The sequence below is a fragment of the Cellulomonas sp. NPDC055163 genome (assembly GCF_053607065.1).
On sequence record NZ_JBSGSU010000006.1, the window covers coordinates 136,119 to 177,145 of the forward strand.

Annotated in this window: 45 protein-coding genes; 19 read left to right on the top strand and 26 right to left on the bottom strand. The window is 75.8% G+C overall.

Annotated features, from left to right (window positions below; genetic code table 11):
- Positions 1-132: 132 nt before the first annotated feature.
- Positions 133-1,029 carry a hypothetical protein gene (locus ACWFNE_RS13155; protein WP_452122881.1) on the bottom strand — a complete coding sequence of 299 codons (897 nt, stop codon included), beginning with the start codon at positions 1,027-1,029 and terminating at the stop codon, positions 133-135.
- A gap of 353 nt (positions 1,030-1,382) precedes the next feature.
- Between ACWFNE_RS13155 and ACWFNE_RS13160 the strand changes: the two genes are divergently transcribed.
- Entirely contained in the window at positions 1,383-1,808 is a 426-nt protein-coding gene (locus ACWFNE_RS13160; protein ID WP_452122882.1) for a hypothetical protein, read from the top strand.
- Positions 1,809-1,914: 106 nt separating this feature from the next.
- On the opposite strand, the gene ACWFNE_RS13165 is transcribed toward ACWFNE_RS13160, so the two are convergent.
- Positions 1,915-2,685 carry a 2-phosphosulfolactate phosphatase gene (locus tag ACWFNE_RS13165; RefSeq protein WP_452122883.1) on the bottom strand — a complete coding sequence of 257 codons (771 nt, stop codon included), beginning with the start codon at positions 2,683-2,685 and terminating at the stop codon, positions 1,915-1,917.
- 83 nt (positions 2,686-2,768) lie between these two features.
- Here ACWFNE_RS13165 and ACWFNE_RS13170 point away from each other — a divergent pair, with 83 nt between their 5' ends.
- A complete protein-coding gene (locus ACWFNE_RS13170) occupies positions 2,769-3,347 on the top strand; it encodes a 1-acyl-sn-glycerol-3-phosphate acyltransferase (protein ID WP_452122884.1) in 579 nt (192 codons plus the stop codon).
- A 413-nt stretch (positions 3,348-3,760) separates the two neighbouring features.
- On the top strand, positions 3,761-5,008 hold the full coding sequence (locus ACWFNE_RS13175) for a cellulose binding domain-containing protein (RefSeq protein WP_452122885.1): 1,248 nt from the start codon (positions 3,761-3,763) through the stop codon (positions 5,006-5,008).
- A 211-nt stretch (positions 5,009-5,219) separates the two neighbouring features.
- On the opposite strand, the gene ACWFNE_RS13180 is transcribed toward ACWFNE_RS13175, so the two are convergent.
- Positions 5,220-5,828, bottom strand: coding sequence for a pentapeptide repeat-containing protein (locus ACWFNE_RS13180; RefSeq protein WP_452122886.1), 609 nt, complete (start codon positions 5,826-5,828; stop codon positions 5,220-5,222).
- A 139-nt stretch (positions 5,829-5,967) separates the two neighbouring features.
- Positions 5,968-6,717, bottom strand: coding sequence for an HNH endonuclease family protein (locus ACWFNE_RS13185; RefSeq protein ID WP_452122887.1), 750 nt, complete (start codon positions 6,715-6,717; stop codon positions 5,968-5,970).
- Positions 6,718-6,893: 176 nt separating this feature from the next.
- Between ACWFNE_RS13185 and ACWFNE_RS13190 the strand changes: the two genes are divergently transcribed.
- Positions 6,894-7,895 (top strand): aldo/keto reductase, encoded by a 1,002-nt coding sequence (locus tag ACWFNE_RS13190; protein WP_452123121.1) that lies wholly within the window; start codon positions 6,894-6,896, stop codon positions 7,893-7,895.
- Between the two features lie 199 nt (positions 7,896-8,094).
- Here the strand turns inward: ACWFNE_RS13190 and ACWFNE_RS13195 are convergent, their stop codons facing one another.
- From ACWFNE_RS13195 to ACWFNE_RS13265, 15 genes are all read right to left on the bottom strand, one after another.
- Positions 8,095-9,147, bottom strand: a complete 1,053-nt coding sequence (locus ACWFNE_RS13195; protein ID WP_452122888.1) for a DUF3466 family protein — start codon at positions 9,145-9,147, stop codon at positions 8,095-8,097.
- A gap of 191 nt (positions 9,148-9,338) precedes the next feature.
- The gene (locus tag ACWFNE_RS13200; RefSeq protein ID WP_452122889.1) at positions 9,339-9,749 is read right to left on the bottom strand and encodes a VOC family protein; all 411 of its coding nucleotides are present in this window, start codon (positions 9,747-9,749) and stop codon (positions 9,339-9,341) included.
- Positions 9,750-10,214: 465 nt separating this feature from the next.
- Positions 10,215-10,451: a LuxR C-terminal-related transcriptional regulator gene (locus tag ACWFNE_RS13205; RefSeq protein ID WP_452122890.1), complete on the bottom strand. Its 237-nt coding sequence runs from the start codon at positions 10,449-10,451 to the stop codon at positions 10,215-10,217.
- A gap of 281 nt (positions 10,452-10,732) precedes the next feature.
- Positions 10,733-11,440, bottom strand: a complete 708-nt coding sequence (locus ACWFNE_RS13210; protein ID WP_452122891.1) for a DUF998 domain-containing protein — start codon at positions 11,438-11,440, stop codon at positions 10,733-10,735.
- Positions 11,441-11,550: 110 nt separating this feature from the next.
- Positions 11,551-12,744 carry a hypothetical protein gene (locus ACWFNE_RS13215; protein ID WP_452122892.1) on the bottom strand — a complete coding sequence of 398 codons (1,194 nt, stop codon included), beginning with the start codon at positions 12,742-12,744 and terminating at the stop codon, positions 11,551-11,553.
- A gap of 113 nt (positions 12,745-12,857) precedes the next feature.
- Complete coding sequence (locus ACWFNE_RS13220; RefSeq protein WP_452122893.1) at positions 12,858-13,544, bottom strand: response regulator; 687 nt, start codon at positions 13,542-13,544, stop codon at positions 12,858-12,860.
- Positions 13,541-14,995 carry a sensor histidine kinase gene (locus ACWFNE_RS13225; RefSeq protein WP_452122894.1) on the bottom strand — a complete coding sequence of 485 codons (1,455 nt, stop codon included), beginning with the start codon at positions 14,993-14,995 and terminating at the stop codon, positions 13,541-13,543. The genes ACWFNE_RS13220 and ACWFNE_RS13225 overlap by 4 nt, the downstream gene beginning before the upstream one ends.
- 54 nt (positions 14,996-15,049) lie before the next feature.
- Complete coding sequence (locus ACWFNE_RS13230; protein WP_452122895.1) at positions 15,050-16,630, bottom strand: SpoIIE family protein phosphatase; 1,581 nt, start codon at positions 16,628-16,630, stop codon at positions 15,050-15,052.
- Positions 16,627-18,429, bottom strand: coding sequence for an ATP-binding response regulator (locus ACWFNE_RS13235; RefSeq protein ID WP_452122896.1), 1,803 nt, complete (start codon positions 18,427-18,429; stop codon positions 16,627-16,629). The genes ACWFNE_RS13230 and ACWFNE_RS13235 overlap by 4 nt, the downstream gene beginning before the upstream one ends.
- Positions 18,426-19,433 (bottom strand): ATP-binding SpoIIE family protein phosphatase, encoded by a 1,008-nt coding sequence (locus ACWFNE_RS13240; protein WP_452122897.1) that lies wholly within the window; start codon positions 19,431-19,433, stop codon positions 18,426-18,428. Before ACWFNE_RS13240 ends, ACWFNE_RS13235 begins: the two co-directional genes overlap by 4 nt.
- Complete coding sequence (locus tag ACWFNE_RS13245) at positions 19,430-19,843, bottom strand: anti-sigma regulatory factor (RefSeq protein ID WP_452122898.1); 414 nt, start codon at positions 19,841-19,843, stop codon at positions 19,430-19,432. Before ACWFNE_RS13245 ends, ACWFNE_RS13240 begins: the two co-directional genes overlap by 4 nt.
- Positions 19,840-20,262 (bottom strand): STAS domain-containing protein, encoded by a 423-nt coding sequence (locus ACWFNE_RS13250; protein WP_452122899.1) that lies wholly within the window; start codon positions 20,260-20,262, stop codon positions 19,840-19,842. The genes ACWFNE_RS13245 and ACWFNE_RS13250 overlap by 4 nt, the downstream gene beginning before the upstream one ends.
- Positions 20,262-21,104 carry an STAS domain-containing protein gene (locus ACWFNE_RS13255; RefSeq protein ID WP_452122900.1) on the bottom strand — a complete coding sequence of 281 codons (843 nt, stop codon included), beginning with the start codon at positions 21,102-21,104 and terminating at the stop codon, positions 20,262-20,264. Before ACWFNE_RS13255 ends, ACWFNE_RS13250 begins: the two co-directional genes overlap by 1 nt.
- Before the next feature lie 175 nt (positions 21,105-21,279).
- Positions 21,280-22,308, bottom strand: coding sequence for a hypothetical protein (locus tag ACWFNE_RS13260; protein ID WP_452122901.1), 1,029 nt, complete (start codon positions 22,306-22,308; stop codon positions 21,280-21,282).
- A 206-nt stretch (positions 22,309-22,514) separates the two neighbouring features.
- Entirely contained in the window at positions 22,515-23,114 is a 600-nt protein-coding gene (locus tag ACWFNE_RS13265; RefSeq protein WP_452122902.1) for a hypothetical protein, read from the bottom strand.
- Positions 23,115-23,235: 121 nt separating this feature from the next.
- Here ACWFNE_RS13265 and ACWFNE_RS13270 point away from each other — a divergent pair, with 121 nt between their 5' ends.
- Entirely contained in the window at positions 23,236-23,697 is a 462-nt protein-coding gene (locus tag ACWFNE_RS13270; RefSeq protein WP_452122903.1) for a ribosomal maturation YjgA family protein, read from the top strand.
- Here ACWFNE_RS13270 and ACWFNE_RS13275 read toward each other — a convergent pair.
- Complete coding sequence (locus ACWFNE_RS13275; RefSeq protein WP_452122904.1) at positions 23,631-25,745, bottom strand: elongation factor G; 2,115 nt, start codon at positions 25,743-25,745, stop codon at positions 23,631-23,633. The genes ACWFNE_RS13270 and ACWFNE_RS13275 overlap by 67 nt on opposite strands.
- Before the next feature lie 114 nt (positions 25,746-25,859).
- Positions 25,860-26,093 carry a hypothetical protein gene (locus ACWFNE_RS13280; protein WP_452122905.1) on the bottom strand — a complete coding sequence of 78 codons (234 nt, stop codon included), beginning with the start codon at positions 26,091-26,093 and terminating at the stop codon, positions 25,860-25,862.
- Between the two features lie 242 nt (positions 26,094-26,335).
- Here ACWFNE_RS13280 and ACWFNE_RS13285 point away from each other — a divergent pair, with 242 nt between their 5' ends.
- Positions 26,336-26,980 (top strand): hypothetical protein, encoded by a 645-nt coding sequence (locus ACWFNE_RS13285; protein WP_452122906.1) that lies wholly within the window; start codon positions 26,336-26,338, stop codon positions 26,978-26,980.
- Positions 26,981-26,998: 18 nt separating this feature from the next.
- Positions 26,999-27,646, top strand: a complete 648-nt coding sequence (locus tag ACWFNE_RS13290) for a hypothetical protein (RefSeq protein WP_452122907.1) — start codon at positions 26,999-27,001, stop codon at positions 27,644-27,646.
- Between the two features lie 16 nt (positions 27,647-27,662).
- Here the strand turns inward: ACWFNE_RS13290 and ACWFNE_RS13295 are convergent, their stop codons facing one another.
- Positions 27,663-28,055 (bottom strand): nucleotide pyrophosphohydrolase, encoded by a 393-nt coding sequence (locus ACWFNE_RS13295; RefSeq protein WP_452122908.1) that lies wholly within the window; start codon positions 28,053-28,055, stop codon positions 27,663-27,665.
- A gap of 148 nt (positions 28,056-28,203) precedes the next feature.
- Here ACWFNE_RS13295 and ACWFNE_RS13300 point away from each other — a divergent pair, with 148 nt between their 5' ends.
- The 10 genes from ACWFNE_RS13300 to ACWFNE_RS13345 all read left to right on the top strand — a co-directional run bounded on the left by ACWFNE_RS13300 (position 28,204) and on the right by ACWFNE_RS13345 (position 35,668).
- Complete coding sequence (locus tag ACWFNE_RS13300; RefSeq protein WP_452122909.1) at positions 28,204-29,319, top strand: hypothetical protein; 1,116 nt, start codon at positions 28,204-28,206, stop codon at positions 29,317-29,319.
- A 119-nt stretch (positions 29,320-29,438) separates the two neighbouring features.
- Positions 29,439-30,305 carry an SDR family oxidoreductase gene (locus tag ACWFNE_RS13305; RefSeq protein WP_452122910.1) on the top strand — a complete coding sequence of 289 codons (867 nt, stop codon included), beginning with the start codon at positions 29,439-29,441 and terminating at the stop codon, positions 30,303-30,305.
- 282 nt (positions 30,306-30,587) lie between these two features.
- Positions 30,588-31,004 carry a VOC family protein gene (locus ACWFNE_RS13310; RefSeq protein ID WP_452122911.1) on the top strand — a complete coding sequence of 139 codons (417 nt, stop codon included), beginning with the start codon at positions 30,588-30,590 and terminating at the stop codon, positions 31,002-31,004.
- A gap of 108 nt (positions 31,005-31,112) precedes the next feature.
- Positions 31,113-32,213: a Gfo/Idh/MocA family protein gene (locus ACWFNE_RS13315; RefSeq protein WP_452122912.1), complete on the top strand. Its 1,101-nt coding sequence runs from the start codon at positions 31,113-31,115 to the stop codon at positions 32,211-32,213.
- Positions 32,214-32,315: 102 nt separating this feature from the next.
- The gene (locus ACWFNE_RS13320; RefSeq protein WP_452122913.1) at positions 32,316-33,314 is read left to right on the top strand and encodes a TIGR03557 family F420-dependent LLM class oxidoreductase; all 999 of its coding nucleotides are present in this window, start codon (positions 32,316-32,318) and stop codon (positions 33,312-33,314) included.
- A 3-nt stretch (positions 33,315-33,317) separates the two neighbouring features.
- Positions 33,318-33,689 carry a hypothetical protein gene (locus ACWFNE_RS13325; RefSeq protein WP_412870515.1) on the top strand — a complete coding sequence of 124 codons (372 nt, stop codon included), beginning with the start codon at positions 33,318-33,320 and terminating at the stop codon, positions 33,687-33,689.
- A 57-nt stretch (positions 33,690-33,746) separates the two neighbouring features.
- The gene (locus ACWFNE_RS13330) at positions 33,747-34,112 is read left to right on the top strand and encodes a VOC family protein (protein WP_452122914.1); all 366 of its coding nucleotides are present in this window, start codon (positions 33,747-33,749) and stop codon (positions 34,110-34,112) included.
- 187 nt (positions 34,113-34,299) lie between these two features.
- Entirely contained in the window at positions 34,300-34,473 is a 174-nt protein-coding gene (locus tag ACWFNE_RS13335) for a DUF1272 domain-containing protein (RefSeq protein WP_452122915.1), read from the top strand.
- Positions 34,474-34,568: 95 nt separating this feature from the next.
- Positions 34,569-35,168: an endonuclease V gene (locus ACWFNE_RS13340; protein ID WP_452122916.1), complete on the top strand. Its 600-nt coding sequence runs from the start codon at positions 34,569-34,571 to the stop codon at positions 35,166-35,168.
- Entirely contained in the window at positions 35,165-35,668 is a 504-nt protein-coding gene (locus ACWFNE_RS13345) for a GNAT family N-acetyltransferase (protein WP_452122917.1), read from the top strand. Before ACWFNE_RS13340 ends, ACWFNE_RS13345 begins: the two co-directional genes overlap by 4 nt.
- A 20-nt stretch (positions 35,669-35,688) precedes the next feature.
- On the opposite strand, the gene ACWFNE_RS13350 is transcribed toward ACWFNE_RS13345, so the two are convergent.
- A complete protein-coding gene (locus ACWFNE_RS13350; protein WP_452122918.1) occupies positions 35,689-36,465 on the bottom strand; it encodes an isocitrate lyase/PEP mutase family protein in 777 nt (258 codons plus the stop codon).
- A gap of 80 nt (positions 36,466-36,545) precedes the next feature.
- Between ACWFNE_RS13350 and ACWFNE_RS13355 the strand changes: the two genes are divergently transcribed.
- A complete protein-coding gene (locus tag ACWFNE_RS13355) occupies positions 36,546-37,982 on the top strand; it encodes an amino acid permease (RefSeq protein WP_452122919.1) in 1,437 nt (478 codons plus the stop codon).
- On the opposite strand, the gene ACWFNE_RS13360 is transcribed toward ACWFNE_RS13355, so the two are convergent.
- The 3 genes from ACWFNE_RS13360 to ACWFNE_RS13370 all read right to left on the bottom strand — a co-directional run bounded on the left by ACWFNE_RS13360 (position 37,979) and on the right by ACWFNE_RS13370 (position 39,828).
- Positions 37,979-38,575, bottom strand: coding sequence for a hypothetical protein (locus ACWFNE_RS13360; protein WP_452122920.1), 597 nt, complete (start codon positions 38,573-38,575; stop codon positions 37,979-37,981). The two genes, ACWFNE_RS13355 and ACWFNE_RS13360, sit on opposite strands and share 4 nt — an antisense overlap.
- Positions 38,576-38,794: 219 nt before the next feature.
- Positions 38,795-39,256 (bottom strand): hypothetical protein, encoded by a 462-nt coding sequence (locus ACWFNE_RS13365; RefSeq protein ID WP_452122921.1) that lies wholly within the window; start codon positions 39,254-39,256, stop codon positions 38,795-38,797.
- A gap of 131 nt (positions 39,257-39,387) precedes the next feature.
- Entirely contained in the window at positions 39,388-39,828 is a 441-nt protein-coding gene (locus tag ACWFNE_RS13370; protein WP_452122922.1) for a nitroreductase family deazaflavin-dependent oxidoreductase, read from the bottom strand.
- Positions 39,829-40,017: 189 nt separating this feature from the next.
- On the opposite strand from ACWFNE_RS13370, the gene ACWFNE_RS13375 reads away from it, so the two are divergent.
- Entirely contained in the window at positions 40,018-40,905 is an 888-nt protein-coding gene (locus ACWFNE_RS13375; protein WP_452122923.1) for a hypothetical protein, read from the top strand.
- The last annotated feature ends 122 nt before the right edge of the window (positions 40,906-41,027 follow it).

A 41,027-nucleotide genomic window follows, 5' to 3' on the forward strand; every position in this document is an offset into this window, starting at 1 on the left:
TTGCACGGAGGGATACGTTTCTCCCGGAGGGCGGGTCCGCGCGCCGAGGGGGACTACCTCCCCGCGTCTCCGGTCGTGGGGTGTCCCCTAGACACCCCCCCCCCCCCCCCCGACGCCGCTCGGGTCAGGCCGTCAGGCCTTGCACTGACCCGTGCTGAGCCCCGCGACCGTGGCGCCGGCGAAGTCGACGGCACCCCAGTTGCTCGCGCAGGACAGGTTGCCCCCGACCGTGGCGCTCGCGAGCGTCACCGCACCGAGGTTGTGCTCCACGACGAGCCACCCGCCGACGTTCACCGCGTCGCGCTCGGCGTCCGCGAGCCCGGCACGCGCGTGACCGGCCGGCAGCGACGCCGTCGAGCACGCGTCGCCCGCGGCGGTCGTCGTCGCACCGACGCGACCGGCGCTCGTCAGCCCGCGCACCGCGACGTCCGCCGCGACGTCGGAGCCGCACAGCCACAGCTCGCCCGTGCCCTTCGACGTGAGGCCGCGCCCGAACGTCGACCAGGCGACCGACGCCTGCTGCGACGCGTTGAGGTTGGCCCAGCCGCCCACCGTCGACAGCTCGACGGTCAGGTCCTTCGCCCGGACGTTGACCGCGCCGTCGACCGTCGAGCCGGTGACCGTCGCCGTGTCCGCGTAGCCGCGGACGCTGTGCCACACGTGCGAGTCCTGCACGACGAGGCTCGCAGCGTTCGCGAGCACGCCGCCCTGCACGGTCGAGCCCGTGAGCGTCACCGCGCCCTTGGCGCCCAGGTCGCCGCCGACGGTGACGCCCGTGAGCGTGACCTGACGGTCGCCGTAGACCGTGAGGCTGCCGGTGACGACGACGTCCGTGAGGTCGCACACCGCACCGTCGACCCACGCGTCGCCCTCGACGGTGATGCCGGTGACAGCCGTCGCGCCCGCGGCGCACAGGCCGACGCCCGTGCCGCCCGCCGCCCCTGCCGGCGCGGCCGCCGCGCCGAGCAGCACCGTCGCCCCTGCGAGCACCGCGCCGACCGCGCGACGTGCCCCCCTGTGTCCAGTCATGTTCCCCTGCCTCCCTGCAGCACGAACCGGGAGTGCAAGTGCGCCGCCCCCGGCGTGGACAGGCTCACACGCCGGGGTCGGCGCCGACGGGTACCGGTGCGATGTCCCGAACCGGGCGGCCCGTCCGGGGACGGGCCCATCCGCCCGGCGCGCACGCGTCGGCGCAGGCCAGCGCGATCGCCCCCAGGGCCTTGCCGGATATGCCCGGGACCGGAAATCACCCGCCCGGCGGTCACGCCGTTGGGCCGACCGGGTGGTCGGCACCGGCCCGGGGCGCGCCGGGGTTGTCCGGTATGCGAAGTTGGTCGGGATCACCGGCGCGCCCGTCGCGCCGCCGACACGAGGGGGCACCCATGCACGGACGCACCATGCTGCTCAGCCTCGTCGTGCTCGTCGGCGGGGTCGGCGTTGCCCGGCCCGAGCTGGCCGAGCTGCCGCTGCGGGTCGCGGCCCCGGCGTACGACGCGGTCACGCAGTCGAGCCTGCGGAACCTCGCCGTCGCCCTGCAGTCGTACACGCTCGACGCGGGCGGTGCGGACGCCGTCACCGTCGAGGAGCTCGCTGGCTGGGGCTGGGTGCCGCAGGACACGACGGCCGTGACGATCTGGGTCGGCGGCGACGAGTTCCGCGCCGTCGCGCAGGACGTCCGGCCCGGTGCCTCGGCGTTCGAGTACACAAACGTCGGCACCGACGGCGGGCCCGGCGACGTCGACGTCGCCGCGGCGCAGGCCGACGATCCCGTCGCGGGCGTGACGATCCGGCCGCTCCCCGCGACCTGAGCCGCCCGCACGGGCGCGTGCTGCGCGGCCGCCCGCACGGGCGCGTCGGGCTGCGCGCGACCCGACCCGGTCAGGTGCCGGCCGCGCCGGCCTACGACCGACCGGGTCACGCCCGGGCGAGGTCCACGAACCGCCCGTCGACGAGCCCGGGAACGACCCTGCTCGTGCCGACCTCGGCCGCGATGCGGACGTCACCCGCGTACCCCTCCCCGACGAGCTCCCGCCCGCTCGCGCACCCGGTGAGGGCCCCGGCCACCTCGCCGTCCGGGGCGAGCGCCGCGACCGACCGCGCCTCAGGGGACAGGCGCTTCACGGGCAGCCGGCGCAGCACCGCCGCCGCGCCCCACGCGTCCTCGATCGCGGGCCGCAGCCCACCGCCGGGCCACCGCTCGCCCGCGGCCACCACGGCGACCGTCAGGTGATCCGCGCCGGGCCGGTCCGCGACCCACCGGGCGACCGCAGCGGCGTTCCGCAGCGACGCCGCGAGCACCGTCGGCACCCCGAGCTCCGCCGAGAGGTGCCAGCAGATCGTCGACCCGTTCGGCGAGGGCAGCACGAGACGGCGTACGCCGGACGCCGCGCGGATGCTGGCGGGTGACAGCGACAGGTCGCCGGGACCCGCGGCGGACCGGGCGCGGGCGAGTACCGCGTCGTGCCTCTCCGCGAACGCTGCCGCGGTGTCGTCGGCCCAGCGGTAGGGGAGCACCTCGGTGCCCGCGTCGAGCGCGACGCCCACCGCCGTCGTGAAGGACAGGACGTCGACGACGACCGCGACGTCCGCACCCGACGCCACGGCGAGCGCGCCGTCGAGCCCCCAGTCGAACCGGACGCGGTAGCCGGCCTGCGCGTGCGGGGTCGCCCCATCGAGCCTGCTCACGCGGCCAGTCTGCCGCGCCTGCGGCGGGGTGAACCCGGCGCCCGCGTTCGGCGGCGACGGCACGCGCCTCGTACCCTCGCCGGATGAAGATCCGTCGCGCCCTGGCCAGCACCTTCTGGGCGGTGAGCCGCTACCGGCTCCGCACCGAGCACGTCCCCGCGGACGGCGCCGGCATCCTCATCGGGGCACCGCACACCTCGAACTGGGACTTCCTGTTCATGCTCGCGATCTGCTGGTCGCAGGGCCTGCACATCCGCTATCTCGGCAAGCGGTCGCTGTTCACGCCGCCGTTCGGTCCGCTCATGCGTGCGCTCGGCGGCATCCCGGTCGACCGGAGCAACCCCGCCGGCCTCGTCGACGACCTCGTGGCCCGCGTGCGCGCCGGTGAGCGCTTCTACCTCGTCATCACTCCCGAGGGCACGCGCAGCAGGACCGAGTACTGGAAGTCGGGCTTCTACCGGATCGCGCGCGAGGCCGGCCTCCCCGTGACCCTCGGGTACGTCGACCGCCCGACCCGGACGTCGGGCCTGGGCCCCACGCTGACCCTGACCGGGGACGTCCACGCCGACATGGAGCAGGTCCGCGCGTTCTACGCCGACAAGTCCGGCGTCGTCCCGGCCCGCCGCACCGAGCCGCGCCTGCGCGAGGAGACCACCGCGTAGCACGCCGCAGCCGGGCCGCACGTCTGGCACGGTCGCGGCAGGCGCAGGCGCGGGCGCGGGCGCGGGGCGGGCGCGGGCACGGGGCGGGCGTGGGCGCGGGCCGGCAGCCGGACGGGCGCCGCGACGTCCCGTGGTCCGCGTCGACCGCGGAGGTCGGTACGCCGCGTACCCGCACGGCGTCGCCCGAGCCGGCACCCCTAAACGATTGGTGCGCTGGGAGGCCCCCCGGCCCGCCGCTAGCGTCCGACGCACACGCACCCCACGACGCCGTCGTGCGCGTGCCCGCCCGCCACCACGGGTGCCCGTCACCGCAGGTCGCGGACCTGCCCCCGACCACGGCCCGACGTGCGCCCCGGCGGCGTCACCGCGCTCGCAGGGGGCGCGTCGTCGGCCACCCGAGAGGACGTCACCGCATGAGGACCACGCTCCGACACCGCACGTCCCGACTCGTCGCCGGCCTGGCCGCGCTCGCGGTCGGCGCCGTCACGGCGGCCGGGCTCGCCGTCTCCGCGCAGGCGGCCGCCGCGTGCACGGTGACGTACCAGCCGAACGCGTGGCCGGGTGGCTTCACGACGAGCGTGCGCGTCACGCCCGGTGACGCCGTGAGCGGCTGGCGCGTCACGTGGACGTGGCCCGGCGACCAGAAGGTCTCGGGCGCGTGGAACGCGAGCGTGACGCAGAGCGGGTCGAGCGTCACGGCGACCAACGCGTCGTGGAACGGCAACCTCGGGGCCGGGTCGTCCGCGGAGTTCGGGCTGCAGGGCACGTTCGGGTCGAGCAACGCCTCGCCGACGGACTTCGCGGTCAACGGCGTCGCGTGCAACGGCCAGACGCCCAGCCCGACGCCCACGCCCACCGTCCCGACGACGCCGAGCCCGACGCCGACGGTCGTCCCGACCCCCACGGCCGAGCCCACCCCGACGGTCACCCCGACCCCGACGCCCACGCCGACCCCGACGACCGGCCCGAACCCGCAGTGCGGCTCCTCGTCGTTCTGCGACGGCTTCGAGACCCAGACCGGCACCGAGCCGTCGGGCGCCTGGACGGTCGGCTCCCCGAACTGCTCCGGCACCGGCACGGTGAGCGTCGACACCGGCGTCGCGCACTCCGGCTCCCGGTCGCTGCGCGTCAACGGCGTCGCCGGCTACTGCAACCACGTGTTCGCGCAGGCCGCCGGCGCGCTGACCGGCACCGGCTCGACCGCGTTCGTGCGGTTCTACGTGCGGCACACCACGCCGCTCCCCGCGGCGCACACGACGTTCCTCGCGATGCGGGACACCGCCGACGGCGGCAAGGACCTGCGCATGGGCGGTCAGAACGGTGCGCTGCAGTGGAACCGTGAGTCCGACGACGCGACGCTCCCCGAGCAGAGCCCGACGGGCGTCTCGCTGAGCAAGCCGCTGCCGGTCAACGCGTGGTCGTGCGTCGAGTACTCGGTCGCTCGCGACGGGCGGCTCTCGACGTGGCTCGACGGCACGCTCGTGACCGGGCTCGTCAACGACGGCACCCCGACGCGCGACGTCGACGGCCAGTGGGGCTCGCGCAGCGGCTGGGCGCCCGTGCTCACGGACCTGCGGCTCGGCTGGGAGAGCTACGGCGACGGCAGCGACACCCTCTGGTACGACGACGTCGCGGTCTCCTCGAGCCGCATCGGCTGCTGACCCACCCCCGCGCGAGCAGGACGGCCCCCGGCGGAGACGGCCCGCCGGGGGCCGTCCGCTGCCCGCGTGAGCGCGTCGCGTCGGGCCGCGCTGACCGTCGTGAGCGTCGAGCCCGTGTGGGATTGCCTCGGGCCTGGCGTTCACCGGGGCGCCGGGCCACCTGCTGCGCTGGGACCTCGGAGCGGGGCGTGCCGACGGTGGGCGCCGCGCGTCAGTCGACGGTGATCCTGAGGTGGCGGGCGAGCGCGCCCGCGAGCTCGAGGAGCTGCGCCGAGCTGATCGTCGACCCCGCGAGCCCGGCGACCCCGTCGAGCCCCGCGAGGTCCGCGCCGCGCAGGTCGACGTCCTTGAGCTGCGCCCGCGTGACGTCCAGCCGGCCGACGCGGCAGCGGTCCAGCACGAGGCCGTGCACGCGTGCGCCGGCGAGGTCGAGGTCGCCGACCACGCAGTCCTCGATCCGGACCTGCTCGAGGCGTGCGTCGCGCAGGTTGAGGTAGTCGACCTTGCCGCCGCGGATCGTCACGCGCGTGAGCTGCCCGCCGTAGGCCTGGACGGCGCCGAGGCGGCAGTCGGCGAGCTCGACGTCGCGCCACGTCGCGTCGGGGGCGTCGAGCGTCCCCGCCCGCACGGTCGTGAGGGTCGTGTCGAGGATCTCGGCGTCCTCGAGCCGCACGCCGTCGAGGTCGCACCCGGTGATCGTGCAGTCCATGAACCGTGCGCCCTCGGCGTCGTCGCCGCTGAGGTCGAGGCCGTCGAACGAGAGCGCCTCGTAGTCCCCGTCGCGCTCCAGGCGGCCGTCGAACGTCTCCAGGTGCGGCATGCGGCCAGGGTGCCACACGGCACCGACAGCGCCGTGACGGCCCTGGCACCGGTCGGTCCGGCCGTTCCGTCCGCCGCGCCCTCCGCCGTCGCGCGCTGCTCGTCGAGGCGACCCGACAACCGGCGGGGCGGCTGGGTGGTCAGCTCCCCGGCGTGAGCGTCGTCCCCGCCGCGGGGGCGACCCGGCAGCGGTCGAGCTGGCGGTCCATCGCGTCGTGCTCCGCGGCCGTGACCCACAGCCCGTAGGCGGCCTTGACCCGGATCTGGCGCAGCACGTACACGCACCGGTAGCCCGAGCGCGGAGGCAGCCAGGTCGCGGCGTCGCCGGCGCCCTTCTTCTGGTTCAGGGGCCCGTCGACGGCGAGCAGGTTCGCCGGGTCGTTCGCGAAGGCCTCGCGGACGTCGGGCGTCCACTGCTGGGCGCCCTTCTGCCACGCGTCGTTGAGCGCGACGACGTGGTCGATCTGCACCTCGGAGCTCCGCGGCCCGCGCTCGAAGTCGATGACCTCGCCGCCGTACGGGTCGGCGAGGGTCCCGGTCAGCACGACGCAGTCGCGGGTCCCGGGCTTGAACGTCAGGTCGGTCAGGTCCCGGCGGAGGATGTCGTTGCGGGTGTCGCAGCCGTTGTGGTCGACGTCGGCCCAGGCCTGCCCGAACTCGTCACGGTCGTAGCCCGTCTTCGGTGCACGGCCCTTGACCGCGAGCGCGTCGAGCGCCGCTCGCCCGGCGGCCAGGTCCTCGGCGGTGACCGGGTAGCGCGCGGCGTCGGCGGCCTCGGTCCACGCGGGCAGCCCGACGCCGAACGCGACCGCGCCGACGAGGACGAGCACCCAGACGGCGCGGGGGAGGCGGCGGCGCGGCTGCGGGGCGAGGGGACGGGTCGGGTGCACGCGCGCAAGATGCCACATAACGCCCATCCCGGGCGCGCGCGGCCCGCGGACACGCCGGAGGTGCGCGCGTCGCGACCCTGGGGGTGCTCGGCCGAGCGGCCCGGCCGGCGGACCGTGCGCGGGCCGGAGGTCGGTTGAGGCCAGCGGCGCGGGGGCGCATGCTCGGACGCATGACGATCAGCACGCGCACCCTCGGCTCGGCCGCGCACGGCACCGCACTCACCGTCGGCTCGCTCGGGCTCGGCTGCATGGGGATGTCCGAGTACTACAGCGCGACGAACCCCACGACCGACGACGAGTCGGTCGCGACGATCCGGCGCGCGCTCGACCTGGGCGTGACCCTGATCGACACCGCCGACATGTACGGGCCGTTCACGAACGAACGGCTCGTCGGGCGGGCGGTCGCGGGCCGCCGCGACGAGGTCGTCGTCGCCACGAAGTTCGGCAACGAGCGCGACGAGTCCGGCGCACGTCTCGGCATCAACGGCCGCCCGGAGTACGTCCGCCGCTGCGCCGACGCGAGCCTCCAGCGCCTCGGCGTCGACCACCTCGACCTCTGGTACCAGCACCGCGTCGACAGGACGGTCCCGATCGAGGACACCGTCGGCGCGATGGCCGAGCTCGTCGCCGCCGGCAAGGTACGCCACCTCGGGCTCTCCGAGGCCGCCGTCCCGACGATCCGCCGCGCGCACGCCGTGCACCCGATCACCGCGCTGCAGACCGAGTACTCGCTGTGGTCGCGCGACGTCGAGGCCGAGATCCTGCCGACGCTGCGGGAGCTCGGCATCGGGCTCGTCCCGTACTCGCCGCTGGGCCGCGGGTTCCTCACCGGCTCGATCCGCTCGACGGCCGACCTCGCCGAGGGCGACTACCGCCGCACGACGCCGCGCTTCGCCGACGGCGCGCTCGAGGCGAACCTCCGGCTCGTCGAGGTCGTGCGGGCCGTCGCCGGGCGGGTCGGCATCACGCCCGGGCAGCTCGCGCTCGCGTGGGTGCTCGCGCAGGGCGACGACGTCGTGCCCATCCCGGGCACCCGGCGCGTGCGCTACCTCGAGGAGAACGCCGGCGCCGACGCCGTCCGGCTGTCGCCCGAGGACCTCGCGGAGCTCGACGCCGCCCTCCCCCCCGGCGCGGCGGTGGGCGACCGGTACACGGACATGGGACCGCTCAACGCCTGAGCGGCATCGACGATCGCCCGCTCCGCGGGGACCGGCGACGGCCTCTTTGGTCGCGCGACGTGGTCGCCTGGCATCCACGAGCCGACGAGGGACTCGGCCCGGGCACGGTGACGCCTCACGACCGAAGGGATCGCGGGGCGTCGTCCGACAGCCGGGGGTGGGGACGAGCCAGGGTCGCGCCTCCGTGCCCGCGGGCGACCTACGAGCGCGGCTTGCCCGGTGTCCAGAGCACGGCCGCGGAGCCGGAGACCCCGACGACGCGCCCGGAGTCGGACAGGTCGTCCGCGAACGACGACTCCCCGTTGACCAGCGGCGGCAGGACGGCGACCGTCTCCGCCCCGGGGTGCCACACGAACGCCTGGTGCTCTCCGTCCCGGGCGACGTTGCCGGCGACCGTCCCGCGAGCGTTGATCGCGAGCGCCTCCGACGACCCGCCCGTGAGGCCCGGGACGGGCGCCAGCGTCCCGGTGCGCGCCGACCACACGAACGCCTGCGAGCTCCCGTCCTCGACATCGGCCGCCCAGCCGACGACGTCACCGCGGTTGTTGACGTCGCGCGCGAACGACACGACGGTCCCGGGCAGCACGCCGAGGTCGGTCGACGCCCCGGTGCGCGGGTCCCAGCGGAACCCGTGCGTGACCCCCTCGGTCGTGCGCGCGTCGCCGACCACGACACCGCGGTCGTTGATGCCGTACGCGGCCGAGTCGTCGAGCCCGAACGTCGGGACCGGGACCATCGCGTGCTCGCACGGGTCGAAGACGAACGCGACCTGCTCGACGCCCGGGCCCGACGTCGAGGCGCCGACCACGACGCCGCGGTTGTTGATCGCGGTGCCGCGGGAGTACGAGCCGCCCAGCGTCCCGAGGTCCTCGACCGTGCCGTTCCGTGTGTCCCACACGAACGCGCGGGTCCCGCCCTCGCCGGGCAGCGTCCCGGTGCCGACGACCTGGCCGCGGTCGTTGATCGCCGCCGCCTCGGTCTGCCAGAAGGCGCTCGCGGGGATCTGCGTGAGCGCGCCGGTCCGGGGGTCGCGGACGAACGCCTGGTTCAGCCCGTCGGCGGTCTGCGACGTGCCCGCGACGACGCCGCGCGAGCTGACGCCCTGCGCCGAGGTGGCCCCGCCCGCGAGGCTCCCGACGTCCTGCACCGAGTAGGTGGGCGGCGGCGGCGCGGCCGCGGTGGCGGTGGGTGCCGCGACGGCGAGGCCGAGGGCCAGCGCTGCGGCGAGGACGAGTGCGCGGGAGCGTGCCATCAGTTCCTCCACGGGGCGAGCTGTCGCGACGGCACCCTGCGGCCCGCGGCGTCGACGGGGTCGTCGCCACGCTACGACCGGGCCGCGCACGCGAGAAGGTCCGAAGAGGCAGCCTCCGGGCAGCGGTTCCGTGGAGCGACCTGGCGACCGACCCTCGCCGGTGCGGAAGCCGAACCGGTACGACCGAGCGTTCAGTCGCCCTCGTCGCCCTCGAACCCGATCAGCCAGTGGAGGCCGAAGCGGTCGACGACCTGCCCGTCGGTCGCACCCCACGCCCGCTCCTGCAGGTCGTCCACGATCTCGCCGCCCTCGGAGAGCGCGGCGAACCAGGCGCGAAGGACCGAGGGTGCGGCCGCCCCGAGCAGCGAGAACATCAGCCCCCGGCTCGTGAGAGTCGGCACGTCCCCGGTCACGTCGGCTGCGAAGAGCGCGACCGGCCCGTCCACGAGGTACCCGTGGGCGACGGCGTCCGCCGGGCCGTCGGTCCGGCCGAACTCCTCGTAGGTGTGCAGCTGTGCGGCGCCGCCGAACACGTCGGCGTAGAAGGTCAGAGCGGCGCGAGCCGTGCCCGGGAGGTGGATGTACGGCGTCGGTGCGGTCATGTGGGTCTCCGTGGGTGAGCCGGTCGGGCGCCTGCGGCCACTGGTGCCGCTCGCATCCCGGGTCGCCGGACCCTCCGGCGTACTGGGACGACGATCGGCGACCCCTCGCGAGGACACCCCGGTTCGGCAAGGTACCCGGCCGGGCGGCCTGGACCTGGGGTTCGTGGACGCGTCGAGGCTCACGACCGGATCGGACTCCGGTCAGCGCTTCGCGAGCGGCTCGCGGGCCGACCGCCGTCGTCAGCCGTGCACGTGCACGCGAGCACGGGCGAGGTACGTAACACTCACGGGACGCGCCGATGTGGAGCCTCGACTCTGTGGCGACCCGGCGCAGGCCGAGCGCGCCGCCTGCGGCGGACATCAGCACCCGCGTGAGGGTCACGCAGCGACGCCGGCCCCGGCCGGACGCGACCGGACGCGACCGTGGCGTCCGTCGCGGAGGAGTGCCGAGCGTCGGTGTGCGGGTCAGCGCAGCCCGGAGGACCGCACCCAGGCGACTGCTTCGGCGCGGCTGGACACCCCGATCTTGCGGTAGGCGGTCCGGACCTGGGTCTTGACGGTGTTGCGCGTGACCCACAGCCGGGCGGCGATCTCCTCCAGCGTGACGTTCTCGGCCAGCTCGAGCAGCACCACCCGCTCGCGGCCGGTCAGGTGCACGTCGGCGGCGGTGGTGGTGGGTCGGTCGGTGTCGAGCATCGTCATGGTGGTCCCCCCGGGCCAGAGGGCGCAGTGCGGGGTCGTTACCCCGAGGTCTGCCAGCGCCTTCGCTCTAGGGGACGGGGCACCGGCGACTTCATGACGCCAGTTCCCGGGCGAATGTGCGTGATGCGCCGCACACCCTGGCTCCGGCGAACCGGGGGTGCGCCGTCACGGCGAGCGACGCGGTCGACACCTGGTCGGACTGGCTGCAACGACGACTCGTCGACGACACCGGCACGGCACGGCGGCCCGAGTACGTGCGCCCGCCTCGCTCCCGCGGCTGCTCACCGTCGGGCGTCTGGCCGGTGGCGCTCGGTGTGCAGGGCCGCGAACCCGGTCGTCACCATCCAGACCAGCACGGGGAGCGCCGCGACGCGTTCCATGCCGCCGAGGCCGAGCCCGAGGTCGACGTGCGCGAGGAACAGCGCCGAGCCCGCCAGCCCGGTCGTGCCCGCCACCGCGGCCAGCACGCGTGTGCGTCCCGGACCCGCCGCCCGGCTGAGCCCGACGAGGAGCAGGCCGAGGTTCGTCAGCACGAGCACCGGGAACGCGCCGAAGACCACGTGCACGTTCTCGTCGACGTCGGCGGGTACCGCTCCCGCGACGACCCAGCCGAGCCCACCCGCCGCGACGAGCACCCGGCCGGCCCGGGCTCGCCCGGACGGCCACAGCCGCCACGTCAGCACCACACCCGCGACCAGCGCCACCCCGGTGCCGATCATCGCGGCGTTCATGAGGGTGTGCAGGGGCGAGCACACGAGCCGCTGGTCGTCCCCCCAGGGGCCGCACCCGACGTTGCCGAGGTCGCTGACCATGTTCCGTGCCCAGCTGTACGGCGGCGACCACGCGCGCTCCACGACGAGGTGGCAGACGAGGAACAGCACCGGTGCGGCGATCCACAGCACGGCCGTCGCGCGGCGTGCCCCCGGGGCCGGGCGCGCCGCGAGGGGACGGGTGGGGGGCGGAGGGGCGGTCGCGCTGGTCCGTGTCATGCGGTCGACGGTCCCAACCCGGCGCCCCGTGGCAGAACCCGGCGGCCCCCCGAGGCCGGGGTGGGGTCTGCCCGGGCAGCCCAGCCCGCGCGGCCGGGCGTCCCGCTCGGTCAGCCGAGCCCGCACGTCCGGCACGCGGGCCGACGACGCAGGTAGTACGCGTACGTCGCGGCCCCCAGCGCCGGGCCCCACAACGGCCACAGCAGCATCGGGGCCAGGGCGCCCCAGTTCTCGGTGGCCTCCGCGCGGAGCTGGTCCGGGCCGATGGCGAGCAGCGTGATGCTGGCCGGCACGACCGCCGCGGCGACGACCGTCGCGGGCACCACGGCCAGCATCACGGGAACCCGCCGGCCCGCGAGACCGACCATCCAGCGCGGGAACACCTCGCCCCAGCGCTGGAACAGGCCGAGGGTCAGCACCGTCCCGACGAGCGCGAACGTCGCGAGCCCGAACGCCGCGGCGAGCATGCCGTCGGCCACCATGGCGTCGTAGTCGTCGGCCTGCATCCCGAAGGGGTAGCCCGCGACCCACGCGAGCCGCGTCGCGGCGTAGAGCGCGGGGATGATGGCGGCGACGACCGCCCAGCGCCGGCCCCAGTCCGCGGCGCGCGCCGGGGTCCGCCACGCGGGCTCCGCGTGGTCGACGGCCCGCCCGCACACCGCGCACGCGCCGCTCGCCCGGCGGCGGAACAGCACCGTGGCCCAGACGAGCAGGCCTGCACCGGCGAGCGCGAGGTACTGCACGACGACCCCGGGGGCGACGTAGCCGGCGAACGCGTCACGGAACTTCTCGTCGAACGGAGCCCGGACCACGAGCAGGGGCAGGTAGCCGAGCCGCGCGAGGATCGAGGCGTCCGTCAGGGTGACCGCCCCTGCGACGGTCACGGCCGCGGCGACGGTCACCGCCGTGCGCGCCGGGGCGGTGACGGTGCGACGGCGGGCGCGCACCATCCCGACGGCGAGCGCCGCGCCGGCGAGAGCGACGAGCGCGACGAGCGGGCTCAGCGTCGAGCCGGGCACGTCGCGGAGCATCGTGCCGGACGCGTCGCGCGACGCCTCGCCGACCGGCAGCGTGTGGCCGAGCAGCGTGACCGCGAGCGCGACCAGCGCGGAGACCCCCCACCACGCGGCGGCCAGCGCGGGCACGACGCGCACGTGCCGTGGGGGTCGTCGCACGGGGGGCGGGGCGGCCGCGGTCGGGGCGACGGTGCTCCGGTCGGTGGTGAGAGCCGTGGCGGTGGTCGGGTCCGCCGTGGGGCGGTCGGTGGTGACGGGGTGGCTGCGGTGCGTCTCGTGGAGGTCCATGACTCCACCCTCGTGAGCGCCGACGGCGCGGTGATCCCCCGCGGAGGCGGTCCGGGTCCCCCGCGCGAGGGAGCGGTGCCGCGTGGCCGTCGACCCCCGAGCCCGTCGACCCCCTAGCCCGTCGGCCGCACGAAGCCCGACTCGTACGCCGCGATGACCGCTTGGGTCCGGTCGCGGGCGCCGGTCTTGGCCAGGACGCTCCCGACGTGCGTCTTGACCGTCTCGACGCCGAGGAACAGCCGAGCGGCGATCTCGGCGTTCGACAGCCCCGTCGCCATGAGCCGCAGGACCTCGGCCTCGCGCTCGGTCAGCCCGGCGCGGCGCAGCTCGTCGCCCGCCGGGGCGCGGACCGACGCGAGCCGGCGCACCGCCGCAGGGAACAGCACCCGGTCCCCGCGCACGACGACGCGGACCGCCTCGACGATCTCCTCGGGCGGCGTGCGCTTGAGGACGAACCCGCTCGCGCCGGCGCGCAGCGCGTCGAGCACGTGGTCGTCGTTCTCGAACGTCGTCACGACGATGACCCGCGGCGCGTCCGGGCGGTCGACGAGCGCGCGGGTCGCCGCGATGCCGTCGACCGCGGGCATGCGCACGTCCATGAGCACGACGTCGGGGCGCGTGCGGGCGACGAGACCGGGGACGTCCACGCCGTCGGCCGCCTCGCCGACGACCGTCATGTCCGGCTCGGCGTCGACGATGACGCGCAGCCCGGCGCGGACGAGCGGCTCGTCGTCCACCACGACGACGCGCAGCACCGCCCCGTGACCGGACCCGCCGAAGCCTGCACCGGCCCCGGTCACGCGCGCTCCCGCGGCAGCGTCGCGTGCACGGTCCACCTGCCGGCGCGCTCGCCCACGTCCAGCCAGCCGCGCAGGACCCGGACCCGCTCGGCCATCCCGACGAGCCCCTGCCCCGACCCGTTCGTCCCGCGCCCCGACCCGTTCGTCCCGTGCCCCGACCCGTCCGGCCCCTGCCCCGACCCGTCCGGCCCTTGCCCGGCCCCGCCGCCCGCGCCGCCCTCCTCCGCGCCTCGCGCTCCCGCACCGACCACCCCCGCACCAACCGCCCCCGCGCCGCCCGTCCCGGCGCCGGCGCCCCCGGACCCCGTGCGACCGACCGGCGCCCCGACGGCCACCGGGTTCGTGACCCGCACCTCGACGTCGGTCGGGCCGACGCGCACGTGCACCGCGACGGCCTGCCCGGCGGCGTGCCGCAGCGCGTTCGTCAGCGACTCCTGCACGATCCGGAACGCCTCGCGCGAGGTCGCCCCGCCGACGCCGGCCACGTCGCCGTCGAGGTGCAGCGCGACGTCGGCGCCGGCCGCGCGGGTCTCCGCGACGAGCCGGTCGAGGGCACCGAGGTCGGGCACGGGAGCCCGGGAGGTCCGGCCGTGGGCGGGCTCGCGCAGCAGTCCGAGCACGTGGTCGAGGTCGGCCATCGCGGCGCGCCCGGCCTGCTCGATCGCGGTCAGCGAGCGGCGCGCGGCCTCCGGGTCGCGGTCGAGGGTCCGTGCCGCGGCGGCGGCCTGCAGCGTCGTGACGGTGAGCGCGTGCCCGACGCTGTCGTGCAGCTCGCGGGCCAGGCGGTTGCGCTCGGCGAGCCGGGTGGCGGCGCGCTCGAGCTCGGCGACGCGCTCGTCGGCGGACGGACCGAGGAGCGCGGGGGCGAGCAGCCGCAGCCCCCACGCGCACACCGCGACGAGGTGCGCGAGCACCACGGGCAGGGCGATCGCGAGCGCGGTCCACAGCACGCGGTCGAGCGCGCCGCCCGGGTCGGGGAAGGGGTCGAGGCGCGGGAGCCCGGCGGCGCCGGTCAGGCCGTCGACCCCGAGCGCCGCGAGCACGAGCTGCGCGGCCACGGGCACCCCGGTGACGACGGCCAGCAGGACGACCCCGCCCGCCACGAGGTGCACGCCGTACCAGAGCGCGCCGCGCCAGCGTGCCGCCGCGTCGGGCTCGGCGGCGGGCACCGGGACGTCGACCCCGAGGAACGTGCGCGTCGCGTGCACCTCGAGCGTGCGGACGGGCGCGAGGAACGGCGGGGTCGAGGCGATCACGGCGGTGACCGCCGCGAGGACGACGCCGATCGCGGTCGGCGTCCCGGGCGTCCGCTGCATCTGCACGAAGCCGACGACGAGCGTGAGGTACGCGGTCGCGACGACGCCGCCGATGACGAGGAAGACCCCGGAGCGGACCGTCTCGCCGCTGGTCAGCGGGCGGACGACCCTGCCCGTGCCTGCGCGCAGCCCCATGCGCCGAGTGTGGCAGCGGCGGCCCGCGGGGCGCCTCCCCCGTGCGGGGTAGGGTCAGGCCGGGCCCCAGGACGCGGCGACGACGGCGACGTCGTCCTCGCGGGTCGGCCGCGCGAACGTCCGCACCAGCAGGTCGCACAGCTCGTCCGGTGTGCGGGGGCCCGCCTCGGCGACCGTCGTGGCCATCGCGTCGAGCGCGTCGCCGAGGTGGCGGCTGCTGCGTTCGAGCAGCCCGTCGGTCACCAGCACGAGGGTGCCGCGCGGCGGCAGGGGCTGCACGTGGCGGACGCGCGGTGCGGGCTGCGGCACCCCGAGCAGGGGGGAGGACTCCCGCACGAACGCGGCACCGTCGTCGGTCACGAGCAGCGGGGGCAGGTGCCCGGCGTTGGTGACCTCCAGGGTTCCCGCGGCGGGGTCGAGGACCGCGATGCAGACGGTGACGAGCTCCGGGTGCTGGGCGATCAGGACCGTGTTGAGCAGCCGCAGCGCCTCGGGGGGCTCGTGCCCCTCGGCGAGGTAGGCGCGCAGCGTGAACCGCAGCTCGGCCATGATCGTCGCGGCGCGCAGCGAGTGGCCCTGCACGTCGCCGATGACGAGCGCGGTCCGCCCGCCCGGCAGCGGCAGGGCGTCGTAGAAGTCCCCGCCGACGCTCAGCTGGGCGTCCGAGGCGAGGTACCGCGCCGCGACCCGCAGCTCGGGGGTGTCGGGGAGCGCGTGCGGCAGCATCGCGTTCTGCAGGGTGACGGCGATGGCGTGCTCCTCGAGGTAGGAGCGGGCGTTCGCGGCGGCGGTCGCCAACGCCTCCGCGAGCTGGTCCGCGAGCTCCGCGGCCTCGTCGGGGACGACGTTCTCGCCGGGCAGGGTCGCCACAGCCAGGCCGGCGCCGGGCCGTCCGGGTGCGGCCCACGACGGCGTCAGCCGCCAGGAACGTCCCGCGAGGCCCGCGCGCTCGACGAGCTCCGCCCACTGCGCCGGGACCTCCGCGGGGCCGACGACGACGGTCTCGCGTGCCGGGGAGTCCACCGGGCTCGTGAACCGCCCGCGCAGCACGGGCTCTCCCGGGCCGGCGCACAGGACCCGCACGTTCGAGTCGGCCGACGCGGGCGCGAGCGCCAGCACGGGCCGGCGCAGCACGTCCGCGGCGCCGGCCGCGGCGACCTCCACGAGCTCCTCGAGCCCCCGCGCCGTGTGCACCGCGAGCACCGCCGCCGCGAGCTGCTCGAGGCGCCGGGTGTGCTCGTCGGCCTGGAGGCGCTGCTCCTGGAGCCGGCACAGGCGCCGGACGGTCGCGACGAACTCGTCGCGGTCGAGCGGCTCGACGAGGTAGGCGTCCGCCCCGCCCTCGAGCCCGGCGGTCCGCGCCCGGGCGTCGATCGCCGTCGCGGACACGTGCATGACGGGCAGGGCCGCGGTGGCCGGCGCGGCACGCAGGCGCCGCAGGACCTCGGTGCCGCGCATGTCCGGGAGGTTGACGTCGAGGACCACGGCGTCGACGTCGGGGCCGGCGAGGCGCAGCGCGTCGGCCCCGGTCGCGGCCTCCACGACGGTGAACCCGGACCGGCGCAGCCAGGACGTCATGACGTAGCGGTGGGCGTCCGTGTCGTCGACGACGAGCACCGCGCGGGCCACGGTCACGACCCGGCCCCGCCGTGCGCGGACCTCAGGGCCGCACGGAGCAGCTCGCGGTCGAGCCCGGCTTTCGGCAGGAAGCCCTGGACGAGGCCCGCGACGTCGCCGCCGGGCAGCTCCTCGACGCTCGACATGAGGACGACGGGGACCGTCGCGAGCGCGGCGTCGGCCCGCACCTCGCGGACCAGCTGTGCACCGTCCATCGCGGGCATGCGCAGGTCGACGAGCGCGACGTCCGGGCGGTCGGCCCGCAGCCGCTCGAGCGCCTCGTGCCCGCCGCCGGCCTCGGTGACGTGCTCGGCGAGCCCGGTGAGCAGGGAGCGGACGACGCCGCGGAACGACGGGTCGTCGTCGACCACGAGGACGTGGCCCACGCGTCCGGGGCCGGCCGCCGGGTCGGAGCCGTGCGGTGCCGCGCCGGACCGGGCGAGCGCGGCCTCGGGCCCGACGGGGGCGGCCGCCGGCAGCACGAGCCGGAACGCGCTGCCCGTGCCCGGTGTGCTCGTCGCGCTGAGCGTCCCGCCCAGGCTCTCCGCGGTCCGCCGCGCGTACGGCAGGCCGAGGCCCGTGCCCTGCACGCCCGCCTGCAAGGGGTTCGGCACCTGGTAGAACTCCTCGAAGACGCGGGGCACGTCCTCCGGTTCGAGGCCGATCCCGGTGTCCTCGACGGTGACCGCGAGCTCGGTGCCGTCGTGGGTCACCTCGACGCGCACGTGCCCGTCGGCCGTGAACTTCAGGGCGTTCGTCACGAGGTTCCGCAGGATCCGCTCGAGCAGATCCGGGTCGGTCTCGACGGTCGCGACCGGCGACGGTGGCACGACGAGCTCGACACCGGGACGTGCCAGCGGCGCGAGCGAGCCCCGCAGGTCCGCGAGCAGCGCGGGCAGGTCCACCGTGCCGCGGACCACCTCCTGGTGCCCGGACTCGGCGCGGGACAGGTCGAGCAGCTCGTTCACGAGCGTGAGCAGCGACCGGGCGCTGCCGTCCAGGTAGCCGACCTGCACGCGCTGCTCGGCGTCGAGCGACGTCTCGCCGATGAGCGAGACGAGCCCGAGGATCGAGTTCACCGGGCCGCGCAGCTCGTGGCTCACGTTGCGCAGGAGCCGGGTCTTGGCCTCGTTCGCGGCGGCGAGCTGGCGACCGCGCTCGTCGAGCTCGGCGTACAGCGCGACGACCCCGCTGTTGGTCTCCTCGAGCTCGTTCGTGAGCTGCGTGTACATCGCGACGACGCCGCGATTGGTCTCCTCGAGCTCGTCGTTGGCGTCGGCGAGCGCCTCGTTCGCGGTCGCGAGCTCCGCACTGCGCGCGGTGAGGTCCTCGAGCGCGCGCACGAGGTCCGCGTTCTGGGCCCGCAGCTCGTCCGACGCGGACGTGCGACCCCGCTGCGCGAGCGTGCGGCGGACGTGCTGCAGGTCGCCGGCGGCAGCAGGCCCGAGCACCTTCGTGAGGCGCACGCCCGTCCCGGCGTCGACGTCGTAGACCTCGGCCGCGTCGAGCAGGCGCTGCGCGGCGGCGGTCCCGCTCACCTCCCCGCGGCCGGGGCCACCGCCGGGCGCGGCGAGGCGGCCGGTGCTCACGAGGGTCACGACGAGCCGCGGGGGTCCCGGCACGGCCTCGACGGTCAGCGTCACGGACACCCGGCCCACCGCGAGGAGCTCGCGGCCCACCTCGGACAGCGCGGTCGCGAGGCGCACCTGGTGCTGACGCTCGAGCCCCAGCAGCTCACCGGCCTCGCGGCCGACCTGGCGCAGGCTGAACACGTCGTCCTCGCGGACGAGCGACAGGCGGGCGAGCTCGACGCTCACGCGCTCGCCCTGAGCACCAGGACGCTCGCGTCGTCGCGGCGCACGCCGAAGTCGCGCAGCAGGACGGAGGCCACGGTCAGCGGCGCGCACAGCAGCAGGCCCGGGTACTGGTGCGCCGTGAGGCGCTCGGTGAGCCCGTCGCTGTGCATGACGACGACAGCGTGAGGGGACGCCGGGTAGGTCGCCTCGCGGATGGTGCGGGCCTGCGCGCCGACGATCCCCGGGTAGCTGACCATGCCGCGCTGGGTGTCGAGGTCGACCACGGTCCCGCGGATGTTGCCGACCCCGGCGTACCGGATCTCGCCGGGGTGCCGCTGGGCGATCGCGGCCGCCGCGCCGCGCGTCCCCGACAGCGCGTGGTGGACGGCCGTGAGCAGCGCTGCGGGCGTTCCCGGGCGCGACTCGCGGAACGTCCGGACCGCCTGCTGCGCGGCGGACGCCGCGAGCGGGCCGTGCCCCAGGCCGTCGACGAGCAGGGCGGTCTGGACGTCGCCGTCGGACCGGAACGCGTACGCGTCGCCGCACAGCGTCTCCCCGACGATGGTGCGGGTCAGGCCCGCGCTCCCGGTCAGCCGGCCCGCGCGCTCGCGGCCGGCGGCGAAGACCGCGGTCACCACGGTGCCGTGACCCGGCGCGGAGAACAGGTCCCACGCGGTCGCGAGCCGCCGCACCGCGCCGAGCCCGATCCCGAGGGTGCCGACGGTCGAGTGGCCGTCGACGAGCGCCGCCGGGACGTCGGCCATGCCCGGGCCGGGGTCGGACGCGACGACCTCGACCGCGGCCGCACCGCCCCGGCGGACCCGCAGCAGCACGGTGCCCGAGCCGGCGTGCTTGAGCTGGTTCCCCGCGAGCTCGCTGACCACGATCCCGAGCTCCTCGGTGCGGACCTCGCCGAGGCCGACGGACTCGCCGAGCGCGAGCGCCGCGCGCCGCACGCTGCTCTGCGCGCTCGCGTGCTCGATCGCGTACCAGCCGACGTCCTCGACCGCGTCGTCGTCGTTCATCGCGCCCACGTGGCGATCTCGACGCGCGTCCCCTCCCCGGGGGCCGAGCGGATGTCGAACGCGCCGACGAGGCGGCGGGAGCCGGAGAGCCCGAGACCGAGCCCGTGCCCGCTGGTCCACCCGTCGCGCATCGCCAGGTCGAGGTCCGGGATGCCGGGTCCCTCGTCGACGAAGACGCACCGCACGCCCGCGCGCGGACCCTCCTGGAGCAGGTCGAGCACCGCCTCGCCGCCCCCGCCGTAGATCAGGGTGTTGCGCGCGAGCTCGCTGGCGGCGGTGACGAGCTTCGTCTGGTCGACCAGCGAGAGCCGCGCGGTCTGCGCGAGCGCCCGGACGGCCTGGCGGACGCGCACCACGTCGGCGTCCGAGACGATGGGCAGGCTCTGGGTGGTGGCCTGGGCCGTGGTCACCGGTCCTCGAGACCGTCGTCCACCAGCAGGACGCTCTCGTCGTCGTCGGTCTCGCCCAGCTCGTCGGCCCGGGCCTCCCGGAGCAGCCGCAGGCCCTTCTCGACGTCGAGCGCCGTCCGCACGTCGCCCAGCGACAGGCCGAGCTCGACGAGCGTGATCGCCACCGCCGGTCGCATGCCCACGACGACCGTCGAGGCGTCGAGCACCCGCGACAGTGACGCGATCGTCGCGAGCATCCGACCGATGAAGCTGTCGACGATCTCCAGGCCCGAGATGTCGATGAGCACGCCCCGCGCGCCGGTCCGCGTGATCGTCTCCGCGAGGTCCTCCTGCAGCTGGAGCGCGGTGTGGTCCTGCAGGTCGACCTGGATCGACACGAGGAGCGTGCGGCCGATCTTGAGGATCGGGACGCTGTCCATCAGGCGTCTCGCGTGGACGCCGCGCGGGCCCGCGCCGCCGTGGTCCGCAGCACCGCGGCGAGGGCGTCCGCGAGGCTCGCCTTCGTGCGGATGTCGCCGAACTCGATGCCGAGCGCCACGATCGTCTGCGCGATCTGCGGGCGGATGCCGCTGATGGTGCACTCCGCGCCCATGAGGCGGGCGGCGACGACGGTCTTGAGCAGGTGCTGGGCGACCTGGGTGTCGACCGCCGGGACGCCCGTGATGTCGATGATCGCGTGCTCGCTGCCCGTCTCGACGAGCGACTGCAGGAGCTTCTCCATCACGACCTGCGCGCGCGCCGAGTCGAGGGTCCCGACGAGCGGGACGGCGACGACGCCCTCCCACAGCTTCACGACGGGCGTCGACAGCTCGAGGAGCTGGCCCGCCTGCTCGTTGATGATGAGCTCGCGCGCCGCGGCGTAGGTCTCGAACGTGAACAGGCCCAGCTCGTCGACGAGCCGGGACAGCCCGGTCAGGTGGGCGACCGCCTCGGGGGTGGTGTCCTCGTCGAGGCTCGCGTAGATGCCCTCCTTGAGCGCGAACACGCCGGTCGCAGTCTCGCGCGGGGTGAACCCCTGCCGGGCGCGCTGCGCGGACAGCTCGGCGAGCAGCCCGCGCAGCGGGGCGAACTGCTCGCTCTGCACGGTCGTGCCGCCGCGCGCCAGCCCGTCGACGAGCGTGTCGTAGATCTCGCCGAACTCGCGCTCGAGCTCGGCGCGGACCGCTCGGCGCTGCAGCTGCGACGCGGCGACGTCGAGCCACGTCGACCGGATGCGGTCGGCGTCGGCGCGCAGCCGCTCGGCCATGCGGGGGGCGTCCACCTGGACCATCGTGCGTCTCCAAACGGCAGGTCGAGAGAGAAGGGAGTGCGCTTGCGCGGCGCCATCCTCCCATCCCGGGGTCGCGCACGGGCCGCGGGTCCGCCTCCGGTGCCGTCGCGTGCACCGCCGGGCGGCGCCGGTGGTCGAGGTGCGGTGGGGGCGGGAGCCCGCAGGCTCAGCCGGTGGTCACCGGGCCGGCTCCGCCGGGGAGCGCGGCGGACCCCGGGAGCAGCGTCTCCGGGACGACCCACGACGCGACGAAGTCCCCGACGGCCGAGCCGGCGGTGGCGAGCGACGCGGGGTCGACGCCGAGCACCACGACGACGGCGACGAGCAGCGCGAGCGCGACGAGGTCGGCGCGGCGCACGGCCCGGCGCAGACCCTGGCGGGTCGGTGCGGTGACGGTCTCGGTGCGGGCGGCGACCCGGGCGCGGGACCCGCGGGTGCCCGGTCGCACGGGGCCGGCGGCGGGGTCGGGCTGGTCGAGCGCGGCGGTCGTCAGCAGGTCGGGTCCGACGCGTCCGCCGAGCTCGCGGGACAGGCGGCGGCCGAGGTCGGCGACGTCGTACGGGCTGAGGCGTGCGGGCAGCCCCGCGAGGTGGGCGCCGAGGCGCTCGCGGCCGACGACGAGCAGCCCGGCCGAGGTGCGCACGGGTCCGGCGGCGCCGGGCGGGCTCAGGACGGCGGTCACCGCGCTGCGGTGCGCGGGGCCGACGAGCGAGGTCACCGCCGCGACCGCGTCGACGAGCGCGTGCAGCTCGCGGTCGTGCACCTGCCCGCCCTGGTGCGGCAGCCCCGCGGTGACCGTGAGGTCGGCGGACCACCGGGAGCCGTCGAGCACGACGACCCCGCCCGGCCCGATGACGACCTCGTCGAGCAGCACGCCGGGGCGTCCCGGCCAGTGCAGGTCGTGCAGCGACGTCCAGCCGTGCGCGCGGAGCCCGTCGACGGTCCGGTCGGCCCGGGCGTCGAGCCGGGGGAGGCGCGCGCGGGTGCGTCCGGCGCCGGGGAGGCGGCCGCCGGCGCGGGTGCCCGCGGTGCCGTCGGCCCGGTCCGCCCGGGCGAGGGCGTCGGCGAGCGCGTCGTCGACCGCCCGGCTCGTGGCGTCGCCGCCGGCGCGCGTGACACCGTCGTCCCGCCGGCGGCGGTCGAACCGCCGTGCCAGCCGGCCCGTCCGCTCCTGCGCGTCGTGCCCTGCGTCCATGCCGCTCACCGGACCCTGCCTGCCCTCACGTGCCCCCGCGCGGCGTCACCGCTCGCCCGGGGGTCGCTGCTGTCGACGGCGGCCGTGCGGCGCGACGTCGGGCCCGTTCGGGGCCCACCGTGCTCATCGGCGCGGCGGCGGGGCACTTGACGCACGGTGCGGGCCGGCGGCGGCTGCGGCGGGGTGAATCGCGGGCGCGGCGGCGGTCAGCGCGACTGCAGCGCGTCGAGCGCGACGGCCATCGCGGCGGCGACCCGGCCGTCGAGCCGTGCACCGGGGACGGTGACGGTGTACCGGTCGCGCAGCGACGGGCGGCGCTCCGACGTCATCACGACGTGCCCGTCCGCGTCGGCGAAGTCGAAGTGGAAGACGAACGGCACCGGCACGTCCCCGACCACCGGGATGACGTCCCACACGCGCCGCAGGATCGCGATGTTCGCGTTCCGCTCCTGCCCGACGGCCGTGACGCCGCGCGACTCCAGGTGCCACGTCGAGCGCAGCAGCGACCTGCCGAAGTCCTTGCGGAACCAGCCGATCGTCATGCCGTGCGCGTCGGTCACGTCGTACGTCGCGCCGAGGTCCATGCGCTGGCGGGCCTGGAACCCGAACACCGGGGTCGTGCGCGACTCGTCGGTGTAGAAGGTGACCTGCTCCTTGAACGCCATGCGCTTCTGCTGCGCGACGGCGAGGACCGGGCCCGGCTCGTCGTTCGGCCCGAGCGCCCGCACCACGTAGCGGTTCACCATCATGGTGATCTTCTGCTCGACGGCGAACCGCTCGATGCCGGTCAGGTCCTGTGCGCTCACGATGCTCCTCGGGACGGGCTGAGGGGAGCAGCCTGCCACGTGCGGTGCACGTCCACGGGGGACTCGTGGAGGTTCCGTGGATCCGCCGCGGCGGGCGTCCGGGGGTCGCCATGCTGGCCGGGTGAGCCGCCGACCCGCCCTGGCCGTCGCTGCGTTCCTGACCGTCGCGGCCGGGCTCGCGGTGCGCTCGGCGGCCGCCGTGGACGCGGGGGGCGGGGTCGCGTCCGCCGTCGCGGAGCCGGTCGGCGACGCGCTCTACGCGGTGCTCGTGTACGCGCTGGTCGGGGTCGTCGCCGTCCGTGCGCGCCCGTGGGTGCTCGCGGTGGCCGCGTGGGCGCTCAGCTCGGTGGTCGAGGTCGCGCAGCTCACGGGGCTCCCGGCCGCGGTCGTCGCGCTGTGGGACCCGGCGCGCTGGGTGCTCGGCACGACGTTCGACGCACCGGACCTCGTCGCGTACGCGGCCGGCGCCGCGCTCGCGGCCCTCGCCGACGGCGCCGTCGCTCGGGCGGCCGGCCCTCAGCGCGCCCGCGAGACGTGGGCGAGCGAGCCGCCGCCCCCGGCCGCGAGGCGGTCGACGAGGTGAGCGGGCACGACGTCGTCGTGGTCGTGCTCCGCGACGAACTGCCCCCGCCCGCCCGTGAGCGAGCGCAGCTCGAGCACGTACCGCGCGAGCTCGGCCTCGGGGACCAGCGCACGGATCTCGTGGCGGCCGTCGTCGAGAGCGCCCGTCGCGACGATGCGCCCGCGACGCGCCGAGAGGTCCCCGAGCACGTCGCCCTGGGACGCCGCCGGGACGGTCACGGTGACGGCCGAGACGGGCTCGAGCACGACGGACCCGGCGGTCGCGAGCGCCTCGCGCAGGCCGTGCCCGGCGGCGGTGCGGAACGCCATGTCGGACGAGTCGACCGAGTGGTACTTGCCGTCGGTCACCTCGACGCGCAGGTCCACGACGGGGTAGCCCCGCGGGCCGCCCGCGGCCATCGCCTCGGTGAGCCCGCGCTCGACGGCCGGGAGGTACCCGCGCGGGACCGCGCCGCCGACGACCGAGTCGACGAACGCGAACCCGGACCCGCGCGGACCGGGCGAGACGGTGAGCTGCACGACGGCGAACTGCCCGTGCCCGCCGGACTGCTTCTTGATCTTGCCCTCGACGCGCACCTCGCGGGCGATCGTCTCCCGGTACCCGACGCGCACGTCCTCGGGCTCGACGTGCACGCCGAACTTGCGGGCGAGCCGCTCGAGCGCGACGGCGAGGTGCGTGTCGCCGATGCCGCGCAGCACCGTCTGCCCGTGCCCGCCGCCCGCGCCGCCGGTCCGGTCCACCCGCAGCGTCGGGTCCTCGGCGACGAGCCGCGCGAGCGCACCGGACAGCTTGTCGTCGTCGGCCTGCGTGAGCGGGCGCAGCGCGAGCGCGAACGGCGCGGGACGCTCGGGCGGCCCGGGGACGCGCACGGGCGTGGTCCGCGAGCCCAGCGCCGTCCCGGTCGGGGACGCGGAGAGCTTCGCGACCGCGACGACGTCGCCCGCGACGACCTCGGTCACCGGCACGTGCTCCTTGCCGCGCAGCGTGAACAGCCCGTGCAGCCGCTCGTCGGCGCCCGTCGAGGTGTTCACGAGGTGGTCCTCCCCGTGCAGCGTCCCGGACAGCACCTTGAGCAGCGACACCTGCCCCACGAACGGGTCGGCGAGGGTCCGGAACACGAGCGCGAGCGGGTCGCCGGCCGGGTCGGCGTCGACCGTGACCTCGGTGCTGCCGACGTGGACGGTGCGCGGCCGGTCCGCGGGCGACGGGCCGAGCGTGCACAGGTAGTCGGCGAGGCGGTCGACCGCGACGCCCGTGACCCCCGACCCGACGAGCACGGGGACCTCGAGCCCGTCGAGGACCTCGTGCGCGAGCGTGCGGCCCAGCTCCTCGCCGGTCGGCACCTCTCCGGCGAGGTAGCGCTCGAGCTGCTCGTCGTCGCCGCTGACGATCTCCTCGGCGACCTCGTCGTGCAGGCGGTGCTCCTCGGCGGCGACGTCCTCGGGCACCGGGCACGCGTGGCGCCGCCCGTCCGGGTCGTACGCGTGGCCCTCGTCGGAGAGCACGTCAGCGACGCCGTGGAACGCGTCCTCCTCGCCGAGCGGGAGCTCGAGCGGCACGATCCCCGCACCGAAGGTGCCCCGGAGCTGGTCGAGGACGCGGTGGAAGTCGGCGCGCGGGCGGTCCTCCTTGGACACGAAGACCAGGCGCGGGAGCCCCGCGGCGGCGCAGCGCTGCCACGCGTGCTCGGTGCCGACCTCGACCCCGTCGACGGCGCTGACCACGATCACCGCGAGGTCGGCGACCTGGACGCCCGCGTCGACGGCGCCCACGAAGTCGGCGTACCCGGGGGTGTCGAGCAGGTTGACCTTGTAGGTGTGCCCGTCGGGCGCCGTCCACTCGAAGGGCGCGACGGCGAGGGACAGCGAGATGCCCCGCCGGACCTCCTCGGGCTCGTGGTCGCACACCGTCGACCCGTCCTCGACGCGGCCCGGCCGGGGGATCGCCCCGGCCCGGTGCAGCAGCGCCTCGGCGAGCGTCGTCTTCCCTGCGCCGCTGTGGCCGAGCAGCACCACGTTGCGGATCCTCGGCGTCGTCGCCGTGCCCATGCGAGCTCCCCGGGTCGGAGGTGCACCTGCGACCAGGCTAGCCACCGACGCAAGACACCCCCGGGACGTGGGTCCCGGGGGTGCCTCGGTGCTGTGGTTCGTCGTCGGGCGGCGTCAGACGCGCGAGCGGACGTCCTGCCAGGCCCACTCCTCGACCGCGCGACGCTGCGTCGGGATCAGGAAGAAGCCCTCGATCGTGTTGGGCACCTCGACCTCGGGCTCGTCGGTCCAGAAGACCCACCCGCGGGGCGCGCGCGGCCAGCCCGGGTCCGGGATCCAGCCCTTCGGCGGCGTCCAGCCCTCGGGTGCCGGCGGCCAGGTCGGCGGGCGGTGGTAGCGACGGTTCACGTGTGTGCCTTCCCCCAGCGGTCGCAGGACCTGACGGTGCCCTGCGGGGTCCTTATCGGGAGCCGGGTGAGGCACCTGAAGGATTCGGGAGGACGTGTTCGCACGGGAGGGCGCAGGTCGTGTGGTGGTGTGGGACGCAGGACCCGGAGCGACGGCGCCGACGTGCCGTATCACCGGGTGGGCACGGTGTATCTGCAGGTGGGGACGCCGCTCCACGGGGGTGTCCGAGGCGAGGGGGAGGGGTGACCGGGGTGCTGGAGCAGGTGGTGGAGACGGTCGACGTGGCCGCGTGGTGGGAGGCGCAGCTCGACGCGTCGCACGAGGTGCGCCGGCGGGCGGGCCGGTCGCTCGGGCCGCGGGGGTGGACGGCCGCCGCCGCGACGGCCCTCGCGCCGTGGACGACGTCCGGGCACGTGCCGTACGCGTACCACGACTACCGCCCGTACGGCTCGTCGCGGACGGTCCACGAGGTCAACGGCGACGACGGGGTCGTGCGGTTCGCGGGGCTCGGGGCCGGCGTCGCGGCGCACCTGCTGACGCTGCTCGACGAGCCACAGCTCGCCGTCCGGCAGGGCGACGGCCCGACCCTCGGGGGGCTGCTGCGCGCCGCCGTGGCGCACCCCGGGGTCGTCGAGGTCTACGGGCACGTGGTCGGGCCGCGTGCTGCGGGCGAGCGGGTCGTCGCCGAGGGCGCGTTCCTCTACGCGCTCCCCGAGCTCCAGGTGCCCGAGTGGCCGCACGACGGGCCGTGCGAGTGCACGGTCCTGTGGGCCGCCGCGCGCGAGCGGTACGGGGTCGACGACGCGCTCGGCATGCCGCAGGAGCTCCAGCGGAGCGCGAACCTGTGGCGCGCCGGGGAGCTGTGCTGGCGGCTCGGCTGGGAGTGAGCGGGGAGGATGGCCGGTGTGACGTCCTCGCACCGCCGCCTGCGCCCGTTCGGCACCGTCGTCGTCGCGGCCGTGGTGGTCGGGGTCGTCGGCGTGGCCCTCGCCTCCGGGGGCGACCTCCTCGACCGTCGCCCGGAGCACACGCCGCTCTACACCGCCGACGAGCTGCGGGCGCGGCCCGACCTCGCCGAGGTGCTGCCCGGCCAGGTCGACGCGACGCGCGCGGTGCTCGCGGCGGTCGCGGAGACGGCGGGCGTGACCTGGGACCCCGCGGACGCCGACGTGTTCGTGAGCGAGCGCGACGGCACCGAGGAGCAGGTGGTCGACGGTCTGCCCGTGCTGCGCTGGAAGCCCGACCACTGGGACTCCGCGGGGCCGGCGGAGCTCGACGACGCGACGGTCGAGGCGCTCGGGGAGGCGTTCCGCGGCGCACTCGAGCCGCGCGGGTACACGGTCTCCCTCGACGGCGCGCAGTCGGCGATGTACGAGCGGCCGCTCTCCTTCCACGCGAGCGACGACGACGACGGCTCGGTGCGGGTGCTCGGGCTGGACGACGGGACCCTGCGCGTCATCGCCCTGTCGAGCGCGCACCTGTACCGGGGCGACGGCGGCTGCGAGCCCCTGGACTGCCGGCCGGCCGTCGAGGACCCCGCCGCCGGGCCGTGACCCGCCCGGGGCCTGGTCAGGACTTCTCGGGGATGCGCCCGCGCCACTCGTCGGCCACGAACCGGCGGTGCGAGCCCGCGAGCTTGTCGCGCGCCGCCGGGCCCAGGTCGACACCCAGCACGTCCGCGAGCCGCAGCAGGTAGACGAGCACGTCGGACAGCTCCTCGCCGATGCGCTGCCGGCGGGCCGGGTCCGTGAACCGCTCGACCGCACCGTCGGCCGGGACCCACTGCAGCAGCTCGGCGAGCTCGCCGACCTCGCCGACGAGCGCCAGGGCGAGGGACTTGGGGTCCTGGAAGGGCGCCCACCCGCGCTCGTCGACGAACTCGCGGATCAGGCGCGTGAGCTCGGCGATCTCGCGCTCGGGCTGCTGCGGCTGCTCGGGCGTGGGGGTGGGCTGCTCGGTCACGACGCCAGCCTGGCACGCGGCACGCGCGTCCCCTGCACCTTCAGGCAGCGGGTTCACCCGCGGTCCGACTTGTCCGGTTCCGCACGGGCCCGGTGCACTGGACGAGCGGTCCCGGCGCCCGCCCGCGGTCCGCGAGGGGGTCGGTCCCATGAGGTCTCGTCCGTCCGTCGCAGCCGTCTGCGCCGCCGCCGCTCTCGCGGGTGGCTCCGTCCTGCTCGCCGCACCGGCTGCGGCCGAACCCGTGGCCGTGACGTGCGGGGACGTCGTCACGACCGACGCCTACCTCGCCGCCGACACGTCGTGCGCCGCGGGGCTCACCCTGGTCGGCGACGTGACCCTCGACCTGCAGGGGCACACGCTCCGGGGCGAGGGCAGCGGCACGGCGATCACCGTGACCGTGCACTCCACGCAGAGCGTCGTCAACGGCCGCGTGGAGGACTGGTCCACGGCCCTCGCCCTCACCACGCCGCCGGCCCCGCAGAACTTCGGTGGGCGCTTCTGGTTCGCCGACCTGACGTTCGCCGGGAACGACCTCGTCATGGACCTGACTCTCGACACGATCTTCGGCCGCAACGGTGACGTGACCTTCGTCGAGTCACGGTTCGAGGACAACGGGCTCGTGCTCGGGGGCAGCAGCGGACCGGGCGTGATGGTCTTCACCTCCGAGTTCGCGCGCAACACGACCGTGGTGCGGGCCCAGGGGACTGTGCTCCACCTCGACGCGTCCCGCTTCGAGAGCAACGACGTGGTGGTCGCCGACCTCGGCGGCTCCGCGCTGACCCTCGCGAGCAGCGAGCTCGTCGGCAACCGGGTGGTCCTCGCGGGCGGCGACGTCGGGGGCTTCGCGAGCCTGATCACCAACGAGATCAGCGGGAGCGACGCCGTGGTCGTCCCGACCGCCGCGGACGTGGCGGTCGGCGGGAACCACGTCGTCGACAACGACGTCGCGATCGACCTCGGCGCGGGCAGCGGGTTCGTCTTTGACAACACGTTCGAGCGCAACCGCGTCGCCTTCACCTCGACCGGTCCTCCCGCGGGGTCGGAGGCCACGGTGCGACTGCACGGGAACACGTTCACCGAGAACGGCGACGCCGTCGTCACCGCCGGAGCCGGCACCGAGGTCTGGGGCAACGTCGCCCACCACAACACCGGCTGGGGGATCTACGCACCGGGCGTGACCGACGGCGGGGAGAACCGGGCGTGGGCCAACGGCAGGTACCCGCAGTGCGTCGGGGTCGTCTGCGCAGGCAAGCCGCGCAGCTGAGCCGCACCCGTCGACCGGGAAAGTTGAAGGTTCATCTGGAATTCGGGAAGCACGGTGCGACCTGCGCCGTTGTGCGAGTGCCGCGCCCGCGGCCTCGCGCACCACCCGGAGGAGCACCCATGTCCGTCGTCGTCACCGCAGCAACCGGCCACCTCGGCCGTCTCGTCGTCGCCGAGCTGCTCGCCCGCGGGGTGCCCGCGGCGGACGTCGTGGCGACCGGGCGGCGCGTCGAGGCGCTCGCGGACCTCGCGGCGCAGGGCGTGCGGGTCGTCGCGTCCGACTACGCCGACCCCGAGTCGCTGCGGGCCGCGTTCGAGGGTGCCGACACGGTCCTGCTGATCTCCGGCAACGAGGTCGGGCAGCGCGTCACGCAGCACGGCAACGCGATCGAGGCCGCGAAGGCCGCCGGCGTCGGGCGCCTCGTCTACACGAGCGCGCCGCGCGCGACCACGAGCGACCTGGTCCTCGCGCCCGAGCACAAGGCGACCGAGGAGCTGCTCGCGGCGTCCGGCCTGACGACCACGGTCCTGCGCAACAACTGGTACACCGAGAACTACGTCGCCACGCTCGAGCAGGCACGCGCGACCGGTGAGGTCGTCGGGAGCGCCGGGGAGGGCCGGGTCGCGAGCGCCACCCGCGCCGACTTCGCCGCCGCGGCCGCCGTCGTGCTCACGACCCCCGGGCACGACGGCACGGTCTACGAGCTCGGCGGCGACACCGCCTGGACCCACCACGAGCTCGCTGCCGCGATCGGCGAGGTGCTCGGGCGCGAGGTCGTCTACCGGCCCGTCAGCCCCGAGGAGCACCTCGCGGTCCTCACGACGGCGGGCCTCGACGAGGGAACCGCGGGCTTCGTCGTCGCGCTCGACGGCAACATCCGCGAGGGAGCTCTCGCCGACGTCACCGGGGACCTGTCCCGGCTGACGGGTCGCCCGACGACGTCGCTCGTCGACGGCCTGCGCGCGGCGGTCGAGCCCACGCGCTGAACCGGGTCGGGCCGACGCACTGACGCGGTCGAGGTCGGGCGGGCGCCGCTGGGTGCCCGCCCGACGTGCGTCCGGGGGTCCCGCTCCCCGTCCCGACGCCTCGTCCGTCCGCGCACGCCCTCGCCTGCGGCCGACGGGCATCCCGGGGGCGTCCTGGTGCGCCCGCCTGCTCCCCGCCGGGGCGGCTCGGCGCCTGGGATGCACGCCCTGCGCGCCGCGGCTCGGCGCACGGGATGCACGCCCCGCGCGCCGCGGCCACGATGGGCCCGGAGGAGGTGCCGCATGAGCGTGGCCGAGAGCAGGCCGAGGGTCCGTCAGGTCGTCCTGGACACCACCGACGTCCGCCGGCTCGCGGAGTTCTACCGCGAGCTGCTGGGCTGGGCGTACCGGCCCGGTGACGAGCCGCCGCCCCTCGGCGAGCCCGACGCCGCGGACTGGCTGGTGCTGCGGAACGAGGAGGGCATCGATCTCGCGTTCCAGCAGGTCGACGAGCTCCCCGAGGCGACGTGGCCCGAGGGGCCGCGCCCGCAGCAGCTCCACCTCGACATGACCGTCGAGACGCCCGAGGAGCTCGACGCGCAGCACGAGCGCGTGACCGTGCTCGGCGGGCGCCTGCTGCTCGACCGCCGCGACGACCCGGACGAGCCGCTGCGCGTGTACGCCGACCCGGCCGGGCACCCGTTCTGCATCTTCGTCTGACGCGCTCGGCGGCGCGTCGGGCGTGCGCCTGCGTCGAGCGTGCGCCGGGTCGGGCCGTCGCGTGTGCCGCGTCGGGCCGGGCGTGCGCCTCCGGGCTAGCGTCGTCGCATGGGTGCGCAGGTGGTCCCGCTCCGGTTCGGCGTCGTCGGCAGCGGCTGGCGGGCGGAGTTCTTCGCGCGTATCGCCCGCCAGGTGCCGGAGCACTTCGCGGTCGCGGGGGTCGTGACCCGGACCGCCGAGCGGGGCGCCGAGGTCGAGCGGGACTGGGGCGTGCCGACGGTCCGCACGGTCGCGGGGCTCGTGCGCGGGGACGCCGGTGCGCGCCCCGACCTGGTGGTCGTCAGCACGCCGTGGGACGTCACCCCGGGAGTGGTCCGCGAGCTCGTGGCCGCGGGCGTCCCGGTGCTCACCGAGACGCCGCCCGCGCCGGACGCCGAGGCGCTCGACGCCCTGTGGCGTGACGTCGGGGCCTCGGGCCTGGTGCAGGTCGCCGAGCACAGCCCGTTCCTGCCGATGCACGTCGCGCGCGCCGGGCTGGCGCGGCGCGGGCTGCTCGGGGAGGTCACGTCGGTGCAGGTCTCCTCGACGCACCGCCACCACGCGGCGGGGCTCGTCCGGTACCTGCTCGGCACCGGGCTCGCGGACGTGACCGTGCGCGCGCAGTCGTTCACGGCTCCGCTGCTCGACCCGGTGAACCGCACCGGCTGGACGGGCGCGACCGAGCCGCGCGACGCCCGTACCGTCCTCGCGACGCTCGACTTCGGCGAGCACGGCAGCGCGCTCTACGACTTCACCGACAACCAGTGGCACAACCCGCTGCGCGCGAACCGCCTCGTGCTGCGCGGCTCGGCGGGTGAGCTCGTCGACGACCGGCTCGTCCGCTGGGCGGACCCGCGCACGGCCGTCGAGTCGCGGCTCGTGCGCCGCCAGTACGGGGTCGAGCAGGACATGGACGGCTTCGACCTCGACCACGTGAGCCTCGACGGCGAGGTGCTCTACCGGAACCCGTTCGTCGGGGCGCGCCTGGCCGACGACGACCTCGCCGTCGCCGGGCTGCTCGCGGGGTCGGCCGGCTGGGTGCGCGGCGAGGGCCCGGCGCCGTACCCGCTCGCCGACGGCAGCCACGACCACCGCATCGGGCTCGCGATCGAGAAGTCGGCGCTGACCGGGGAGCCGGTGCGGGTCGTCGCGCCGGTGTGGGCGGCCTGACCGGCGGTACGCGGGGCACGACGCGGTGGCTCACCCGGCTGCGGGCCCGGTGGGCGGCAGCACCGGATGCGACCCTCCGGGGCCGGTGCGACGGTGGGACGCATGACGCGATTCGGGTACACCCTCATGACCGAGCAGGCCGGCCCCAAGGAGCTCGTGCGCTACGCCGTCGCGGCGGAGCGCCTCGGTTTCGACTTCGAGGTGTCGAGCGACCACTACTTCCCGTGGCTCGACGAGCAGGGTCACGCGTCGTACGCGTGGACGCTCCTCGGGGCCGTCGCGCAGGCGACCGAGACCGTCGACCTCATGACGTACGTGACGTGCCCGACCGTCCGGTACCACCCCGCGGTCGTCGCGCAGAAGGCCGCGACGCTCGCGGTGCTCTCCGACGAGCGGTTCACGCTCGGCCTCGGTGCGGGCGAGAACCTGAACGAGCACGTCGCCGGTGCGCGCTGGCCCGCGGTCGGGGAGCGCCACGACATGCTCGAGGAGGCCGTCGAGATCATCCGTGAGCTCCTCGCGGGCGAGCGCCTGACGTACGAGGGCGACCACTTCCGGGTCGATTCCGCGAAGATCTGGGACCTGCCCGAGCGGCCCGTGGAGATCGGCATCGCGATCTCGGGCGCGCAGTCGATCTCGCGGTTCGCGCCGCTCGCCGACCACCTCATCGCCGTCGAGCCCGACGCCGAGGCGTTCGACGCGTGGGACGAGGCGCACGGCCCTGTCGAGCCGGGCGAGCCGAAGCCGCGCAAGATCGGGCAGATCCCGATCAGCTGGGACACCGACGAGGACGCCGCCGTGACGCGCGCGCACCAGCAGTTCCGCTGGTTCGCGGGCGGCTGGAAGGTCAACGCCGACCTCCCGACCACCGAGGCGTTCGACGCCGCGAGCCAGTTCGTGCGGCCCGACGACGTCGCCGAGCAGATCCCCTGCGGCCCGGACCTCGACAAGATCGTCGAGGCCGTCTCCGCGTACTGGGAGGCCGGCTTCACCGACATCGCGCTCGTGCAGGTGGGCGACGAGAAGCAGCAGGAGTTCCTCGACACCGCCGCCGGGCCGCTGCTCGACCGCCTGCGCGCCGCGGCGCCGTCGGAGGGCTGACCCGTGGCCGTCACCGCGTTCGGGGACCTGCCCCTCGCCGACCGCGACCGGGAGTGGGACGGTGCCGCGGCCGAGAAGCGGGTGCGCGCGTGGGCGAAGGCCGACGACGAGCCCAACGAGCGGTACCGCGACGCGCACGTCTGGTACGACGCCGACGCGAAGGAGAACTTCGGCTCGTACAAGCTGCTCGTCGCGGACGTCGTCGGCGGGAGGCTCGTCGCGGTCCCGCGCGGGGTGTTCGCCGCGGCGGCCGTGATGCAGGGCTCGCGCGGCGGCGTCGACCTCCCGGCCAAGGACGTCGACCGTGTGAAGAGCCACCTCGCGAAGTACTACGCGAAGCTCGACGAGACGGCCCCCTGGGACCGCGACGACTGACCGACGGCCGGGCCCGGTGCACCGCCGGGCCCGGCCCCGATCCTTCGAGGAGGACCCGTGCGCGTGCACCGCATCATCCCCAACCTCCACGTGCCCGACGTCGGTGCGACCGCAGACTTCTACGCCGGCTTCCTGGGACTCAGCCACGAGGACCTGGGGCTGGGGTGGGTCACCCGGTACGTCGCGCCCGGGGAGGGCTCGACCGCCGGAGCGGAGGTCCAGGTCGTGACGCGCGACGCGGCGGCGCCGGAGGACGCGGTCGCGTCGGTGCTCGTGGACGACGTCGAGGCGGCGTACGACGACGCGCGGGCGCGGGGGTACGAGATCGTGCACCCGCTCACGACCGAGGCGTGGGGGGTGCGGCGGTTCTTCGTGCGGGCACCCGACGGGAACGTGCTGAACGTCGCGGCGCACCGGCGCTGACGCGCCTCCAGGGCCGCCGGGCGGGGCCGTGCCCGCAGTCGCGCGCCTGCTCCTGCGGCCGAGCCGGCGTCGGCGGAGGGTCGACGGTCCGTGGCCGTGCTGCTGCTGGTCAGGGACGTGCGCCGCGACCAGGCTGAGGCGCCGCGGCGCGCTGGGTGCCGAGGTCGGGCTGGAGGTGGACGCGGGCATGGAGATGCGACCGGCGTGCGAGCGCTGCGGGGCGGGGCTGGCGGCCGACTCCCGCGAGGCGACGGTCTGCAGCTTCGAGTGCACGTTCTGCCGCGCGTGCGCCGAGGAGCTCGCGGGGGTGTGCCCCAACTGCGGCGGCGAGCTCGTCCGGCGCCCGACGCGCACCGGCTGACGACGCACCGCGGGTCCGCGGGCCGGCGGTCACCACCGCGGGCACGCGGCGCGTCTCCCTTACCCTCGGTGGGATCGAACCGGTGGGAGGCCGTGATGACCCTCGACCCTGGTGCGCGCCTCGGGCGGTACGGCGTGTGCGACGTGCACTACCCCGACGCCGGCGGGGCGGTCGCCGCGCTCGTCGTGGCAGAGGACCCCGAGCTCTCGACGGTGCTGTCCGAGCACGTCGCGTTCGTCGAGCACGTCGCCCCCTACGAGCCGGGTGCGTTCTTCGAGCGCGAGCTGCCCGCGCTCCGGGCGGTGCTCGGGGGTGTCGACGCGCTCGACCTGCTCGTCGTCGACGGGTACGCCGACCTCGACCCCGAGGGTCGCCCGGGCCTCGGTGCGCACGTGCACGCCGAGCTCGGGGTCCCGGTCGTCGGGGTCGCCAAGACCCGGTTCCGCGCCGCGTCGCACGCGATCGAGGTGCCGCGCGGGACCGCGGCCCGGCCGTTGTACGTGACGGCCGCGGGGATGCCGGCGGAGCTCGCAGCCGCGCTGGTCTCCGCGATGGCGGGTCCGCACCGGATACCGGCGGCGCTGCGCCGCGTGGACGCGATCGCGCGTCGTCCCGAGCTCGCGCGTGACCGGCACCCCGTGCGCGACGCGGGATCGCCCGGCGGGGCCTCGACCGTCGAGGGGATCCCGACGTGAGGCCCGCCGCCGACGGTCGTCTCCCTGACGACCGGCGCACCGCCGAGCCCGTGCGCGGCGCCGAACCCGCTGTGGTCCGCCTCGCCGAGGCCCGTGACCTCGCGGCGGTGACCGCGCTCGTGCACGAGCTCGCCACCTCGTTCGCGCCCGACGCGGACCGGGTGGCCGAGGGTTTCGCGGACCTGCTCGCCGCGACGGCAGCGGGCGGCGCGCGCGGGCGGCTCACCGTGGCCGAGGTGACGGGTCACGTCGTCGGCTACTGCCTCGCCGCCACGCACACGACCCTGCACGCCAACGGCCCCGCGGTCTGGGTCGAGGAGCTGTGCGTCGACCGGTCCCGCCGCGGTCGCGGGATCGGGTCGGCCCTCATGGCGGACGTCGAGGCGTGGGCGGCCCGCCGCGGCGCGGTCGTCGTGGCGCTCGCGACGCGACGGGCCGGCGCGTTCTACGCGGGGCTCGGGTACGAGGAGTCGGCTGCGTACCTCCGGAAGGTGCTCTGACGCGGTCCGGCACCGGCTCGTCAGTTGAGCTTGCGCGTCCCCGCAGGCAGCGCGCCGCCGCCGTGCACCGCGGTCGTGAGGTCCGCGAGCGCGGTCAGGGCGACGTTCTGACTCCACGGCCCGTAGGAGACGCGCGCGACGCCGAGGCGCTGCAGCACGTCCAGGGGGAGCGACCCGGGCACGGCGATGACGTTGACCTTGCGCTCGCCGAGCGCCTCGACGAGCCGGGTCACGGTCGGCTCGTCGAGCAGCCCGGGGACGAACACGGTCGACGCGCCCGCGTCGAGGTAGGCCCGCCCGCGCTCGACCGCCGCGCTCAGCACCGTCTCCGGCTCCTGGTCGCCCGCGCGCAGGAACGCGTCGGTGCGCGCGTTCAGCACGAACGGCACGCCGGCCCGCTCGCCGGCAGCGACGGCGGCCTCCACGGCGCGGACCGCGTCCGGCAGCGGCTTCATCTGGTCCTCGAGGTTGGCGCCGACGACCCCGACGTCGATCGCGCGCGCGACCGTGCCGCCCGGGTCGCCGTACCCGGCCTCGAGGTCGGCGGTGACGGGGAGCTCCACCGCGCCCGCGATGCGCCCGACCGCCTCGATCATGAGGTCGCGCGGGATCCGCTCGCCGTCCTCGAACCCGTACGCGGCGGCGATCGAGTGGCTCGCGGTGGCGAGCGCCCGCGTGCCGGGGACGTCGGCGACGACGCGTGCCGTGATGACGTCCCAGACGTTCACGAGGAGCAGGAGCTCCGGGTCGGTGTGGAGGCGCTGGAGCTCGCGGGCCTTCTCGGCGGTGGAGGTCATCCGCTCAACGTAGCGGGACGTCGGAGCCGCAGGGACGCCCGTCCCGGGCGGGTGCCGCGTGGCGTCGTTAGCCTCGTGCGGTGAACGAGACCGCCCCGACGAGCGCCACCGCCCCCGCCGCCGAGCACCTCGGGACGGGCCTGCGGGTCCGGCACCTCACGATGATGGGGCTCGGCTCCGCGATCGGCGCCGGCCTGTTCGTCGGGACCGGTGCGGGCATCGCGATCGCCGGGCCCGCGATCCTCGTGTCGTACGCGGTCGCGGGTCTGCTCGTCGTGCTCGTCATGCGGATGCTCGCCGAGATGGCCGCCGCGATCCCGTCGAGCGGCTCGTTCTCGACGTACGCCGAGGTCGGCATCGGGCGGTGGGCCGGGTTCGTGATGGGCTGGCTGTACTGGGCGACGCTCGTCATGGTGCTGGGCGTCGAGATCACGGCGGCGTCGGGGATCGTCCACGGCTGGGCGCCCGCCCTGCCGCAGTGGCTCGTCGCGCTCGTGCTCGTCGCGGGGTTCGCCGTCGTCAACCTCGTCGGCGTCCGGAGCTTCGGGGAGTTCGAGTTCTGGTTCGCGGCGCTCAAGGTCGGCGTGATCGTGGTCTTCCTCGTCGTGGGGACCCTGCTCGCGCTCGGGCTGCTGCCCGGCACCGACCCGGTCGGCACGAGCAACCTGCTCGGCAACGGCGGCTTCGCGCCGCACGGCGTCGCGGGCGTCGCGTCCGGGCTGCTCGTGGTGCTCTTCGCGTTCGGCGGCATCGAGATCATCACGATCGCCGCCGCCGAGTCCGACGACCCGCAGCGTTCGATCGCCACCGCGGCCCGCAGCATCGTGTGGCGGATCCTGCTGTTCTACGTCGGCTCGGTCGCGGTCATGGTCCTGGTGCTGCCGTGGGACTCGCCCGCGCTCCGGGCCGGCGAGGGCGAGTCCGGCGACGGGCTCGGCGGCCCGTTCGTCGCGGTGCTCGACCTCGTGGGCGTCCCCGGGCTCGGGCGGATCATGGAGGTCGTCGTCGTGGTCGCGCTGCTCTCGGCGTTCAACGCCAACGTCTACGGCACCTCACGCATGGCGTTCTCGCTCGCGCAGCGCGGCGACGGCCCGGGCGGGCTCCTGCGGGTCTCGCGCCAGGGTGTGCCGTGGTCCGCGGTCGGGCTCTCCGTGGCGTGCGCGCTCGTCAGCATCGTCCTCAACTGGGCGCTGCCCGCGGGCCTGCTGGGGCTGCTGCTCGGCGCGGTGGGGTCCTCGCTCGTCGTGCTGTGGGTGCTCATCGCGGTCTCGCAGCTGCGCCTGCGCCGCCGGCTCGAGGCCGACGGGCGGCTCGGGGTGCGGATGTGGGGCTTCCCGTACCTGTCGTGGGCGACCCTCGGGCTTCTCGCGGGGTTCGTCGGGCTGATGCTCTCGGACGCGGAGGCCCGCGTGCAGCTCGCGTCGACGGCGGTACTGTGCCTCGTGCTGCTCGGGCTGTACGCGGTGCACGCCCGGCGGAGGCGGGGCGCCGCTGCGGTCGCCGCGTCCGACCGCTAGGAGAGCTCGCTCGCCGCGCGCATCTCGTCGGCGCACCGTGCGACCTCGGCGGCCTGCTCGACGCCGAGCTGGGCCCGCAGGTCCGCGGCGGCGGCGACGTATGGCTCGGCCTCCGCCTCGTCGCCGTAGCCGGCGAGCCACGCGTCACCGTCGAGCCCCTCGAGGAGCGTCGCGACCTCCGCGGTCGTCGCGAGCACCCGGATCGGCTCGCCCTCCGACCAGCTCAGGGCCGCCTGCTCGAACTTGCCGTCGAGCGACCAGGCGTTCTGCGTCCAGGGCTCCACGCTGTCCTCGACCATCTCGTACAGCGACATGCCGACGGCGGGCGCGTGCACCTCCGTCACGGCGAGAGCGATGGTCCCGTCACCGGCCGCGGCCTCGGTCACGGTGTCGGTCGTCGTGTCGGTCGCCGGGGACGGCGCGGGGGCGTCCGGCTGTCTCGCCGCGGCGGGCGACGCGGGCGGCGCGACGGTCTCCGCCGCACCCGGGCCCTGCGGCGGCGCGAGCGACGCGCACCCGGCGAGAGAGACCCCGACCGTCATCGCGAGCGCCGCGACCAGAGCTGTCGTGCGCGACGGCGTCGTGCCGGTCATCGGTACCCCCTCGATCCGAGGCGCACGCTAACGGCCCGCTGCACCGGCCGGACGCCGGAGGGCGCCTCGCGTCACCCGGTCGGCGCACCGATCTCACCCGCGACGAACCGCGGCGCCGCGCGCCGGAGTCCCTGCGGGGCAGCGCCGCGGGCGGCGTGCGCGGAGGCGTGGCGTGCCCGGTGGGCGAGCGCTCCGCCCGGCGAGCGCAGCCGGAGCCCGTCAGCCCGTCGTCGTCTCGACCGGGCGGGCCTCGTGGCCCTCGCGGCCGTGCGTACGGTTCGACTCCTTCATCTGCGCCTCGTAGACGTGGCGGCGGCCGTCCATCAGGCGGTCGCGGACCTCGCGCTCCCAGTGCCGGAACGTCGACCAGTAGCCCTCGTCGTAGTCCTCGACGACCTGGAACGTCCAGCGCCCGTTCAGCACGTTGCGCCCGACGAGGTCCGCGCGGATCTCGTCGGCCAGCTCGGGCTCCCCGGCGGCGGCGAGCTTGTCGAGCGCCTCGGCGAGCTCGATGTCGGCGCGGCCGGTGAGCCGGTGGAACGCGTACAGCATGCCGCGCGCGTGCTCGGTCACCTCGAGCGCGGCGGTCACACCGCCGACGGCCTCGACGAGGGCGTCGCTCGCGCCGTCGGGCACGCGGTGGTCGGTGTCGGGCGCATCACGGAGGTCGTCGTCGGTCATGCGTGCCATCGTCCGACGGCCGTGCGGAGCCCGCACCCGGAGCGGCGGCCGGTGCCCCTGCCCGCGGACCCGGCCGCGGACGACCGACGCCCCGCACCGGGCGGGTGCGAGGCGTCGGGTGCGGTCGGTGCTCAGTCCTCGATCGGGGTGAGGACGAAGACGGGGATCTCCCGGTCGGTCTTCGTCTGGTACTCGGCGTAGTCGGGCCACGCGGCGACCGACCGCTCCCACCACGCCGCGCGCTCGTCGCCCGTGGCCACGTGGGCGAGGTAGTCGCGCCGGACCGGGCCGTCCTGCAGCTCGACGTGCGGGTTCGTGACCAGGTTGTGGTACCAGACGGGGTGCTCGGGGGCGCCGCCCTTCGACGCGACGACGGCGTACTCGCCCTCGTGCTCGACCCGCATGAGCGGGGTCTTGCGCAGCTTGCCCGACGTCGCGCCGACCGAGGTCAGCAGGATGATCGGCTTGCCGCGCAGCGTGTTGGCCTTCGTCCCGCCGGAGGCCTCGAACTCCTCGGCCTGCTTGCGGGCCCAGTCGGACGGGCTCGGGGCGTACTCACCAGAGAGGGGCATGTCTGCGACAACGGGCGGGCCCCCGGGAGCATTCCCGGCACCGCCCGTCCGGTCGGCGGCGGGCCCGCGGCGGGCCCGCGGCGGTGGATGAAATTACCGGGGCATTCCCGGCGGTGGTCTACCGGATCCGGTGCGCGGTGGTGACGCTGGGCGCTCGACTCGGCTCAAGGGGGAACCGTGGGAAGTGGCATGCAGTGGGGGGTCCGGGGGATCGGGGCGGCGGCGCTCGGGATCCTGGGTGTGCTGGGGGCCGGCGTGCTCGCCGTCCCGGCGGCGGCGGAGGCCGGGCAGCCGGTGACGCTGTGCAGCGAGCTGTGGAACCAGCGGGAGTACGTCGTCGCCAACGTCGACGTGGTCGGCGACGTCCTCGTCGACGAGGGCGGGTGCACGATCATCCACTCGTCCGTCTCCGGGGACGTGATCGTCCCCGCGGGGCAGGCCGTCGACCTGAGCCGGACGGTCGTCGACGGCGACGTCCGGGTGGCCGGTGCGGCAGGGCTCTACGGGACGACCGTGTTCGGCACCGTCCGGCTGGAGGCGGCCGACACCGCGACCCTCCGCATCGACGTGCGGAGCACCGTGGGCGACGTCCGCGGGCTCGGCCGCGAGGTCACGACCGCCGGGGGCGCGCAGGTCACCGGCACGTACGACGTCACCGCGACCGAGATGCACCGCCTCCAGCACAGCGCCTTCCTGGGGCCGGTGACCGCCCGGGACGGCCGGTTGCTCACGCACGGCTCGACGTTCGCGGACCTGACGGCCGTCGGCTCCCGGGACGCGATCGTGTGCCGCACCTCCGTCGCCGGTGACCTCACCGTCACGGCGCTGTCCGACTACGCGCGCATCGGCCTCGAGGGTCGCGAGCAGTGCCGGACGACGATCGGCGGGTCGCTCGTCCTGCGCGACAACCCGCACAGCGTCGACCTCGGCGAGGTCGCGGTCACCCGCAACCTCGTGTGCGTGCGGAACACCGGGCCCCGGGTCGTCACCGGGACCGCCGCGTTCACCGACGGCTCGCGCGTCACCGTCGGGGGAGTGACCTACGGCGAGTGCACGTACGACTGGTCCTGGGTCTGACACCCCACGCCTGCCGAGCGGGACGTCGCACAAAGGGAAAGGGAGCTCCGGGGCGGGAAGGGGGTGTGGTTCGCTCTACAGAAGGACAGGACCCTACCCCACACGGAACCCCGTCCCCTCCA

Coding starts and splice junctions, on each gene's coding strand:
- ACWFNE_RS13155 (WP_452122881.1), bottom strand. CDS start 1,029: ATGACTGGACACAGGGGGGCACGTCGCGCGGTCGGCGCGGTGCTCGCA.
- ACWFNE_RS13160 (WP_452122882.1), top strand. CDS start 1,383: ATGCACGGACGCACCATGCTGCTCAGCCTCGTCGTGCTCGTCGGCGGG.
- ACWFNE_RS13170 (WP_452122884.1), top strand. CDS start 2,769: ATGAAGATCCGTCGCGCCCTGGCCAGCACCTTCTGGGCGGTGAGCCGC.
- ACWFNE_RS13175 (WP_452122885.1), top strand. CDS start 3,761: ATGAGGACCACGCTCCGACACCGCACGTCCCGACTCGTCGCCGGCCTG.
- ACWFNE_RS13180 (WP_452122886.1), bottom strand. CDS start 5,828: ATGCCGCACCTGGAGACGTTCGACGGCCGCCTGGAGCGCGACGGGGAC.
- ACWFNE_RS13195 (WP_452122888.1), bottom strand. CDS start 9,147: ATGGCACGCTCCCGCGCACTCGTCCTCGCCGCAGCGCTGGCCCTCGGC.
- ACWFNE_RS13200 (WP_452122889.1), bottom strand. CDS start 9,749: ATGACCGCACCGACGCCGTACATCCACCTCCCGGGCACGGCTCGCGCC.
- ACWFNE_RS13205 (WP_452122890.1), bottom strand. CDS start 10,451: ATGACGATGCTCGACACCGACCGACCCACCACCACCGCCGCCGACGTG.
- ACWFNE_RS13210 (WP_452122891.1), bottom strand. CDS start 11,440: ATGACACGGACCAGCGCGACCGCCCCTCCGCCCCCCACCCGTCCCCTC.
- ACWFNE_RS13215 (WP_452122892.1), bottom strand. CDS start 12,744: ATGGACCTCCACGAGACGCACCGCAGCCACCCCGTCACCACCGACCGC.
- ACWFNE_RS13225 (WP_452122894.1), bottom strand. CDS start 14,995: ATGGGGCTGCGCGCAGGCACGGGCAGGGTCGTCCGCCCGCTGACCAGC.
- ACWFNE_RS13240 (WP_452122897.1), bottom strand. CDS start 19,433: ATGAACGACGACGACGCGGTCGAGGACGTCGGCTGGTACGCGATCGAG.
- ACWFNE_RS13250 (WP_452122899.1), bottom strand. CDS start 20,262: ATGGACAGCGTCCCGATCCTCAAGATCGGCCGCACGCTCCTCGTGTCG.
- ACWFNE_RS13260 (WP_452122901.1), bottom strand. CDS start 22,308: ATGGACGCAGGGCACGACGCGCAGGAGCGGACGGGCCGGCTGGCACGG.
- ACWFNE_RS13275 (WP_452122904.1), bottom strand. CDS start 25,745: ATGGGCACGGCGACGACGCCGAGGATCCGCAACGTGGTGCTGCTCGGC.
- ACWFNE_RS13300 (WP_452122909.1), top strand. CDS start 28,204: ATGAGGTCTCGTCCGTCCGTCGCAGCCGTCTGCGCCGCCGCCGCTCTC.
- ACWFNE_RS13305 (WP_452122910.1), top strand. CDS start 29,439: ATGTCCGTCGTCGTCACCGCAGCAACCGGCCACCTCGGCCGTCTCGTC.
- ACWFNE_RS13310 (WP_452122911.1), top strand. CDS start 30,588: ATGAGCGTGGCCGAGAGCAGGCCGAGGGTCCGTCAGGTCGTCCTGGAC.
- ACWFNE_RS13315 (WP_452122912.1), top strand. CDS start 31,113: ATGGGTGCGCAGGTGGTCCCGCTCCGGTTCGGCGTCGTCGGCAGCGGC.
- ACWFNE_RS13320 (WP_452122913.1), top strand. CDS start 32,316: ATGACGCGATTCGGGTACACCCTCATGACCGAGCAGGCCGGCCCCAAG.
- ACWFNE_RS13335 (WP_452122915.1), top strand. CDS start 34,300: ATGGAGATGCGACCGGCGTGCGAGCGCTGCGGGGCGGGGCTGGCGGCC.
- ACWFNE_RS13340 (WP_452122916.1), top strand. CDS start 34,569: ATGACCCTCGACCCTGGTGCGCGCCTCGGGCGGTACGGCGTGTGCGAC.
- ACWFNE_RS13350 (WP_452122918.1), bottom strand. CDS start 36,465: ATGACCTCCACCGCCGAGAAGGCCCGCGAGCTCCAGCGCCTCCACACC.
- ACWFNE_RS13360 (WP_452122920.1), bottom strand. CDS start 38,575: ATGACCGGCACGACGCCGTCGCGCACGACAGCTCTGGTCGCGGCGCTC.
- ACWFNE_RS13365 (WP_452122921.1), bottom strand. CDS start 39,256: ATGACCGACGACGACCTCCGTGATGCGCCCGACACCGACCACCGCGTG.
- ACWFNE_RS13370 (WP_452122922.1), bottom strand. CDS start 39,828: ATGCCCCTCTCTGGTGAGTACGCCCCGAGCCCGTCCGACTGGGCCCGC.
- ACWFNE_RS13375 (WP_452122923.1), top strand. CDS start 40,018: ATGCAGTGGGGGGTCCGGGGGATCGGGGCGGCGGCGCTCGGGATCCTG.